Source organism: Bacteroidota bacterium, from assembly GCA_017303905.1.
In the GTDB taxonomy this organism is placed as follows: Bacteria; Bacteroidota; Bacteroidia; order B-17B0; family Aurantibacillaceae; genus JAHEYG01.
Genome location: JAFLBH010000005.1, coordinates 288,358 through 346,028, shown reverse-complemented (window position 1 = coordinate 346,028; position 57,671 = coordinate 288,358). Strand labels below are relative to the sequence as shown.

The following is a 57,671-nucleotide window of genomic DNA, read 5'->3' as shown; positions in this document are numbered from 1 at the left end:
CTGAGTTTACTGCTTTAATTTCCAAATTATAAGAGCCCGGCGCTAATTTGGCAAAGGTGAGTGAAAAAACTTTCGAAGGATTTATTTTTGTCCATTTACCGCTGGGTTTAAATCGGTAAAACAAGTTAATATTATCAGCACCTTGGAAATCGGGTACAACAAACTCAAAGTTGATTTTGTTTTGGTTATAATCTAATTCCAGTGAATTAAGATTGATTGTAATGCTATCATTATAATTTTCAATCTTTAATGACTTAAGAAAAACATTAGGTACAACTTTATTAATGATTTGCTTATTTGGATAAATACTTACTAAGCCGCCAATGCCTCCAAATAGTAATTCACCATCAAACGATTTATGGAAGCCTGCAGAGTTAAACTCATTGATACAAACGCCATCGGAAGCACTGTAGCTTTTGAATTCATTTTTATCGGGATTGTAAACTGAAATGCCAAGATTCGTGCTCATCCAGAAATTCCCTTTATCATCACGCAATAAACCGTAAATAAAATTGTTTGATAAGCCTTTGACGTTATGGTAATTTCTGAATTTAGTTTGTCCGTCAGGATTATTTAAAATACTTAATCCTTTCGTAGTGGCAACAGCAATATCCCCGGTTTTAGTTTCGTTGATATCCATGATGCGACTTGAAACAAGACTGTTGGTGTCATCTACAACATGCGTAAAGTATTTTCCTTTTCCGGTTGTATTGTTTATATACAATAAGCCACGTGCGCTACCAATCCACCAGTTTTTTTTGCTGTCGATAAAGAATGAATTAGAACCTTCTATTTTTACCTTTTCACCATTTACATCCGCTTCGTTTCTGTATTCAGTTGCTCCGTTTTTAATATTGTAAATTAAAACACCTTGCGTGTTACATAGTAATATTTCGCTGTCGCTATATTTTAAGATTCTAAAGACTTGGTTACGTTTACCGGGATAAATATTTTCCAGTACAGGAATTAAAGTGTTGTTCTTCTTGTCGATTTTATAGAGTGAATTACCGAAACCTGTCCAAACTGTATTTTCATCATCACAATAAATTGCTTCAATAAATCTCTGAATTTTACTTAGCTGCCCGGTAAGGTTAATGAGATAAAACGATTTATTTTTCCTGTCAAGTTTCAGAATTCCATAATTAAATCCCGACCATATTACTCCATCTTTGTCTTTTACAATACCAAAATAGTTTGGCTCGTTGCTTTTTAAAATAGAGGATGCTAGGTCGAATGAATTTTTAGAATAGCTGTAATTAAACACGCCGGCATCCCGTGTACCAATCCAAACAATATCGGAATTGGAGATAGTGTTTTGGTAAATACTTGAAATATCATTGCTCTTCAACCCAAATTGTTCATTTGAATTTTTGTTAAATGATTTTTCCAGATAAATGGAATCTTTTAGAGTGCCACTTAATCGGAATAGTCCGGCTCCATTCGTTCCTAACCAAATTTTACCAAGATTATCGATGTAACTGTGATTGATGATTGAAGGGGCAAATGATGGTAGCGGAATCATTTTAATGTGTGATGTCGGAATATCTAAAACATAAAATGATTGAGCAATGGAAAAATAAATTTTATTGTTTTTAAAAAGAATAGTTTGGCAATCGATGGCAGAATTAGCGTCTGTTTTTACAAGGGTATTGATATCGAATACAGGAGAAAATTCAGTTTTGCCGTAATCCATAACAAATAGCCCTTTATTAGTCGCGGCATAAATCGAATTATTCCCACTATAGCAGAGAGAATAAACATTAGTTCGTAACTCGCTTTTTTCTTTCTCTTTAAAATGGATAGGTTCAATTTTAAATGAATTGTTGCTTTCGGTAAGTTTTGTAAATCCTTTATTAGTGTTTAAGTAAATGATGCCATTGATATTCCAAATGCGAGAGATGATAGCAGGTTTTTCTTTTTCTTTGATAATTTCTTTGTAGTGAACCACGCTTTGGTTGTTTAAATCCATAACGTCCAATCCGCCCGAGCTAATTACGTAAAGCTTATTATCTTTAATACAAAATCCGGTAATATCATCACCGCTGATAGATTTAGAATCGAAAGGTTTAAAATTGTAGTGCTCAATCAATCGACCGTCGTAACGATTTAAACCGTCTTGTGTACCAAACCACATGAGGCCTTTCTTATCTTGTACGATGGAGCTGATACTGCTTTGTGACAAGCCTTCCTCCAGCCAAACCTGATTAAAAAAACCATGGTCTTGTGCAATAACCTTGTTAAGCGTAAAAACTACAAGTATAAAGTATAGACGAAAGAATTTAGGCATCTATACAAATGTCGTAAATAAAAAGGTGAAATTCATCACCCGTTTTGGGGTAAGTAACGAATTGATTATCGCTTCAAAAGCTTAAATGCAATGTCTCTGCCTTGTCCTTTAAACATGGCCAGGTTAATCCAAAAGAAAGCGAATTTCTCCATGAGTTCAAATCGGTCATTCCCGCCTACAGAATAGCATTCGCCAAATCCTGCGTCTTTTGCCAGCTGTGTGGCGATATCCTTTCCTTTTAAGCTGTCTCCAGCAACAAATACATCAATTGCCGTGTTGTTATATACCGGGTTTACCATATTATTAAATCCGGTCGTATTAAAACATTTAACAACATCCTTAGTTTGGGTATTGACAAGAATTGCATCGGTGGTGTTACTGAATCCGGAAGGACCTTTTCCCATCACAATATTCATGGTGTCAATAATAACTTTGCCTTCTGTATTTCCTAATGATTGCGCAACTTCTACTGCGGTAATTGCTGGTGTTGCTATTAAAATAATTTCAGATTTTTTTACGGCTTGAGTAATGGTATCAACTGTTGTGTTTGGGTTGTTTAGCAATTCTTTTCCCTTGAAATTAGTTGTATCGCGTACGCCTAATGTAATTTCATGACCGCACTTCGCCCACTTGGTAGCTAAGGCGCCACCTACGTTTCCTGTTCCTATAATTGCAATTTTCATGTTAATCCAATCTGTAAATTTCCATGATGTTCTTTAATACGTTTTCAAAATTGATTTTCAGGTCTATTAATTTCCCTGTGTTAACATCAAAAACCCAACCGTGCACCAGTAATCCTCTTTCTTTGTATGCTTGTTGAACGGCAGCCGTTTTTATAAGATTCACACATTGTTCCTGTACATTTAATTCCACCAAGCGGTTATAACGTTGCGTTTCATTTTGTATCGCATTTAATTCATTCTTGTGTAAACGATAAACATCTCGGATATTTCTCAACCATGGATTTAAAATGCCTAAGTCAACTGACTGCATAGCGGCTTTAACTCCACCACAATTATAATGCCCGCATACAACAACGTGATTAACTTTTAAATGACGTACAGAATAATTTACGACTGACATAACATTTAAGTCAATATTGTTTACCAGATTCGCGATGTTACGATGTACAAACACTTCTCCGGGTTGTACGCCCATAATATCCTCGGCGGTCACGCGACTATCAGAGCAGCCAATATAAAGGAATTCGGGTGCTTGTCCTTTTGAAAGTTCTTCGAAATAATTTGGATTAATTGCTAATTTTTCGGCAATCCATTTTTGATTGTTTTTAAAAACGTCTTCTATTTTCATGTGAATTATATTAAGATATTGTTTTCAGATTTGATAGGAGCAGGGATATTACTTTGATTAAACATTTCAAGCAAGTCAATTTCAATGGTTCGGCTGATCGCAGTAATTGGAACATCATTGGCGCTTCCTTCAAAAGGACTTTCAGTAGACTCACCGATTTTTTCCATGGTAGTGAAAATCCAAGTAGATAGAGCGCTGAAAGGAATCGAGAGCCAAATTAAATGTTCTCCTAATTTGTCAAACTCCTTCATCATACCAAGCGGAACAAGAATGGAAAAAATGCGAATGAAATATAAATTGAGAGTAGCATATTGTCTTGGATACGGAAAATTTTTAATTCTTTCTGAAACACCTTGTTGATTTAAAAATTCAATTAACATTTTTTCCAGTTCCATGTGTCTGAAATCTTCGATATAACCTTGCTCTAATAAATTTTTAAGTTGTTGTGATTGCAAGGCGATAATTTGCGCCGCCTTATTTGTTTTCGACATCACATGATTAAACTCTTCCTGTGACAAATAGTTTTTTAATTCTTCTTCTAACTTAGTGTTATGTTCCTTTACACTGAACCATTTGTTTTTATATTCCTGATTGTGTTTTTTATAAATAGCCTCCCAGGCTCTGGCTTCTCTTAATTGGAAACGAAGTGCGGTTAGCCAGGCAATGTGACGATTGATAAGTTGCATTTGCACAATTTTTAAATCAGCATCGCTTAATTTCACTGCCGCATGTTTATTACTTACATAATCTTTCACCATAATGCCCCAGCTTCTGCTTCCGTTAACAATGGCGCCCCAGGCTTTACGTGCTTCCCACATACGATCATACGATGCGTTGTTCCGAAAACCAACCGCAAAGGCAACAGCAGTACCTAGTAATGCGATTGGCAGCCAAGGAATGGAAAGCCATTTCCAATCTAAAAATATATATAAGAGGGTTGGGATAGCAGATATTGACAAGAGGAAATAGATGTCTCTTCTTGTCCAGAAAAGAACTTCTTTAAGCGAATAGTTTTTACCTGAATGCATTGTTTGTTTTTATAAAGTTGCTAAATTTTGCTTTTACGAATTTAATACTAACTTTAAAGTAAGTTACTAACTTAATATAAATTATGCCTGATTTTCATTTTAACAATAAGTTGTATTATAACCCGGTGGAGTTTGCTATGGATAGAATTGGTGGCACCTGGAAAATGCCTATTTTATGGCGACTCAAAGAAAAAACCTTACGATATAAGGAATTAAAAAGCAGTTTACCGCGTATATCGGATAAAATGCTCAGTTCACAATTAAGGGAGTTAGAGGTTGATGGTTTTATTAGTAGAAAAATCTTCGCTGAAGTTCCGCCACGCGTTGAATACAGTTTAACAAAGCGCGGATTGAAGTCGATAAAAGTAATTGACCACATACGGAATTATGGAGTTTCGTTAATGAAAGAATTTGGTATAAGCGATGAGAAACTCAAAAAGCAGAAGAAACAGCTTTAAAATAAAATCCCCGCACGAAGCAGGGATTTTAGGTGGAGAATACCGGAGTCGAACCGGTGACCTCTTGCATGCCATGCAAGCGCTCTAGCCAGCTGAGCTAATCCCCCAAGATTTAATTTTTGAAATGAACATTTTGCGGCGGCAAATATAATACACAGTACTATATTTTACCGCCGAAATTTAATTAAAGTTTGGCTTTTACTTCTACCATTTCGTATCCTTCAATGATATCGCCAACTTTTATGTCGTTATATCCTTCGATGTTTAATCCGCACTCATAGCCTGCGGCCACTTCTTTCACATCATCTTTAAAGCGTTTCAATGAACCAAGTGCTCCGGAGTGAACTACAATACCATCACGTATAATACGAACTTTAGTGTTACGGTTTACTTTACCATCTAACACATAACAACCCGCAATAGTTCCAACTTTGGTAATATTAAACACTTCACGGATTTCGATATTACAAGTGATTTTTTCTTCAAACTCAGGCGCCAACATTCCTTCCATGGCCGCTTTTACTTCGTTAATAGCGTCGTAGATGATAGAATACAATCGGATATCGATTTCTTCTGTCTCAGCTAATTTACGAGCATTCGTAGAAGGACGAACCTGGAAGCCTACGATGATAGCATTTGAAGCAGATGCTAATAATACATCACTTTCACTGATGGCACCTACTGATTTGTGAATGATGTTTACCTGAACTTTTTCAGTTGATAATTTCAACAATGAATCTGCCAAGGCCTCAATAGAACCATCCACATCACCTTTAACAATGATGTTTAATTCTTTGAAATCACCAATCGCTAAACGGCGACCAATTTCATCTAATGTAATATGTTTATGTGTACGGATACCTTGTTCACGTTGTAATTGTAAACGACGTGTTGCGATTTCACGTGCTTCACGTTCATCTTCCATCACGTTGAATTTATCACCTGCTGTTGGTGCACCGCTTAATCCTAATACTTTAACAGGCGTAGATGGTCCGGCTTCCGTAACTTTCACGCCACGCTCGTTGAACATGGCACGAACTTTACCGCTGTAAGATCCGGCTAACATAACATCTCCAATACGCAGGGTTCCGTTTTGTACAAGAATGGTTGCAACGTAACCGCGACCTTCTTCCATCGATGCTTCAATAATACTGCCGGAAGCGTGACGTTTAGGATTTGCTTTTAAATCCATCATTTCAGATTCCAACAATACTTTCTCTAATAAGAGGTCAATGTTTTTTCCTTGTTTCGCAGAAACTTCCTGACACTGATATTTTCCACCCCATTCTTCCACTAAAATATTCATCACCGATAAACCTTCACGAATCTTATCCGGATTTGCGCCGGGCTTATCAATTTTGTTGATTGCAAAAATCATTGGTACACCGGCAGCTTGAGCGTGATTAATCGCCTCTTTTGTTTGAGGCATGATGCTATCATCGGCAGCTACCACAATAATGGCAACGTCGGTTACTTTAGCACCACGTGCACGCATCGCGGTAAACGCTTCGTGACCGGGAGTATCTAAGAATGTGATTGAACGGCCTGTTGGCAATTTTACGTTATAAGCACCGATATGCTGAGTAATACCTCCGGCTTCTCCGGCAACTACATTTGCTTTACGGATAAAATCAAGTAAAGATGTTTTCCCGTGATCAACGTGACCCATTACGGTAACGATAGGCGGGCGCCATTCTAAATCTTCAGGTTTGTCTACTTCTTCTTCTTTAACACTTTCAACATCTTCAGCAGAGGCAAATTCAACCTTATATCCAAATTCTTCAGCAACGATTGAAATAGTTTCGGCATCCAATCGTTGGTTAATGGATACGAATAATCCAAGAGCCATACACGTTGAAATAATATTTGTTACCGGCACATTCATCATCTGCGCCATTTGGTTTGCAGATACGAATTCGGCAACACGAAGCAATTTCTTGTCAGCTTCCATTAACTCTTGTTCTTCAGCCAAACGTTCACGTACTTCATCACGTTTTTCGCGACGGTACTTAGAAGTTTTAGACTTAGAACCTTTCTGACTTAATCGAGCTAAGGTTTCTTTAATTTGATTTTGAATTTCTTCTTCGGTTAACTCATGACGTGGTTTAGCTGCGCCTTTTTTACGAGGATCTCCATATTTTTCTTTTGCACGTTCCTTCGCTTTATCAGCTTGCTCTTTACCTACTTTTTTAATTTCCTCCTCTGATAAACCACCTTTACGAATACGCTTGCGTTTTTTCTTATCGGCATTTAAATCAGCTTGTGAAGGTTTTTTCTTATCGTCCTTAACCGGTAAATTAACTTTACCTAAAATTTTCGGACCGTCAAGTTTTTCGTAGCGTGTTTCAAGAAAATCAACTTTTTCTTCTTCCACAACCGGAGTTTCAGAAACAGGAGATTCAATAACAGGTTCTTCAACAACTTCTACTTTCTTTTTACCTTTCTTAGGTTCCTCTTCTGTTTTCTCTGCTTCCTTTTTCGATTTTTTATCAGGTTTAGTTTTTGTATTGATACTACTCAAATCAACTTTACCTAATACTTTTGGTCCTTCAAGATTATCAACTTCGGTTTTTACAACTTCAGTTTTTTCTTCCTCAACTTTTTTGGTTTTGGTTGCAACTTTAGCCGGTGCTATTTCTTTTATTACAACCTCTTCAGCTTGCTTTTCAGCTTCTTTTTGTTTGGCTTTTTTATCATCCAAGACAATAGTTTCGCGTTTAACCTTATTGATAGTTTGGGAAACTTGCTCAGCTTCTTCACGCGCACTTTTATCGCTTGAAAATTCTTTTAATAATAAAGAATATTCTTCCTCCCCGATTTTTGCATTCGGGTTATTCTCAACCGGTTTGCCTTTTGCGGTAAGAAATTCAACTATTTTCCCGAGGGATAAGTTAAATTCCTTGGCAACTTTGGTTAAGCGAAGTTGTTTTGATCCTTCTGACATATTTGTTTTTTACTCCTTTTCTTTTTTATTATAAAGCGCGTTAATTATTTAATTATTCGAATTCAGACTCTAATACTCGTCTTAAATCAGAAATCGCTTCTTCTTCTAATCCTGTACGACGCTTAATTTCATCATCACTTAATTCAAGCACTGATTTTGCAGTATCGCAACCAATCGCCTTTAGTTCATCAATAATAGCTGGTTCAATTTCGTCTGCAAATTCATCAAGATCTACGTCTTCAGTTTCTACATCAGTGTCAGTATCACGGTAAACGTCGATTTCATATCCGGTTAATTTGCTAGCTAATTTGATGTTAAATCCACCTTTACCGATAGCTAATGAAATTTGATCAGGGCGTAAGAATACATCAGCACGCTTATTCTCATCATCAATTTTAATTGAGGTTACTTTAGCAGGACTTAATGCACGTTGAATTAATAAACTTGAATTAGCCGTGTAATTAATTACGTCAATATTTTCGTTTTTCAATTCACGAACGATACCGTGAATACGAGAACCCTTCATACCAACGCAAGCTCCTACAGGATCAATTCTATCGTCGTAACTTTCAACGGCTACTTTAGCACGTTCGCCCGGTTCACGAACAATTTTCTTAATGGTAATTAATCCGTCAAAAATTTCAGGTACTTCTGTTTCAAATAGTCTTTCTAAGAAAACAGGCGATGTACGAGATACGATAATAGAAGGTGATCCGCCTTTCATTTCTACTTTAGAAACTACAGCTTTCACCGTATCGCCTTTTTTAAAGAAATCAGATGGGATTTGCTCGGTTTTAGGTAAGATTAACTCATTGCCTTCATCATCGATCAACATGATTTCTTTTTTCCATACTTGATATACTTCAGCAGTAATAACTTCACCAACACGCTCTTTATATTTGTTATATACTTCACTCTTTTCAAGCTCAAGAATTTTTTGAACTAAATTCTGACGGATAGCCAATACTGCACGGCGTCCGAAATCTTCCAATTTAACAGGTTCAGACACGTCTTCACCAATTTCAAAATCAGGTTCAATTTTTTTAGCATCTGATAAGCTGATGTGACGGTTTTCATCATAGTCGAAAGAATCTTCAGCAAACTCATCATCAACAATCTGACGGTTTTTCCAGATTTCAATATCACCTTTATCCGGGTTTACAATGATGTCAAAATTTTTATCGGTGCCGAATCTTTTCACAAGCATGCTGCGAAAAACGTCTTCAATGATACTCATTAATGTAGCACGATCGATGTTTTTGATGTCTTTAAACTCCGAAAACGATTCAATTAAGTTTGCGCCTTCCATGATTTCTGTTTTTTTAAAATTTAAGTTTGATTTTTGATTCTTTTATATTGTTTAATTGTATTTGATGTTCTTTAGTCACATTTATCTTTCCTTTACCAACCGGTTTGTTTTCGCGGCTTACCGTTTCAATTATAATACTGCCCGACGAATCCACCGCCTTTAAAGTGCCGGTTATTTTGGAAGCATCCGTTAGCACTATCTCAAAATCGCGACCAATATGTTTGTTATACTGACGCGCCATTTTAATTGGTTTGGTTGCGTCAGGCGAACTTACTTCCAGCGAAAAATCTTCCTTTTCTCTGTCGAGGCTACCTTCAATATGGCGACTTATACTCACACAGTCGTTAATCCCAATTCCATTGTCACCATCCACGTAAACCTCAATTTTATTACCCGGTAGCACTTTAATGTCTACCAGAAACAAGGAAGTGCCTTGAAGTTTCTCGTTCGCCAATTCTGCTATCTGCTCTTTCGTTATCATTTGATTTTGGCAAAAAAAGAGGGGACTTTCCGTCCCCTTTCTCTATCATTATTATTTTCGCATACAAAATTAACAATATTTTGTTCAATAAAAAAAATAATTTTATCGAACCTTTTGCCTTATTAGTCGTAATATTATTACAGAATTGCCTCCCTTTTGTACTTAAGAAGAGTAATAAGCATAATGCTTTAAATATATATTCCTATGAAAAACAGTTTAATAAATAGAATGTGGCTGAAGCGTTTTTTAGCGCTTAACATTCTGCTTTTCAGTTCTTTATTCGCTAATGCGGATTTTGGCGGAAAGTTAAAAAACACCGTAAGTAAAGAGTTTAACAGCTTAACAGGTATTTATATAATGGGCGGACTTATTGGTGCGGGATTATTGATTTATATCATTACGAATTACGTGTTTAAAGAGAAACAAGATCAGTTGCCAAAGGACGCTATGCAGCATTCTCAGCATAATCACCTGCGTCATAAAATGCGTCATTCTCATCACAAAGACGTGAAAAAGTCGTAATACTTTTGCGATTAATTATTGGTTCACAACTTATTAAGGATATTGTTAAAAGTCTGTTCCTTAAAAAGCATTCAATTATTTTGATATTTTACTGATAGCTCTATCTTTGTGCCAAATTTAAATTCTTTATAAAATGTCAGACATAGCAAACAAAGTAAAATCAATTATCGTTGACAAATTAGGTGTTGATGAAAAAGAAGTAACTCCGACTGCAAGCTTTACTAACGATTTAGGAGCTGATTCTTTGGATACAGTTGAATTAATCATGGAGTTTGAAAAGGAATTCAACATCGCGATTCCTGATGAACAAGCTGAAAAAATCTCTACTGTAGGTGATGCAATCACTTACATCGAAACTAACGCAAAATAATCGTTAATTTATTTTCTTATGCAATTAAAACGCGTAGTGGTTACCGGACTGGGTGCTATTACTCCATTGGGTAATAATGTTCAGGATTATTGGACTAACTTAATAAACGGAGTTAGTGGTGCGGCAAACATTACGCGTTTTGATGCATCTAAATTTAAAACACGCTTTGCTTGTGAAGTGAAGGGGTTTAATTTAGATGACTATTTTGACAAAAAGGAAGCCCGTAAACTGGACGCTTTTTGTCATTATGGTATTGCAGCATCCGTACAGGCGGTTGCTGATTCGGGCATTGACCAACCAGGCATTGATAAGAATGAAGTAGGTGTGATTTGGGGTTCAGGTATTGGAGGTTTAGATACATTCCAGACTGAAACTTTTGCGTTTGCGAAAGGGGATGGAACTCCACGTTTTAATCCTTTCTTTATTCCTAAAATGATTGCCGATATCTGTTCGGGTCATATCTCCATGCGTTTTGGTTTACGCGGTCCTAACTTTACTACTGTTTCTGCTTGCGCATCATCAACATCAGCTTTAATCGACGCTTTTACTTATATCAGATTAGGTAAAGCGAATGCTATTGTGAGCGGTGGTTCTGAAGCGGCAATCAATGAGAGTGGTATTGGCGGATTTAATTCGGCGCAAGCCATGAGTACACGCAACGATGATCCAACTCGTGCTTCTCGTCCTTATGATAAAACCCGTGATGGTTTTGTGTTAGGTGAGGGTGGAGTTGCTCTTGTTTTGGAAGAATTAGAACACGCTAAAGCACGCGGCGCAAAAATTTATGCTGAAGTAATTGGTGGAGGTATGAGTGCAGACGCACATCATATCACTGCTCCGCATCCTGAAGGTTTAGGTGCTACTCTGGTTATGCAGCGTGCATTAAGAGATTCAGGTATTACAGCCGATGTGGTTGATTACATCAATACACACGGAACAAGTACACCATTAGGTGATGGTGCCGAATTGAAAGCTATTGTTAATGTATTTGGAGAGCAAGCTTATAAAATGAACATTAGCTCAACTAAATCAATGACCGGACATTTATTAGGTGCTGCCGGAGCAATTGAAGGTTTAGCAACAGTTTTAGCTATTAAGAATGGTATTGTGCCTCCAACCATTAATTTCGAAACTCCGGATCCGGATATCGATCAAAAACTGAATTTGACAGTAAATAAAGCACAAAAGCGTAACATTGATGTTGCCATCAGTAATACATTTGGCTTTGGCGGACACAACGCTGCTGTTGTATTCCGCAAGTATAATCCATAATTTTTTCGCTTGCTAAAGCTATTAAGGGGATTTACACTCAAAAACTCTTCCGAAAAGGAACTTTCTAAAAGTTTAAAAAATGTATTGGGATTTACTCCCGGAAATATTTCTTTATACAAACAAGCCTTTTTACATAGTAGCAAGCGCGAGACCGTTAACAATGAACGCCTCGAATTTTTAGGCGACGCCGTTTTAGGCGCTGTTGTGGCCGAGTATGTTTTTAAATTATATCCTTATAAAGACGAGGGCTTTCTTACGCAACTGAGATCAAAGGTTGTGAACCGACAATCTTTACAACAGCTCGCGATTAAGTTTGGAATCGATAAATATTTGAAGACAGGAATCAAAGAAACCGAAAAGGGAAAGTCTTCGGCTTACGGCGATGCTTTTGAAGCTTTGATTGGCGCCATTTATCTGGATAAGGGATTTCCTGCATGTAAGAAATTTATTGTGCAACGTATTATCAAGCTGCATTTGAATTTAGACGAGTTAGCGAATACGGACTCAGACTACAAAAGCCAATTACAGATTTACACACAGAAAAATAAACTAAGTTTGGAGTACCGTTTACTGAGTGAAGAGCAACGCGGTCGGGATAAAATTTATACGGTTCAGGTGTTTATTAATAATGAACCTTATGTGAAGTTTGAGCATTACAGTAAACGCTCGGCTGAACAGAAAGCGGCACAGTTAACTTTAGAACAACTTTCAATTACACCCTAATTCCGATTATACAAATATCATCTACTTGAGATTGTTCACCACGCCAGGCTTCAATAGTTTGATTTAACGAATCGAGCTGGAATGTTAAAGGCTTTGAATTGATAGATAAAAGAAGCTCACGCAATTTTCCGTATTTGAATTTTTTTCCTTTGTCGCCACCAAATTGATCGGCATAACCATCACTAAATAAATAAATCATATCACCTTTAGTGAGGGATACACTTTCTTCTAAATACGGTTTTTTATCTGTAAAACCTCCAATGGATTGTCGGTTCGCAGCCAGCTCATAAAGCGCATATTCATCAAATTCGAGAATGGTTTTTCCAACCGGTTTTTCTGATTTTTTTCTAATTAACCAACATGGATTATGTGCTCCGGCAAAACTCATTTTGATTTCATTATTAGTTTGATGAAACGTACAAAACGCTAAATCCATTCCGTCTCGCACAGTAATTGATGAACGCAGAAGTAATTCTTCCAGTTTTTCATCCATACATTGTAATACTTCAGCCGGATTCTTGCAATTAAATTCATTAATAGACCTGTTTAAAAGATTATAACCTAATAAAGAAATGAAAGCTCCCGGTACACCATGACCGGTACAGTCTACAACAGCTAAATGTAATGTGTTTTGTTTTTTCTCAATCCAATAAAAATCGCCACTAACAATGTCTTTTGGCTTAAATAAAATAAAGGATTCACTGAAGTAATCATTTAGAATTTTATTATCAGGGAGAATAGCATCTTGAATGCGTTTTGCGTATTGAATGGAATCAACAATCTCTCTGTTTTTTTCTTCAATGATTTCTTTCTGTTGATTGATTGCAATGTTTTTACTCTCAACTTCTTCTTTTTGCTGAGTGATAATTTTATTTTGCCGGGTTAAAGTCTCCGAAATTTTCTTTTTATTTCTGTAATTACGGAATGTTACTGCCAATAAAACAAACATCAAAACAGAAACCAAAATGGCTGATATAGTGAAATACCTTTGCTTAGTTTGTTTGTTTTCAAAGTCTAATCTTTCCAGTTTAATTTGTTCAGCGTTTTTTAAACTGTCTGCCAGACTCTTCTTTTCAAATTCGTAGGAAAGTGTTTTAGTAAGTAATTCTTTTTTGGTTGTTTCGTTTCTTATCGAATCTGTTAACGCTATCTGGCGTTGTAAATAATAAAGCGCGTTTTTAAAATCTTTCTTGCGGTTATATGCCTCGTATAAACATTTGCAGGAAGCTTCTTCTCTTTCCGGGATTTGTAACTTTGTTCCTAACTCTAAAGCTTCTTTACAAATTTTAATAGCTTCATCTATTTTGTTTTTATATATAAAAACACTTCCGAGATTATTGAGTGCTGAAGCAACACCGTTCTGGTCTTTAATTTCTCTTCTTACTGCAAGTGCCCGTATAATATAATCTTCGGCCTTCTTAAGATATTCGTTGGCTTTTTCTTTTTCATTATGCTTAAGCATGGAATCGGTTAGAACATTATAGATGGTTCCTAAATTGTTAAGAGACGATCCGATACCTTTTTTATCGCCAATGGCTTCACGTATGGCCAGAGCTTTTTCATTTGTTTCAATTGATTTAGGATAATTTTTCTCGTGTTGAAAGTAAATGATGGCCATGTTATTCAACGCAACAGCTTCTCCTTTTTTATCATTTAATTCAAGATCAATTTCAAGCGATTTATTATAATATTTTAAGGCCGTCTTTCCATCACCTTGTTCAGCATGTAATAATCCCAAATTGTTATAGGTTTTTGCTACACCTTTCGTATCCCCTAAGGAATCTTTAATTCTTAAACTTTCCAGATAATAGTTCGAAGCGGCTTTATAATCTGCTTTTTTACCGGCAATCATTCCCAGGTTATTACACGCTGCGCCTACAATTTTAGAAACCCCTAATACTTTTCTGTTGTTATAATTTAACATAAAGTATCTTTCTGCTTCGTCCAAATTTGACAAATTCATTTCCACATTTCCCAGCGTATTATTACAAGCCGCAATTCCCTGCTCATCTTTTATTTTTTTATAGACTTCCAGAGCAGATTTGGCATAGTGTGTAGCTGAGTCGTTCTGACTTAAATAAAAATATCCGTTAGCTCTGGTCAGAAGAGCGGTGGCGTGAAGTTTTAATCCTTTTTGATGAAGTTTTTCATTTTTGGATGATTGAAGTTTTTGCCCTATTAAATCATATTCTTTAATAAAAATGAAGGCGCTGTCAACATTAAATAAAAGGTATTGTTCGGCAATAGCGGTGTAGGCATTTGCTTTACTGGAATCTTGCGTTACAGTTTTAACGACTTTAAATAAGCTGTCTAGTTTTTGTTTTTCGCTTTGAGCCAATGTTTTTTGACCAGCGATTAAAACTGTAAGTAATAGGAGAACGTAATTTATTTTGATGTTAAACTCCCTCATGCTATACAAATTTAGCAAATATTATCTTGAATAAATAGGAATACAGGAATCAGATTTTTATACCCATCTCTTCTAATTCCTTAATGTAATCATATTGCAAATCGGGATGTAAGGCAATCAGTAAGGTCTTAATCTTCTTAATTTCTGCAGTTTTGAGATTCACAAGCCTTGCGCTTTTTTCAATGGGTAAACGCGATTCTATTAGTTTTCGGCAATAATAAATATGTAAATCAACCGCTACCGATTTGTCACCAACATATTTTATGTATTTGTTTGTGATGCGTAAAATCTTTCTCAAAATATTTTTTGCATAATACAAATTCATGTCGGGATTAATTTCTGAGTAGAGTAAATCAATTTCTTGTTTTACCTGACTTACAAAGCCATCTTTATCGTGACTTTCAAAAAGTAAATAATCTAAATAGTCTTTGTTTTCTTTTTTGTATTTCGCTAAACTAATACATAATTCGGCAAGTCGGTTCGGCTCTAATTCTTGTAGCTCTTTTTTTATTTCATTTAACGACCCCGATTTCATAATTTAAAATTACATATAAATTATGTTTTGTTTTTCATCCGGCATTAAATTTTTCGGTTCGTTTACAGTTACATCATCGCGGTTCAGCATAGGCATGTGATGCAATTCTTGTACTTCAATGGTCAAGAAGTCAAATTCTTCGGTTACCTTACCTTTTATTAGGTAACAGCCTTTTCCTTTAAAGGGAAATGCTTTTGCAACCGGTGGAAAGTGGACGGTATCAATCCATAGCCCTTCAGCATCAATAAACGTTCCAAAATGCATGTAATCTCCTTTCGAAGTTTTTGTGTTTTTTTGTGTAACGAGATAGCCTGTTATTTCTACTACTTTACCAATGTGCTGTTTTAGTTGTGTGGCTGTTAGTGAGCGTATTTCTTCCGGATGGCGTAATAATTTAAATGGAGAAGTTAGTGTGAAGCCTAATATTTCCATTTCATCAAAAGCATCATCAATCCATGATGTGAATAAAGTAGGTAATTTGTATTTCTTTGGCTTTACATCAAATAATTCGGTTTCATGCGTTTTTTTCTGTATGGGATTTATACATGAATGTGCTTCCCACAGTAATTCTTTTTTATTTTTTCCTGTAAAATTAAATGCGCCAATGCGGATTAGCTGACGGATTTGATCTAATGATAAAGAAGTTCTTTTTATAAAGTCATACAGATTTTTGTAGAGACCATTTCTTTTTCGTTCCTGTAAAATAATTTCCGACGTGTGTGTTTCCAATTCGCCAATCAGCACTAAGCCCAAATAAATAGTTGAACCTTCAATACTGCAAAGCAGTTCGCTTTTATTAGTACAGGGAGGCATAATGGTAGCACCATGCATGCGCGCTTCATGCAAATATAAATCAACACGGTAAAATCCGCCTCCGTTGTTAAGTGTAGCTACCATGTACTCGAGGGGGAAATAGGCTTTTAAATAAAGCGCTTGAAAACTTTCTACGGCGTAACTGGCCGAGTGCCCTTTGGAAAAAGCGAAATTGGCAAAGCTTTCAATTTGTATCCAAATATCCTTCGTTATTTTTTCATCGTAGCCTTTGGCTTTACAGTTATCAAAAAACCTTTTTTCTACTTCGTGAAATTCGTTACGTTGTTTAAACTTCCACGACATGCCTCTTCGCAGATAATCTGCTTCAGCTAGAGATAAGCCGGCATACAGATGCGCTACTTTAATTACATCTTCCTGATATACCATCACACCAAATGTTTCTTTTAACAGATTGTAAAAAACAGGAAGCTCATCTTCAGCTTTTTTTCTTCTTGCTTTATCGCGGTATCTTAAAATATACTCACGCATCATCCCGCTTTTTGCAACACCCGGTCTTATGATTGAACTGGCAGCAACTAATCGTAAATAATCATCGGCTTGTAATTTGGCCAGCAACATTCGCATAGCGGGCGACTCAACATAAAAGCAACCAATGCATTTCCCAACCCGCAATAAGTCTTTTACTTTTTCATCTTCATAAAACTTTTTTACATCATGAATGTCAATTTCCGTTCCGCTGTTTAGTTTTATTAATTCCAAACTGTCTTTAATTTTTCCCAGTCCTCTCTGACTTAAAATATCAAATTTTGCCAGACCAATATCTTCAGCTTCCTGCATACTGAATTGTGTAGTAGCATAACCTTTAGGTGGCATGAAAGTAGCGCTGTATGCCATGATGGGTTCCTCCGAAATGAGAATACCACTGGCGTGAATGCTGAGGTGACTCGGATAATTTTGTATAAACGAACTGTACTTGAAAATTAACTGTCCGAAATTATCTTGCGGATGCAATTTTCTTTCTTTGAGATATTGAAGGTGTTCAATTTCATTTGGCGGCAATCCAAATACTTTTCCGAGTTCACGGATAACCGCATCGTTTTTGAAAGTAGAATAGGTGGCCAGTAATGCGGTTCGTTCCGGACCAAATGTTTCAAAAATGTAGCGCGTCATGTCGTCGCGGTCGGTCCACGAAAAATCTATATCAAAATCAGGCGGATTACTTCTGTTTTCATTAATAAAGCGCTCGAAGTATAAATCTAATTCTATCGGGTCTACATCCGTTATGCGCAGCAAATATGCAATCATACTATTAGCACCACTGCCGCGACCTACGTAATAATAGTTTTTATGTTGTGCGTATTTGATAATATCCCAATTAATAAGAAAGTAAGAAGCGAAATTCATTTTCTCAATGATGCGCAATTCTTTTTCTACCCGTTCTAAAATTTCCGGTTTCGGATGAGAGTAACGATAATATAGTCCTTTCAAACTTTCACTCCGTAAGAGTTCGATATCGTTTTGTACACTGTTGGTATAATGTTTCAGATTTTTGTTGCTCATTTTTCCAAACTCAAACTCAACTGAGCAACTGTTTAAAATGTGTGCCGTATTTTGGAGTGCTTTTGGGTAAGAGGAAAATGCAGATTCGATACGGGTTCTGTCATAGATGATATTGTTAGCATCCGCTTGTTCCTTCGCGGGAAGTTTGCTTAATAAGGTATTTCTGTCGATGGCGCGCAATAAGCGATGCGCATTAAAATGTTTTTTCTCAATAAAAGTAGCAGTTTGTAATACTACTAATTTGTGGTAATGGTGTTTGGCAGAGGAGAAGGGAAGCGAAGTGAGATCTTTTACGCTAACACCAATGAACTCATGTTCTTTAAGTATTTGTCCTTTATAATTAGATAACGGATATACAACAAACACATGATTGAATGAAGGAGCTTGTTTGTCAAACGGAATGTTATGATGAAGATGATAGGTAAGATGAGTATTAAGTTCTTTAAATCCTTCGTTGTTTTGTGCAATGCCAATGTATAATTGCTCAACGCCATTCCTGAAATCGATGCCTGGAATTATTTTTAAATCATATTCTTTACTTTGTCGTAGTGCATCTAGTATTGCCGATGTGTTATTGATATCAGATAAAACAAACTGAGTATAACCTCTTGATTTTGTTTCATTAAAAAGAGTTTCAGGACTTAATGTTCCGTAACCAAAGCTGTAGTATGTATGACAGTTTAGGAGCATTATTTTTTAATCCCGTTAAACGGATTAAAATCTCTTTGTTTAATTCCTACGCCGGCGGCACGTAATACGGCATCTGTTCCAAAACGTTTACGCATTTTATCCATGGCCTCATACAATTGTATTTGTTCCGTTCTATCATCAAACAAATCAAACTGATAAGTTCCCTGTATTAAATGACTAAAGCGTACTCCGATAAGTCGTACCAGCATGCGCTTTTGATACAATTTATTAAACAGTTCTTTTACTTTTTCTATTAATGTACTATCGAGAGCTGTATACGCAATGCGAGCTTGTGTAGAGTAAGTGTTGAAATCGGAGTAACGGATTTTAACGGTTACACAAGCTGTTAATTTTTCTTCGCTTCTCAATTGATAACATAATTTTTCTGTCATGCTGATGAGGTTGCGAATTAAAAAATCATTATCAATGGTGTCTTTATCAAAAGTACATTCGGTAGAAAGTGACTTCCGTTCATTATATGGTTCAACAGGGGATGTATCGATACCGTTAGCTTTTTTCCAAATAGAAATTCCATTTTCTCCCAAAACTTGTTGCATCAATTCAATGGGCATTTCCTGTACGGTTTTAATTTTTTCGATGCCCATTCCGCGAAGGATATGATACGTTTTATCACCAACCATTGGTATTTTTTTTACCGATAAGGGCGCTAAAAATATTTTTTCATCACCAAATGGAATTTGTATTTGTCCGTTAGGCTTGGCTTGATCAGTACCAATTTTAGAAACTGTTTTGTTGGCTGATAGTGCAAATGAAATCGGCAATCCGGATTCTTTAATTATTTTTTGACGTAATTCGGTAGCGAGTTTGTAGCAACCAAAAAAACGATCCATGCCGGTGAGATCAATATAAAATTCATCAATGGAAGTTTTTTCATACACAGGAACACTTTCTTTAATGATATCCGTTATCTCATTAGAATGTTTACTGTAGGCCTCATGATCGCCACGCACCACAACAGCTTGCGGACAAAGAAGGCGGGCGGTTTTCATGGGCATGGCAGAATGTATACCGAATGCGCGCGCCTCATAACTGCAGGAAGCAACAACACCTCTGTCGCCGGTACCGCCCACCAAAACAGGCATGCCGATTAACTTTGGATTAATCTTCCGCTCTACCGACACAAAAAAAGTGTCGAGGTCCATATGCATAACGTTGCGGTTCATTCGTAAAAAACAGGAGCAAAAACTCAAGGGAAAGTTACTACAATAGATAGCTTATTGTTGCTATGAATTATAGCATTATAGTAAAGGCCTGATTGGCAGAGGTAAGGGCGAGAAATGATTTCAGGGCTAAAGCCCGGAGGTAGTTGCGCGAGAGCGCATCGCCCTAAAGGGCGATGTTAGTTGAAGATAGAGTGCCTTTGTTCATCATTCTTGTTCACGATTACGCTTCTCTTCACATTTATACTTTAGGGTATGAAGGGCGATGTTAGTTGAAGATAGAGTGCCTTTGTCCACCATACTTTTTCATGATTATGTTTTTCTTCACATTTATACTTTAGATCATGAAGGGCGATGTTAGTTGAAAATAAAGTACTATTGTCCACCATACTTTTTCATGATTACGTTTTTCTTCACATTTATACTTTAGGTTATGAAGGGCGTGTAATGTTGAAGTTAGCGGTTATGGCCTGCATCTCCGCCCTTTAGGGCGGTGTACTTTAGACGTATAGTTGATGGGCTTTAGCCCTGAAACTGAGAATGTGTTTTCAAAAAGGATTCACACTCTTCTTTAAATAGAATCTTTCTATGATGTTCTTCCTGATTTTTAATATAATTCCTAATAGCATATAATTGGGATCCACTCACGGAAGCTGCGTAATATTCATCAGCCCATTCAAATTTCAGAGTAGTAATTTTATTTTTGTTTATCCAAAATGCAGATTCCCCTTTAATTAAGTTCATTGTTTTAGCGATACTTGTGTCGGCATTTAATGCCAGTAAACAATGTAAATGTTCACTAGCCCCGTTAATGCAATCAACGTGAATTTGCTTTAGTACTGCGTTTTGTTTAATATGATTTATTACAGCGGTTTTCACCTCGGGAATTAAAAAGGGATAGCGGTTTTTCGTTCCCCAAACAGCGTGAATATAGATGTTTACGTATGCCATAATTTCAGGGCTAAACCCCGTAGTTGTTAGTATATATCCGCCTTGAAGGGCGAGTTTTTGACAGTTTTATTAAGCACAAAATTAAGCGGGAATACCCCAAAGTTCTTGCTATAAATGATAGCAAAATCGAATTTAGTTGAGAACAGATTGTACAGATATCTATTATTTACAAATCATTTTCTAATTTTATTCCCAATGCTCATTCCTTCAATATTCAAACCACACAATCTCATCGCTGCGCAAAGTACGCGTTTAAATGATTTATTGCAGCAGGCCGGCAAGAAGCCTGTCACTGAATTCAGTAATGAAAACGATTTATTCGACCGTCATCAAACCCGCGATGAGTTTTTAAATCAGTTAGGTATAACAATTGATCAGCTTGCATACAGTCATCAGATTCATGACAATAAAATATTGGTAGCTGACAAGCCGCAAGGCGCTGAAGGTTATGATGCCATAATTACGAACAAGCCAAATGTGTATGCGTGCGTTACTATTGCTGATTGCACGCCGGTTTTAATTTATGATACAAAGAATAAAGCGGTTGCAGCTATTCATGCAGGATGGAGGGGAACTGTAGCAAAGATTGTAAGCGAAACAATGAAGTTAATGCAGGAGCAATATGGAACTAAGGGCGAAGACTGCCTTGCTTTTATTGGAGCCTGTATTGGTAAAAACAATTTTGAAGTAGGGGAGGAAGTAGCCATTCATTTTTCGGAGGATGAAAAATGGTATAACACGAGCAAGAATAAATATTATGTTGATTTAAAATTGGCGAATAAAAAGCAGTTAATACAATTCGGTGTGAAGGAAAATAACATTGAAATATCGGATCGTTGCACTATTTCCGATAATGCTAAATTTTATTCATATCGTTTGGAGAAAGGGAAAACTGGAAGAATGCTGGCTTTGATAGGAATAAAATAATTTTAAAAAAACAGATAGTTAGAATTTTATGGAAGACGATTGGTTTGTAGATAACCCCAACGATGACGATTTTAATCGAAAACAAAAGCACAAAAGTAACATGCCGATTTATCAGAAGGCAATGGATATTTTGAAAACAGCAAGGTTGTTAGGATCAACATTGAAAGGTGATGATAAGGAGATGTATGAATTTCACCTTAACGAATCAGCTCTGATGATGGTGACAAAAATAGCAGGAGCGGTTGGAAGTGGCAGTTGGCTAATTGCAATGCAGAATGCTGCTATAGTCAGATGGCATGCAGAATGGATGTTGACAGCTACAACAGGACTGAAACATATGACTGAAGCGGATAAGAATTACGTTAATGTTTTGAGAATTGATATTGAAGAGTTCCGTGAATTGTTTAAAGCGTGGGTAAAAGAGATACATAAAATGGAGAAAGATGATTTTGATGATGAGTGGGGATTGTTCATTCGTTAGTTTGGAAATGGCTTCGATAAACTAAACATCCGTGGTTTAATAAATTAATTTTTTCAAGTGAATGTGGTCACTGAGCTTGTCGAAGTGCCGTTAGCCTAATTCTCGTAAATACATCTGAACTGTATTCTCTAAGCCAAAATAAAGCGCATCGCTTATCAGAGCGTGTCCAATTGAAACCTCCAATAAACCTGGAATATTTTGTTTGAAAAATTTTAGATTATCTAAATTTAAATCGTGCCCCGCATTAATACCTAATCCCAATTCATTAGCACGAATAGCGGCTGCAGTAAACGGTTTAATAATTTCTTCCCGTTTTTCTTTGTAATAATGCGCGTAGCTTTCGGTGTATAATTCTATTCTATCGGTTCCGGTTTCTTTGGCACCTTCAACCATTTTAAGATCCGCGTCAACAAAAATAGAAGTACGGATGCCCGCATTTTTAAATACAGCAATAATCTCTTTTAAGTAATCTCTATTGGAAATCGTATCCCATCCGTGATCAGAGGTTAATTGTCCGGTTGAGTCGGGAACCAAAGTTACCTGGGTTGGCTTAACGGCTAAAACAAGATCAACAAATTTTTGTTCTTTAGGATTTCCTTCAATGTTAAACTCGGTTTTTACAACTTTTTTAAGTTCGTAAACGTCGGCATATTTTATATGTCTTTCATCCGGGCGTGGGTGAACCGTTATCCCTTCTGCGCCAAAGCGTTCAATGTCAATAGCCGCCTTAATTAAATCAGGCATATTGCCGCCTCTTGAGTTACGGAGTGTGGCAATTTTATTGATGTTTACGCTTAGTTTAGCCATTTTGAGTCCACAAAGCTAAGCAATATGTGTAAAATTCTGACGTTTTAAATAAATATTAATTATTGCTAAAAGGGCGCAACTAGTTAATAAAATTTACGTTTAAAATAATAAGATTGATTAAATTTGAAGGTAGATGTTAGTTTCTGATCTTATAACCGACGAAATACCGCCACTGAAGCTGAGTGATACTGTAGAGATGGCGCTAGACTGGATGGAGCAATTTAAAGTTTCTCACCTTCCTATTGTAAATAATCATGAATTAATCGGTGTTGTTTCCGAAAGTGATTTATTGGATTATAATAAACCCGAAGAAACATTTAAGCAAGCACAATTACCGCTTATAAAACCTGTTATTCATCATCATCAACATGTTTACGACTTACTGAAGTTAATGACTTCTTTAAATCTAACGGTGATGCCGGTGTTGGATGATAACGAAAAATTTAAAGGTTCCATTAGTTTAAAGGGTTTCGTGCAAAATCTCTCTAACTTAATTTCTGTTCAAAATCCGGGTGGTGTTATTGTGTTAGAGTTAAATCAAAACGATTATTCTATCACGCAAATCGGAAATATCATCGAGGGAAATGACGCAAAGGTGTTAAGTCTGCATGTTTCCGGTCAGCCCGACAGTAATAAGATTGAGGTGACTATTAAGGTTAATAAAGAAGATCTTTCACGCATTATCCAAACTTTTAATCGTTATAACTATACGATTAAAGCTACCTTCCAGCAAAGCGACTACCAGCTTGATTTAAAAAACAAACTGGATGAGTTCATGCATTTCCTGAATATCTAAAATGCAGATTTTAGTAAAATCACATCATTTATTTAAAAATTAGGTACAGCTGTTTAGAAATCTGATTCGTCTGGCTTCAATTTCTTTATATTTGAATCAGATATGCGACTGATACTTACAACATTTGTCCTTTTATTATTTATCCCGTTTTTACAGGCTCAACAATGCGCTTGTCTTAATTACGTTAAGATGCAAGAGCAAATGGATAGTTTGGTAGATATTGCCGACTATGAAAAACTAAACAATGAAATAGAGCGCCTCCTCGCTAACGGTATCGATGAATGTAAAGCGTACGCTTACGTGTATCAGGCTGAAATGGTGATTAAAAACGCGCAAACCGATTCGGCACAAGTATTATTGGATTTAGCCGGAAATTTATTTGAAAAAGGCGGCACGTCTGAAGCTTGTAAGTACCGATATTATTTTGAATGCGCCGAACTGGCTTTCTATAATAACAATTACGAAAAGGCTCTTGAGTACGGATTAAAAATGATGGAGCTTGCAAACACAGAAAAAAGCACATTGAAATTGGCAGAATGTAATTTACGTGTTGCAAATATTTTTGTAAAAATGAGTCAGCCTGAAAAGGCACGTGATTATGCCATCGCGGCAAAGAATTACATCAGCCGTTTACCGGAATCCTATAAAAAATATCATTTATACAATATTCTTGCTAACCGTTACAACAACATGTATCAGGATTTTAAGGAAAGGAAATACCTCGATACCATTGAAATGTTTATGGGAGGCATTCGTGCTCATGCTGTTAAGTTAGGTCCGTATAATCGTTTATTAGAACAATACTATCGAAAGAAAGCATTCTTGTCTTTAAAGGTAAAAGACCTCGATAATTCTTTGAAGTTTTTGGATAGCGCACATAATATCGTGCGTGTATTTCCGATGCGTGTGGAGTTGTATTCTATTAACGGGGATAAAGCCAATATTTACCGTAAGAAAAAACAATTTGATATCGCGGAAAAATATGCTGACTCCAGTTTAATGCACGCACTCAATGAAAATGTAGTATCATCGGTTATAAATGCTTACGATATTGTATACATGGTGGCGCGCGATGCAGGAAAATCGGATAAAGCATTGTGGGCATTCGAAAACATGACGCGCATCAATGATAGCATCATTGATGTAAAGAATACCGGTAAGATTGCTGAATTGGAACAGAAATATAATAAAGCTCAAAACGAAAAAACCATTCGCGAGTTAAATCAGGAAGCGGAAATTAAAAATTTACGTATCAGAGTACTTGCTATTGGTATCGCATTAACTATACTTCTGATTATTGTGATTATATTCTTTTACCGCCAAAGTTTAATTAGGAACCGTCAGAAAGTTTTAGAAACCGAACAGCGTTTGAATCGTTCTCGTATTAATCCACATTTCTTTTTTAATGCCATAACAATGTTACAGGGAATTGCGGTTAAGGAAAACGACGGCAAAAAGGTAGCACTCAATTTATATAAATTCAGCAGCCTAATGCGTCAAACATTGGAGAGTTCATATAATGATTACGTTTCTATCGATACTGAGTTAGAGTTCATACAGAAGTATATAGAACTCCAGCAATTAAAAGAACACGATAAATTTTCTTTGGAGACAACTATTTCCAATGATGTTGAAACTTCTGAGACACTTATTCCTTCTATGTTGATTCAACCGTTTCTTGAAAACTCTATTGAGCATGGATTTGGAAGCATTGACTATAAAGGGAAAATTGACCTTAATTTTGAAATCAGAAACAATGATTTATGTATAGTGATTAAGGATAACGGAGCCGGTATCAGTAAGGGGTCAGAAAATCCAAACAAACACATTTCGCGTGCCATGCAAATCACGAAAGACCGACTATATTTATTAAATAAGGAAAAGAAGTCGAATGCAAGCTTCAGTGTTAATGCAAACGAGCCGAATGGTGTGAAAATAGAAATAATATTACCTTTAATATATAAATGAAGGCACTCGTAATAGATAATGAAAAAAATATCCGAACAACGGTTGTCGATTTGATAACGGCATTTTGTCCGCAAATTACTTCTGTTTCCGAAGCAGACGGTGTTGTTAGTGGCTTAAAAAAAATTCACGAATTGCAACCTGATATTGTTTTTACGGACGTGGAGATGGATGATGGAACAGGCATGGATATGCTGTCAAAGTTAAGTGAGATAAAATTTCAGGTAATTTTTATTACGGCACATAATAAGTATGCGATAGATGCCTTCAGATTTAGCGCCATCGATTTTTTAACCAAGCCAATCAATCCTGATGAATTAGCAAAGAGCGTGCAAAAGGCAGAGAGTAATATTAAGAATAAATTATTTCTGGAGCAGGTGGCGGTTATGAATGAAAGAAACCTGGCTAAATCAGAAAAGAAAATTGTTTTGAAAGAATTAGATGCTATTCATATTATTAAAGTCAAAGATTTAATTTGCTGTGAGGCTTCCGGTATTTACACTACCTTTTTTATTGATAACAATAAACAAATAGTCGTTTCAAAAAATTTAAAGGAGTATGAAGAAATTCTTGAGCCGTATGATTTTTTACGTGTTCATAATTCTTTTTTAATTAACGCCAATAAAATTGAAAAATTCGAAAAGAATGATGGTGGCTTTTTGATTATGGAAGGAGGACAACGCGTACCGGTTTCTCAACGAAAAAAAGATGTGGTTATCAGCTTTCTGAAAAATTTCTGATTCATAGGTTCATTACAATACTTCATTTATTCATTAGTTATAGTCAGTTGTTAATCCAAAGGGTTTAGAGCGCTCATTGTTTGTAAACTTGTACTGATTAATTACAATGGTATTCAACAGTAAGCCTCTTCATATTTCTAGCGTTCGTCTTAAGGGAATCACGAAAGTGTATTATAAAAATCTTAACAATGTGCTTTCTTGTTTGGATAGCACCAATATGTTTTTGAATACCCATCAGTTTGTTAATTTTCTAACGCAGGCAGAGGATTTATTGACCAAGCTTAAAAAATCGGATGAGCAAGGTAATTATACCGATATGGAGAATGAGTTGAATGCTCACAAGGAGCAATTCATGAAGTGGCAAGCCAGCCTAACCGCATAATCCTCAAAAACACAGGTATTAGTCTAAATCCATCACTTATTAGTTGGTTTGAGGCATTATTTGGATTCTGCTTTTTAAGCTAAGGTATATGCTGAATTTAGCTTTAAAATCAAAAGCAATGAAAAGAAAATTACTTACCATTCTGGCTCATTTATTTCTAATGAGTTTTGTCGTTTACTCACAAACCTGGAATACACAAGTTTCAGGAACTACACAAAACCTAAGATCAGTTCACTTTCCAACAGCTCAAAATGGATGGGCAGTAGGTGACGGCGCAACGATACGAGTAACATCCAACGGCGGACAAACGTGGTCGGCTCAATCTTCGCCATTTACAAATGCAAACCGTGATGTTACATTTTTATCGGCTACAACAGGATTTATAGTAGGTGATGTGGGTTTGTTAATTAGAACAACAAACGGAGGAACTACTTGGGCTGCCCCTGCTGTAACGTATCTTAATTCGCCCAATATACATGGAATAAGTTTTGGCAGCTCAACAACAGGTTACGCGGTAGGTACATCCGGTAGTTGGTTTAAAACCACAAACGGAGGAGCAAACTGGGCGCAACAAAATAATTTGATAGGAGCCACAACTAATAATTGGTATAAAGTTTTCTTCATTAATGCAACTACAGGATGGGTTGTTGGAGCCGGTGGTGCGGTAGCAAGAACTACTAATGGCGGTACATCCTGGACAGTGAATACTATTGGAGTAACAACTGATATAAATGATGTTTATTTCGTTTCAACAACTCAAGGATGGGCAGTTGGTAACAATGGTGTTATTCGTACGACAACCGATGGTGGTGTAAATTGGACCGCGCAAACGTCGGGTACAACACAAAACTTGCAACATGTTCAATTTGTTTCGGCAACACAAGGTTGGGCAGTTGGCGCCAATGGTGTTATTTTAACTACAGCTAACGGTGGTACAACATGGACAAGCCAAGCTTCAGGCACAACAAATTTATTATTGGGATTACACATGAATAGCTCTACTCAGGGTTGGGCTGTTGGTACAGCGGGTACGATACTTTCATTTTGTTCAGCACCATCTCAACCGGGTACTATTTCAGGACCTGTTTCTATTTGTCCAAGTGTAACTGCAACTTATAGCGTAGCACCTGTTGGTGGCGCAAATTTTTATACGTGGTCAATTCCTTCCGGTTGGACAGGCACTTCATCGAATAATACAATTTCTGTTACATCAGGAACCGCATCAGGTACATTTAGTGTTTATGCACATAGTGGTGGTTGCAGATCTTTGGTAAGAACTTTATCAGTTACAACTTTAACTGTTCCTGCGCAACCCGGAACAATTTCCGGTTTAATAAATGTTTGCCAATCTGCAACTGAGATTTATAGTGTTACACCAGTGGCAGGTGCAACAACCTATTCATGGGCAATACCTGCTACATGGGCAGGAACATCCACAACAAACAGTATCAGCACAACAGTTGGAACAGTGAATGGTAATATTGCGGTTAGAGCGGGGAATGGGACATGTTGGTCAACAATCAGAACTAAGGCAGTAAATACTAATTCTGTTCCTGCACAACCCGCAGCTATTGCCGGTAATACATTGGTGTGTCCTTATTCATTAAATACTTACAGTATTGCTCCTGTTGTTGGAGCGACAAGTTATTCATGGCAAAAACCTGTGGGTTATGGTGGAACATCAGGAACCAATACAATTGGAATTACGGCGGGTTCTGCAGCCGGAACAATAACAGTATCGGCAATGAATGGTTCATGCGCTTCTCCTTCAAGAACATTAGCGATTACACTTCATACAGTTCCCGCAGTACCTTCATTTATTTTCGGTCCAAGTACAGCTTGTATTAATAGCACTACTATTTATAGTGTTTCGCCAATTTCAGGCGCAACTACCTATTCGTGGAATTTACCCGGAACATGGACCGGCACTTCTACTACTAATACAATTAGCGCATTAGTTGGAGCAGCAGGAGGAAGTGTATTTATAGCTGCGGGTAATTCAAATTGTTATAATTTGTCGACATATAAAACGGTATCTGTAACAGCTTCTCCAACGGTTGTAGTAAGCTCAAGTACTTCTAATATTTGTCCGGGTAGTAGCGTTGGATTATCGGCAACGGGTGCTACTACTTATACATGGAACACCGGTTCAACCTCTGCATCAATTAATGTTACGCCTACTTTAAGTACAACGTATACCGTTACAGGTACAACAGGCGGATGTACCAATTCAAAAACAATTTCCATAACCGTTTCGCCAACTCCAACAGTTAATACCACCGCTAGTTCTGCTACAATTTGTTCGGGTGGGTCGTCTACACTTACTGCAACAGGTGCATCATCTTATACATGGAATACCGGGGCAACGACTGCAGCAATTGCAGTGTCGCCAAGTGTGGCAACTACCTATACAGTAACAGGAAGTAACGGAACTTGCAGCTCATCACGAACAATTACTATTTACAATGATGCGCCAAATTTATTGGTGAATTCAACAGCAACCACAATTTGCACAGGAGGATCATCAACATTAACTGCGAGTGGTGCTTCCACTTATTCTTGGAGTACAGGAGCAACAGGTAATTCTTTGGTGGTGTCACCTTCTTCAAATACTACGTACTCTGTTATTGGTATCAATGGGATTTGCAGTGCAACTTCGGCCATATCGATAAATGTAAGTTCTGCCATTAGTATGAATATAATTCCATCGGCTTCTGTTTCTTGTTCGGGCGCTCCTGTTGTATTAACCGCTTCAGGTGCTTCAACCTATACCTGGAATACTGGTTCTAACTCAACGACTATTTCAGTTACACCATCAGTGTCTACAAATTATACTGTTAACGGAACCAGCGGAACATGTTCAGGAAGCACCGTAATAACAATAGGAGTAAGTACAAATCCAAGTGTAAACAGTATAACATCGAATTCAACAACTTGTGCAACCGCTATACCTCAATCTGCTACGTTAACCGCGTCAGGTGCTTCAACGTATAGTTGGAGTACAGGTGCCGGTTCAGCTTCTACTGTAGTTTCTCCAAGTGTCACAACAACCTATACTGTTACCGGTACAAATGCATCTGGATGTAGTAACTCATCTCAAATCACTGTTACGGTTCATCCATTACCAACAGTGAATGTGATAACAAGCAGTCCTATTATTTGTACTCAACCAACACAACAAACAGCTACATTAACTGCAAGTGGTGCGAGTACTTATAGTTGGAATACAGGTGCTACAACAGCTATCGTTGCGGTGAGTCCGAGTACAACAACAACATATACTGTAACCGGTTATGACGCGAATGGTTGTGAGAACACATCAGTGTTTACACAATCCGTATCTGTGTGTTCAGGTGTAGAAGAGCAAGTGATTAGCAATGAATTTACAGTATATCCAAATCCTAACAACGGTTCATTTAGTATCCGTACTTCAATTGGTGGTGTATTTGAAATATATAACCAATTAGGGCAAGTTATTTTCAACTTTGAAAAAGAGGAGGGGGTAGAGGAGACCATAAAAATTGATAATCTCGCTGAGGGTGTTTATTACATGCATTCAAATTCAGCGAAACTGCACAAGAAAATAATTGTGACGAAGTAATGTGTGTAGTTTATTTGGTAAAAAAGCGGGCAATGCCCGCTTTTTTTTATTAATGTGCTTCCAGCCAATTCACGCCAACACCCATTCCAACCTCCACGGGTACTTTTAATGGCAGGGCATGTTGCATGTGTTTTTCAATGATAGGTTTAATTAAATCTAATTCCGGTTTATAAACATCAAACACTAATTCGTCATGCACCTGTAATACCATGCGCGATTTAATATTCATTTTACTGAGTTCGCTATGGATATTAATCATCGCTACTTTTATCATGTCTGCCGCTGAACCTTGAATAGGTGCATTAATTGCGTTTCGCTCTGCAAAACTTCTGACAGTCGCGTTGCTGGATGTGATATCACGTAACCATCTTTTTCTACCTAATAAAGTTTTTACATAGCCATGTTCGCGTGCAAAATTCACTTGCCCATCCATGAATTTTTTGATGCCCTCATACTCTTTAAAATAATTATCGATGAGTTGTTTGGCTTCGGTGCGTGAAATATTTAAATTTTCTGCTAAGCCAAATGCGCCTTGTCCGTATATGATACCAAAGTTTACGCTTTTGGCTTTGTAACGCATGTCTTTTGTTACTTCATTTTCAGGAACACCATAAACTTTGGCGGCAGTTGCCGTATGAATATCTTTCCCGGCATTAAATGCTTCACACATTCCCGGATCACCACTCATAGAAGCAGCAACACGTAATTCTATCTGTGAATAATCGGCGCTTAATAAAACGTAATCTTCATTGCGTGGAATAAATGCTTTCCGAATCTGGCGACCACGCTCTGTACGAATCGGAATGTTTTGAAGATTGGGATTATCGCTACTTAATCGCCCGGTTACGGCTACAACTTGATTGAAAGAAGTATGAATGCGATGTGTTACACCGCTTACTAAATCGGGTAGGGCATCTACATATGTACTTTTTAATTTAACTAATTCCCGGTAATCTAAAATTTTGGAAATTATCGGATGTTTACCTTCGAGCTTAGCTAAGATGTCTTCGCTGGTGGCGTATTGTCCTGTTTTTGTTTTCTTCGGATTATCTACAATTTTCAAATATTCAAATAAAATTTCTCCTACTTGCTTTGGTGATGAAATATTGAATTTAGTACCGGCGAGTTGCTGAATTTCCTCATCTACTTTTGTAATGTCTTCTGCTAATTGCGCAGAGAAATCTTTCAAGCCTTTTACATCCAGATTAATTCCTTCGCGTTCCATGTCGGCTAACACAGTTATTAAAGGCACTTCTACTTCAGTAAATAATTTTTCCGTCTCAGTTTCTTTCAACTTCGGAACAAATTTGTCTTTTAATTGAAAGGTAACATCGGCATCTTCTGCTGCATAGTCTTTAATTTGCTCAACAGGAACATCACGCATGCTCAGCTGATTTTTTCCTCTTTTCCCAATTAACGTTTCTATACTAACGGGCGAATAATTCAGATAAGTTTCAGCTAACACATCCATGTTGTGACGCATGTCGGGCTGAATTAAAAAATGCGCGACCATGGTGTCCCACAGTTTGTTTTTAATGGAGATGTTATAGTTTTTTAAAATGTGATAATCGTATTTTATGTTTTGTCCTATTAAAATTTTGGATTCGTTTTCAAAAATGGGTCTTAGTTTCTCGAGTATTTTCTGCGCTTCATTTTTATCCGCAGGTATTGACACATAGTAAGCTTCATGCGCTTTGATTGAAAACGATAAACCTACAACTTCAGCTTCCAAAGCATTGAGTCCTGTTGTTTCAGAATCGAAACAATATTCCTGTACGGAATTTAAAACGGAAATAAGTTCATTTAATTTTTCATCTGTATCTACTAAAATGTATTGGTGTGCAACGGTTGAAATAGTTTCGTGATTTGTTTCCGGTTCAGACTCGCCGGCATCGCCATTTCCATTTTGCTCATTAAAAAAAGCAGCAGTCGAAAATAAATCTGTTTGTCCGTTCGATGCTTTTGCCTTGTATTCAGTTTTCTCTGAAGCTAAACTTTCGTTACCGCCAATATCTTCGCCCAATAAGGTTTGTCCAAGTCTTCTGAATTCAAGTTCCTTGAATAATTCACGCAAAGCATCTTTATTTAATTCTTTACGTACTAATTTTTGTTCGTCAAATTCAATCGGACAATCAATAATAATGGTAGCTAGTCGCTTTGATTGAATAGCCATTTCTTTATTATTTTCTACTTTCTCTTTTAATTTGCCTTTTAATTTATCAGTATTCTGTAATAGATTCTCAATGCTTCCGAAATCTTTTATTAATTGAATGGCTGTTTTTTCACCCACACCCGGAATCCCCGGAATGTTATCCACCTTATCACCCATTAAACCCAGGATATCAATTAATTCACCCACATTTCGTATTTCCCATTTCTTGCAAATATCTTCAACACCTAAAACATCTGCACCATTGCCTAAGCGGGCAGGTTTGTATATGTAAGTGTTTGCATCTACTAATTGGCCATAATCTTTATCCGGCGTCATCATGTAGGTGGTGTAACCTAAATTCTCAGCTTTGCGTGCGAGTGTACCTATCAAATCATCCGCTTCATAGCCGGGCAAACCAATCACTTCAATGTTAAAACCTTTAATTAAGTCTATGATAAGAGGAATGCTTGCGCGTAAATCTTCCGGCATTTCTTCGCGATTCGCTTTGTAGGCTTCAAACTCTTCGTGACGTTGAGTAGGGGCGTCGGTGTCGAATACCACAGCAATGTGACTTGGTTTCTCTTTATTTAGAATTTCGAGTAAAGTATTGGTAAAACCAAAAACAGCTGAGGTATTAAAACCTTTTGAGTTAATGCGTGGACTATTGCTGAACGCAAAGTAAGCGCGATATATCAATGCAAAAGCATCGAGTAAAAAAAGTTTTTTGTCGGTATTTTTTGTCAGCATAATATTTATTTAAATAAAAAAGCAAAGCCGTAAAATTCAGCTTTGCCTGAAAGTGTTTGCAGTAATTTTATTTTGATTTAGCCCAATCGTTGTATTGGTTCACGAGTTCCAATACTTTTTCAATCTCAAATTTCTTTTCTTCATCTTCGTCAGCAATATCGGGATTATCTTTCATTAATTCAGCTAATTGTTTTTTGTATTTATTTTGTTTGAGCTTAGTGTATTCGGTATCTCCGGGATTCGATACATAATAATCGCTCTTGTAACTGATTTCGTTCATTTGCATCACCTCGTACATCATTTCGTAAAGCATGAGTTTTCCGTTGCACAGAATTTTATAGAAGAGCATATCGCCTTCGTATTTGGCTGCAATAAAATGTTTGTTGTCGAAGCCGTATCCTTTTACTTTATCCGGTTTGTAATTTTTCTGAACACCACTTTCATCCTTAAAGAAAACCTTATTGTATTGATCAAATTCTTTTTTAGGGTTCATTTTGATTTCACCTTTCAAGGTGTCGCCTTTATCGTTTATCATATAACCTTTAACAAAGGTAATTTGGGCAAAACTAAAATTGCACAAGCCGCCTATTAATAGTGCGAATAGAAATAATTTAGTTGTTTTCATATTGTCATACAAAGAAAATAAAATTATTTCTCCTCTGAAATGAGGTGTTAGTAATTCAGTAAAATTGTTGAAATTACTCTTCGTTATAGAGTACTTCCAGCAGGGTTTGACCCACTGCCTTTAAAGTGTTCTTATCAATTGTGTTGATATCATCGGTGGTGGTGTGATGATGTTCAAAAAACTGATTGGTAACATGGTTGTAATGTAGAATATCCACGCAAGGAATGCCGGCAATTTTGTTAATGGCTGAATGATCGTCGGTCATTTCAGCCGATTCTTCTTGTATGAAATAATTACCGTATCCTAAGGTTTCTGCTGTATTCCAGATTTTATTGACTACATCATTTGCATGAAACACCGATAAACCTTCCTTAGGGAAGATGGCATTTTTAGCGCCTACCATGTCAAGTAATACACCGTATTTTGCTTTGTATCCCGGGCGATGCGGATTGCGTGACCAATCCAGTGAACCTAAGGCCCATGAATTCGGATCGCCGTTATCACCATAATCTTCCAAGTCAAATAAAATAATATCAATACCAACTCCCGGATTTTTGGCAGCAATATTTCGTGCAACTTCCATTAAAACACCAACGCCACTTGCTCCGTCGTTTACACCGGGACAAGGTTTTGTTTTGTTTTCAGGCTTTGGGTCTTTATCTGAAATAGGTCTGCTGTCATAATGCGCACACAATAATATTCTTGTTTTTGCTTCCGGATGAAAGGATGCAATGACGTTATCGATGCGCCATTGTTTTCCATCGTAAGTGTTCGTATTTCCACCCATTACTTTTACATTGGCGCCAAGTGATTTAAAAAAACTTTCGTAGTAAGCTACTGCTTTTTTGTGTGCGTTGCTGCCGGGTACACGCGGCCCCATATCACTTTGTTTAACGATATAGGCATAAGCACTATCCTGATTGAAATCGGGCGGAACTACACGCGGCTTCGCAGCAACCGTTGGGGTAGTAGCGGTTGTTGAATTGTCTTCAGTTGTTTCAGTTGATTTGTTTTCACAGGCAAAAAATGCAACAATAAAAACAATTGAAAGTAATCTTAATAAAAGTTTCATGATTTATAAATTCCAGGTAGCTCCGTCTTTTCCGTCTTTCACTTGAATGCCGGCAGCAGTTAACTTATTTCTAATTTCATCTGAAGTAGCGAAATCTTTATTGGCTTTGGCTTTCGCACGCATGTCTAATACCAATTGCATTACTTTTTCCAACGCTTCACTAGCTTTGCCACCTTCTTCTTCTACTTTTAATCCCATGATATCAATGATAAAATCATTGTAAATGGTTTTTAGTAAATCGATATCAGCTTGCGTTAACTGTGTTTTTTTATCGTTTGCCGAATTAATGATTCTTACAGCTTCAAATAAATGAGCAATGAGAACAGGGGTGTTGAAGTCATCATCCATGGCTTCATAACATTTAGCTTTCAGCTCAGGAATGTTTTCGGAAGAAGTTGCTGAAGCGCTTAGTTGCTGAAGCGTTTTGTAACTATCCATTAAGCGATTAAATGCTTTTTCCGAACCACTTAAAGCCTCATCACTGAAATCGAGTGTGCTGCGATAATGTGTTTGCATCATAAAGAATCTAACGGTCATCGGACTGTAGCCTTTACTTAACAAAGCATGATCACCGCTAAATAATTCTAAAGGTAAAAAACTGTTGCCGGCACTTTTACTCATGCGGGCACCGTTTACGGTAAGCATATTCGTATGCATCCAATAGTTAGCCGGCGATTTTCCGCAATAGGCAATATTTTGTGCAATTTCATTGGTGTGATGTGTAGCCTGAAGATCCATTCCTCCGCCATGTATATCAAATGTTTCGCCAAGATATTTTGTACTCATGGCAGAACATTCAATATGCCAACCCGGGAATCCCATGCCCCAAGGACTAGGCCATTGCATTAAATGTTCTGGTTTTGCTTTAATCCATAGCGCAAAATCCAATCGGCCTTTTTTCTCGTCTTGTCCGTCTAGCTCGCGCGTGTTTTCCAATAAATCTTCAAGTTTACGATTGGTAAGTTCACCGTAATTATTCGTTTTAGAATATTTTTCTACATCAAAATAAACTGTACCATTCACTTCGTAAGCAAATTTATTTTCAATGATCTTCTTCGCGATTTCTTGTTGCTCAATAATGTGTCCTGTAGCAGTTGGCTCAATGCTCGGCGGAAGTGTATTAAACAAGGCCATTATATCTCTGAAGCCAACGGTGTATTTTTGTACAATCTCCATTGGTTCAACCTGAAGTAGTTTAGCCTTCTTAGTAAACTTATCATCACCTTCATCACGATCGCCTTCTAAGTGACCGGCATCGGTGATGTTTCTTACGTAACGGACTTTATAACCTAAGTGTTTTAAATAGCGATAAATTAAATCAAAGGACATGAAGGTGCGGCAATTTCCTAAATGCACATCACTGTATACAGTGGGTCCGCAAACATACATCCCCACAAAAGGTGCGTTGATTGCTACGAATTTTTCCTTTTTCCGCGAAAGGGTGTTGTATAAATGTAAATTGTGAGTCATAAAAGAGCATCAAAGAAACGGAATATTGGAGAATAAAAAAAGACGGGCTAGCCGTCTTTTAATAATTATTGGGAGAAGAAATTAATTTTCTACCTGGGTATCGCCAACGTAACTGCCGTTTTTGTAAACCATCACGCGCTCTAATAAACCATTTTCGTTATAGGTATAAGCTTTACCATCCATTAAGCGGTTGTCTTTAAATATACCGTCTTTAGACACTTGTTTGTTTTTGTTGTAAAGAGTGTGTTTGCCATTAAGTGCAGTTGCACCGGTTGTCGGCTTTTCTTCTTTCGTAACAATGGCTTTAGGCATATCAGTACTTACTTTTTCAGGAACTTTAGCAACAGGCTTGGTGTTGTATTCTTTAATAGAAGCTACATCTACATTTCCTTCGTTAAAGTTTTTTGTAGCTTTTAATTCTCCGTTTTCATTGTATTCTTTTATAACGCCGGCTTCTTTTCCGTTTTTAAAATTCCCTTCAATGGCTAATTTATTGTTTTCATGATAATATTTTTGTTCCCCTTCGCGTTTTCCTCCTTCGTTAAAAGTAAAATCATGTTGAACATTTCCATTATCATAGTACATTTTATAATCACCTACCCAACGATTATTTTTCCATAATCCTTCTTCGTAAACTTTCCCGTTTTCATGGTAAGTAACAGCGTATCCATCGGGACGACCATTTACAAACGTTACTTTACTTTTAGGCTGACCGTTACAATAGTATTCTACCCATTGACCGGTTTTACGATTTTCTCTAAACTTACCTTCTTCGGCTTTTTGTTCCGGTTGGTAACACGGCTCATTTTTATCTTTACCGTATATAACCCAGGCTCCTTGTTTTTTCCCATTTACATCCACTAAATTAATAGTGTCTTTACCCATCAATTGAAATTTTGATGTTTGAGAAAATAAATTGCAGGCCCCAAATAAGGATATTGCTAAAAGTAGATTCTTCATAACAATAAATGTATAATATTCATAACGCAAAGTAAAGGCTAAATTAATTTAAGTTGAAAAAGTAATTAACCTGAAATTAACACTACGAGGGAGTTAGATTAAAATAAAAAAGGTGACCATAAGCCACCTTTTTAAATATATAAAACATTGATTTTTAGTTTTCTACCTGTGTATCACCCACGTAAATACCGTTTTTATACACTGCAATACGATTTAGGATTCCATTATCGTCATAAATATAGGCCTTACCATCCATTAAACGGTTATCTTTAAATACCCCGTCTTTCGTGATTTGCTTATTCTTATTGTATAAAGTATGCTGACCATTTAACACCATAGGACCTTTTGATGCCACCGCTTCATTTGGTTTTTCGTCTTTTGTAACAGTGATTTTCGGTGCATTTTCTACAGGGTTATCTGTAATTTTTACCATCGGTTTTTTAGGTTGGTATTCTTTAATTGAATTTACATCAACTAATCCATCCGCATAGTTTTTCTCTGCTTTAATATCTCCGTTTTCGTAATATTCTTTAATTACACCACTTTCTTTTCCGTTAGCAAATTCACCTTCAATTGCTAATTGACCATTTTCGTAAAAATATTTTTGGGGTCCTTCACGTTTTCCGCTTGCATTAAAGGCAAACTGGTGCTGAACTTCTCCGTTTTCGTAATATAATTTATAGTTACCTACCCAGCGATTTGCTTTCCAGGTTCCTTCTTCAGAAATTTTTCCGTTTTCGTGGTACATTATAGCGTAACCATCAGGGCGACCATTAACAAAGGTTAGCTTATTCTTCATGTTGCCATTACAGAAATATTCAATCCATTGTCCAGTTTTACGGTTTTCCTGGTATTTGCCTTCTTCCACTTTTGCATCAGCAGCATAGCATGTACCCGGCTTATGTTTCCCGTAAACAATCCATTTACCCTGTTTTTTACCTTGCGCGTCAATTAGATTAAAAGTATCCTTACCCGCAGGCCCACCCAACTCATACGATTGAGCCTGAGCCCAACCAAGTGAAGAGATAAATAAAGCTATTAACGTAAATTTTTTCATTCTTATATCAAATATATGTAAAACAAAATGAGTCAAAAATGTATTTTAGATAAATATGAACTTTTTTTCGATTAAATACTGACTATTATCAGTTACACCTTGTTTACGTAGGGTTTTGAATAGGGTTGCACTCTAAAAAAAATTATTTTTTTAGGTTTGAAAGCATGTTTTCACACAGTCTTTCAAGATTATAATGTTCCTTCCATCCCCAATGCTCACGGGCTTCGGAATCATTAATGGATGCAGGCCAACTATCGGCTATAGCTTGCCTAAAATCAGGCTTATAGGTGATGGAGAATTCTGGAATATGTTTCTTGATTTCTAATGCCATTTCTTTAGGAGTAAAGCTTAGTCCAGATAAGTTATAACTTGTTCTGATTTTTACCTTTTCAGATGGAACATGCATTAATTCTATGGTTGCTCTAATAGCGTCTTCCATATGCATCATTGGTAGCGCTGTATTTTCCGATAAAAAACACTCGTATTTCTTGTTTTTTAACGCTTCATGAAAAATGTGTACGGCGTAATCTGTGGTACCTCCACCTGGTGCTGATTTCCAGCCAATTAGGCCTGGATAACGGATGCTTCTCACATCCACGCTGTGTTTTTTATTATACCAATTACACCAGCCCTCGCCGGCTTGCTTACTGATTCCGTAAACCGTGCTTGGTTCCATTACGGTGTGTTGCGGGGTATTAATTCGTGGTGTAGTTGGTCCAAAAACCGCGATAGAGCTTGGCCAATATACTTTATTTATATGCTTTTCCTTGGCTAAATCCAACACATGAAAAAGGCCCTCCATGTTTAATTTCCAGGCAAAAGAAGGGTTTTGCTCACCCGTTGCAGAGAGTAATGCTGCCAATAAATAAACTTGTTTTATTTGGTACTTATTAATAATAGCAAAAAGTGCTTCCTTATTTAAAACGTCCAACGTTTCAAAAGGATTTTGGCTTAAAGCAGGTATTGGTTTTAAATCAGCCGCAATTACATTTTCATTGCCATATAATTTGCTGAGATTTTCCGTTAATTCAATTCCGATTTGACCACCGGCACCAATAATAAGTATTCTTTCGTTCTTATTGTACATACTTTATCGTGTAATTTATAGATATAAAAATCGTACCTTTACAAACCTAAACATAATTTTTGATTTGTTGAATTTTGAGAGTCAGAATTCAGGAATTAAAAGATAATAGTATAACCTGCAATTATACCTATTAAAGTATGGCATTATTAATTAACCGAATCGGAAAAGACGAGCTTAAAAAACGTCTTATGGAAGAAACGTTTCATCGCAAAACAGTTTCTTTTTATCGTTATGTAAACATCGAAGATCCCGCGCTTAAACGTGATGAGCTTTATAAAATGTGGTCGGATTTAAATTGCTTTGGTCGCATTTATGTAGCTCACGAAGGAATTAACGCTCAAATGAGTGTGCCTGAGCATAATTGGGATGAATTTGTGAAGCAATTATATGCGGATGAAAAATTTGCTAACGTGCCGTTTAAAATGGCCGTAGATAATAACGGAAAATCATTTTATAAATTGATTGTGAAGGTTCGCGATAAGGTAGTTGCTGATGGCATAAATGATCCTGATTTTAATCCTTCCAATACAGGAAATTATTTAAATGCACTGGAGTTTAACAAAGCCATAGAAGATCCCGATACCATTGTGGTTGATATGCGAAATCATTACGAAAGTGAGGTCGGTCATTTCGATCGTGCTTTTTGTCCGGATGCCGATACTTTTCGAGAGGAGCTACCTTTAGTTGTTGAGCATTTAAAAGGGAAAGAGGATAAAAAGGTAATCATGTATTGCACCGGCGGCATTCGCTGTGAGAAAGCGAGCGCTTATTTAAAGCACAAAGGATTTAAGGATGTAAATCATTTGCAAGGAGGTATAATTAAATATGCTGAAGAAATAAAACAATTAGGTATTGAAAGTAAATTTCGCGGCGTAAATTTTGTTTTTGATGAACGTGTAGGAGAGCGTATTACCGATGATATTTTATCCAAATGTCATCAATGTGGAAAACCATGCGACCGACATGTTAATTGCAAAAACGACGATTGTCATTTGTTGTTCCTTCAATGTACTGAATGTGAGGAAAAAATGAACGGATGTTGTACCCCTAAATGCAAAGAAATTGCCGCTCTTCCAATAGATGAACAAAGGAAATTGAGAAAAGGTCGTATGAAAAATGGTCCAGAGTGCTTGTCGGTTTATAAAAGCCGTTTACGCCCCAATCTTTCCGAATTAATAAAAAAAGATTTATCTTTATCTGAATCATTTAAATCGAACACTTAACGCACTAAACTTAAAGAAATGAAAAAAATTGTTTTGTCATTTATCGTAGCATTTTCATTATTACTTGTTTTTTCATGTAATAAAAAAGAAATCATTGAATTTGATATGCCATATACTACTGATATCGTTTTACCTGTATCGAGTTTTACTGCCGGAACTATGCACACGTTTACAACGCAAAGCATTTGGACACGTGCAGGAGAATTATTTGATGCACAAGGAACAAATTCTGACATCGTTGGAGAAATCACTTATACAAAATTCAATTTGGCAGTTAAAACTCCAACTACCGGTAATTTTAATTGGCTGGATCAAATCCGTTTTTATGTTCAGGCAGAAGGCCAGCCTGAATTAGAAGTAGCATCCAAGTACGATGCCGGAAGTGATAGCATTCCGCCAAACGCTAAATCATTTGACTTAAAGTTTACAGAGGCCAACATGAAAAATCGTTTTGTGGAAAATGCAATTACATATAAAATTAAATTGTTACCACGAAACGTTCCGGTTACAACAACGTTAACATTAACACATAACCTTCACGTTAAGGCTATCAAGTAATTTAACTATGCCTATTTATCATAAACTGGGTAATTTCCCTCAAAAACGACATACCGTTTTTCAATCAAAGCAGGGGAATCATTATTACGAACAATTATTTGGTACGGAAGGATTCAGCGGATTCTCTTCTCTACTTTATCATGTTCATCGTCCTACTCAAGTAAAGGAAATCATTAAAAGTTATTCGGTAGAACCAAAAATTGCTATTGAAAAAAACATTAAAGCACTTTTATTAAAGGGATTCCAAATTAAACCTCAAGATGATTTTTTAGATAGTCGTAAAGCTGTTTTGGTGAATGGCGATTGTCATATAGGATTAGCCGCTCCAAAGCAAAGTATGCGTACTTATTTTTATAAGAATGCGGATGCCGATGAAATGCTTTTTATTCATAAGGGAAAAGGTGTATTGCGCACTTTCATGGGAAATATTCCTTTCGAATACGGAGATTATTTAATTATTCCTCGCGGAATGATTTATCAAATGGAATTTGAAACTTCTGATAATCGTATTTTTTATGTAGAGAGTTTTGCTCCGTTTTATACGCCAAAGCGCTACAAAAACGCGTCAGGACAATTACTCGAACATTCTCCTTTCTGTGAACGCGATTTTAAATTGCCAACCGAATTGGAAACGCATGATCAAAAAGGCGATTTCTTAATCAAAATAAAAAAGGAAGGTATGATGCATGAAGTAGTTTATGCTACGCATCCTTTTGATGTCATTGGTTGGGACGGTTACAATTTTCCTTGGGGATTTTCCATTCATAATTTCGAACCATTAACAGGTCGCGTTCATCAACCACCCCCTGTGCACCAAACTTTCGAAACCTCGACGTTTGTAGTTTGTTCTTTTTGTCCGCGTTTATACGATTATCATCCGCAAGCAATTCCGGCTCCCTATAATCATAGTAATATAGATAGCGATGAAGTGCTTTATTATGTGGATGGTGATTTTATGAGTCGTAACAATATTGAACAAGGACATATTACTTTGCATCCAAAAGGAATTCCGCATGGTCCGGCACCGGGAGCAATGGAAAGAAGCATCGGTCAAAAAGAAACAATGGAATTGGCTGTTATGGTTGATACTTTTCGTCCGCTAATGGTTACTGAAGAAGCCATGGCTATTGATGACGGTAAATATTATAAAAGTTGGGTAGAATAAAATCAAGGTTGGTGAATGCCAACCTTTTTCACTTAAATAAATTGTAGTATCAAAACGATTGTAAATATCTGCTTATTCTTTTTTTGTTTTACAAATTACTTTTCTCAAACCACCTTAAGCGATACTTCTTATGTTTCTATTGATAAGGATTCGCATGACACTATTGTTGTTGCTAATTTATGCGAAAATTTTTCAGTAGCAGTTAAGCGTAAAGATTTTAAAAATTCAGATGTTTATTTTAACGAGGCTATTCAATTAATTGAAAAATCCAAGTACAAAGCAGGACTTCTCTCACTAATCTACAAAATTGATGCGGATTTAATTCTAATAGGAAATTATCGTAAAGCAATTGAATATTTGTTTGTATTAAAGAAGCTAAGTGAAAAACTTGAGTTTCATGAACAAACATCCATCATTATAAATTCTATTGGGATTATCTATTGGCAGCAAGGAAACCCAAATCAGGCTTTATTATTATACAGCGAAAATCTTGCACTCATTAAAAGGACCGGCATTAAAGGTGATTTAGCGGCGGCATATAACAACATTGGTTTAGCCTACCGCCAACTTAATCAACTTAAAAGAGCAGTTGCGTTTTATACGAAGTCGTTACAAATGTGTATTGCCAATAATGATTATAGAAGTCAGGCTAACGCCTACAATAACCTCGGTACCATTTATCAACTTGAAGGCAATTACATGAAGGCATTGTACTATCATAATAAGTCGCTTGAAATAAGAATGAATGTTGGTGATAGCATAGGAATTTCAATGTCATTGGGGAATATGGGATTTACAAATCTTGAACTCAGAAACTATGAAGGGGCTTATAACAATCTGATTCGGGCTTATGGTATTTCAAAAAGATTGAATGATCCTGAAGGTGTGAAAGAAACAAGCGAAGGTTTAAGCAGATATTATGAGATAATGAATAATCCCGATTTAGCATTTAAATATTATAAAGAATTTATTTCCACCCGCGATACGCTGATGGGTGAAGAGGTTAAGAAGGAATTACTCATGAAAGAACTGCAATATAAGTACGAGCAAGAGGAACAAAAGCGGGAAGTCGAAGTGCAGGCAGAAAAGCTGAAGCAACAGCTGTACACTTTCATGGTATTGGTGATTTTAGCAATTGTACTAATATTTTCTTTCTTGTTATATAAACGATTTGCCTTAACTCAAAAACAAAAAGATGTAATTGAAAAGCAAAAGAAATTGGTTGAGGAGAAGCAGACAGAAATTACTGATAGCATTCAGTATGCGAAAAGAATTCAAACAACTTTGTTAGCGCATAAAGAATTCTTGAATAAAAATATCCCGGAGTATTTCGTGTATTATCGTCCGAAGGATATTGTAAGTGGCGATTTTTATTGGGCCACCCACACCGAAATTCCAAATCACAAGGAAGAAGGAAGTTTTTATTTAGCGGTGTGTGATAGTACCGGTCATGGTGTACCGGGCGCGTTTATGAGTTTGTTGAACATCACGTTTTTAAATGAAGCCATTAATGAAAAAGGAATTTATCAGCCTAATGAAGTTTTTAATCATGTGCGCAAACGATTAATAGAAAGTATTTCGCAAGATGGCGGGCAGGAGGGAATGGATGCAATATTAGTGCAGTTTAATAAGAAAGATCTAAGTATTAATTACGCCGCTGCAAACAATCCGCCGGTTGTAGTTCGTAACAATCAAGTTATGGAATTACCTTATGATAAATTACCGGTCGGACAAAGCGAATCCGAAAGCCAATTCAATAATTACTCTTTTCAATTACAAAAGGATGATATGTTGTACTTATTTACGGACGGATATGCGGATCAATTTGGCGGACCAAAGAGCAAAAAATTCATGTATCACCGACTCAATGAATTATTAGTATCTATACATCATTTGCCGGTAAGTAAACAACAAACAGCCTTAGCCGATGCATTCGAAAATTGGAAGGGTGCATTGGATCAAATTGATGATGTTTGCATAATTGGTATCAGAATATAGTGCGCTCAATTTTTATATACGGTTTTATTTTTTGCACAGCTTATCTGAGCAAAGCACAACAATATAATTTCCGAACTTATAATGTTCGTGAAGGCCTCGGGCATTCTCAAGTGTCACAAATCATTCAAGACGAAAAGGGATATATCTGGATGACATTATTTGGTGGAGGTATTTCTCAATTCAATGGCAAGGATTTTTTTAATTATGGAGAGAAAAATGGTTTATGTAGTAACTTAACCCGTCCAATAATTAAAGACCACACAGGTAAATATTGGATCGGAGCTCTTGGTGGAAAATTATGTATTTACGATGGTAAAATTTCAAAACCATTCTCAGCACCCGGCGATTCTGTACCCGATAAGATTTACAGTATTCTGGAAGACGATCAGTACAATATATGGTTGGGTACAGAACAAGGAGTATTTATTTACGACGGTAAAAAGGTAAAACATTTAAACGGAGCAAATGACCCACCGCAAGTTCCGGTGATGCATGTGTTTCAAGATTCCAAGAAGAATATTTGGATTGCACCTTGGGAAAGCGGTGTGTTTTTTTACAATGGAAAAACGTTTAAGGCTTATTCCATGCAAGACGGACTTTCCTATCACACGGCAATGGGTTTTAGTGAAGATGAAAATGGTAATGTTTGGATAAATACATTCAAAGGAGTTTCTAAATTTAATTATAAAGCCGATGAACCTAGCATCGCTAAATTTTCAAATCCTCTCTTGGATAGCACGCTTGTTTTTAAAGCAGTTGACGATGGTAAATCAACACTTTATTTTGCAACCAGTGGTACAGGTGTAGTTTGTTACAATTACAAAACGCAAACAACTTCTCGCATGTCTGTAAAAAACGGATTGCCCGGAAATATTATTTACAATATTTTCAAAGATCATGAAAGTAATTTATGGTTGAGTTGTTGGGGTTATGGCCTCACGAAGTTTTCGGGAAATCGATTTATTCATTATACAACGGCTGACAGATTACTCCACAACTCCGCGCAATGTATGGTGCAAGATAATGACGGTAAACTTTGGATAGGAAGCGGTAATGGTTTAAATATTTTGCACAAAGGAGAGATAACTACACCGATTAGAGAAATTGCAAATGAAACTGTTTTCTCCATCGTGAAGGATAAGCAGAATGGAATTTGGTTCTCAACCACTAAGGCAATTTATTATTATAAGGACGCGAAGTTGAAAAAGTACAATGAAAAAGATGGAATAAAAGCGTTTCCCGCCACTGCCATGGCAATCGATAATACAGGTAATTTGTGGATGGGTTCCTGGTCGGGTGGTGTCACAAAGTTTGATGGAAAAACATTTTTAAACTATACAGTGAACGATGGATTAAGTAGTTTGTATATCTATTCATTTTATCCTGATTCTAAAAATAATCTTTGGGTTTGTACATGGGATGGCGGATTGTGTAAACTAAGCGGCAATGAATTCAGCTATTTTAAAACTTCAAACGGATTGCCAAACAATAACGTGATGGCGGCACGTGAGGATAAACAAGGTAATTTATGGGTGGGAACTTACGGTGGTGGTGTGGCTAAATTTGATGGCAAGAAATTTCACACGATTTCAACGGCAAATGGATTGAGTGATGATGCGTGTAACGGAATTTTATTCGATGAGCAAAATAACTTATGGGTCGCCACCGCAAAAGGGTTAGATAAAATCGATATCGATCTCTTTAATAAATCCGGAAAAATAAATGTACGACACTATGGGGCAGAAGAGGGATTTCCGGCTCTTGAATGTTTGCGTAACGCGCTTTATAAAACTTCCGACGGTAAACTTTGGTTCGGCACTAAATCCGGTTTAAGCTGTTACAACGCTGAAGAGGATTTTGTAAATGCAAAAGAACCACTCACTCAAATAACGGATATCAAATTATTTTTTGAGCCTGCTAACTTTAAACCTTTTTGCGATAGCATTCATCCTGCAACTGCCTTACCCGTGAACTTGCAATTACCTTATTTTAATAATCATCTTACTTTTAATTTTGTTGGTATAAGTTATGCTGCGCCCGAAAAAGTTAGATATAGATTTTGGTTGGAAGGCGCTGATAAGGATTGGTCGCCGGTAACAAATAAAACAGAAGCCACTTATTCAGGATTGCAGCCGGGTAAATATGTTTTTAAAGTAATAGCTTGTAATAATGATGGTGTTTGGAATAAGGAGGAAGTAAAGTTCGCATTCGAAATTTTGCCTCCGTGGTATAAAACCTGGTGGGCCTATTTGTCATATCTGCTGGTTGGCGCAGTTATTTATTTCGGAACAGTTCAATGGCGAACGAAGCGTTTGAAGCAGGAAAAAGAAAAGTTAGAGCAAGTTGTAAAGGAAAGAACCTCGGAAATTGTACAGCAGAAAAATTTAGTTGAAGAAAAGAATAAGGAGATTACAGATAGCATTCAGTATGCGAAAAGAATTCAGTCAACTCTATTAGCGCATGCTGAATTCATAAGCGAGCATATTTCTGACAACTTTGTTTTCTTCAAACCAAAAGATATTGTGAGTGGCGATTTTTATTGGGCAACGTATGCTAAATCTTCTGCGGATAATGGTAATTTCTATCTTGCAGTATGTGACAGTACGGGTCATGGTGTGCCGGGCGCATTCATGAGTTTATTAAATATTAGTTTTTTAAATGAAGCCATTAACGAAAAGAAAATCACGGAACCGGGCGATGTATTCAATTATGTGCGTTCACGTTTAATTGAAAATGTTTCTCAGGATGGAGGACGTGATGGTATGGATGGAATTTTAATTTGCTACAATAAAAATCAAAATTATTTCACCTATGCATCGGCGCATAACAAACCGATTTTAATTCGTGATGGAAAATTGGCTGAGTTAAGTGCGGATAAGATGCCGGTGGGACAGGGTGAACGTCAGGAATCTTTCAAAACATACAGAGTTGAATTGCAAAAGGGCGATACGCTTTATTTGTATACGGACGGTTTTGCAGATCAATTTGGCGGACCAAAGGGCAAAAAGTTTAAATACAAACAACTTAATGAACTTTTACTGAGCCTTCATAATTTGGAATTATCTATACAAAGGGAAGAGCTACATAAGCAATTTAATAGCTGGAAAGGCAATTTGGAGCAAGTAGACGACGTATGTGTTATTGGTATTCGGGTTTAAATCATTTACCACAGAGGAACAGAGAGGAAAGAGAAGTAAAGAAAACTCTCTGCGTCTTTGCGTCTCAGCGTGCAACTTATTATATATATAGATCAAACTCTATATTTATCCGCGTTATCTGCAGCAATGGACTTGCAAATCAATGATATTCTTTAGTTTATTGACTTAACCCAATCATTAAACTCCCAATTAATCCCGAAATTATTAGTACTTTTGCGCCGTTATGCCAAACATTGTTGCCATAGTAGGCCGTCCCAACGTAGGGAAATCAACCCTTTTTAATCGTATTACCGAAACCCGTCAGGCTATTGTTGACGAAGTTGCCGGTGTTACGCGCGACCGCCATTATGGAAAGGGAACCTGGAATGGCGTTGAATTTTCTTTAATTGATACCGGTGGTTATATACAAGGAAGTGACGATGTTTTTGAAGATGAAATTCGCCGCCAGGTACAAATTGCTATTGATGAAAGTAGCGCTTTGTTATTTGTGGTGGATGTGAATGAAGGTGTAACGGATTACGACAAAGAAGTAGCTAGGATTATTCGCAAGAGTAAAGGCAAGAAAGTTTTGTTAGTAGCGAATAAGGTAGATAATCACGAACGCGCTGCCTATGCTGCCGATTTTTATCAGTTGGGATTAGGAGAGGTGTATACTGTTTCTGCCATCAATGGAAGTGGTACCGGTGATTTATTGGATGCTTTAGTAAAAATTTTACCGCCTGAAGAAAAGGCATTAAATGATATTGAATTACCACGTATTGCTATTGTAGGTCGCCCGAACGTTGGGAAATCTTCTTTAACCAACGCTTTATTGGGTGAAGAAAGAAATATTGTTACGCCTATCGCCGGAACTACACGCGATACGATTAACTCTCGCTACACAAAATTTGGTTACGACTTCTGGTTAATTGATACAGCCGGAATGCGTAAAAAGGCAAAGGTCCATGAAGACCTTGAATTTTATAGCGTGATGCGTACTATTAACGCGATTGAAAACTGTGATGTGTGTTGCTTGATGATTGATGCAACGCAAGGAATCGAAGCGCAGGACTTGGCTATTTTAAGTTTAGTAGAAAAAAACCGCAAGGGTTTAGTGATATTGGTAAACAAATGGGATTTAGTAGAGAAGGAAACCAACAGTGCGCGCGATTTTGAAGAAAAAATTAAGGAGCGTATTGCACCATTCAGAGATGTGCCTATTTTATTTATTTCAGTTTTGGAGAAGCAACGTTTAATGAAAGTGGTGGAAACAGCGATGCATGTTTACGAAGTCATGAAGCGTCACATCCCAACGCGTAAATTGAATGACTTTATGTTGCCATTAATGGAAAATTTTGCACCACCGGCCATTAAAGGAAAGTATGTAAAGGTGAAATATGTTACGCAATTAAAGCATCAGCCAACCATTATTTTGTATTGTAACTTACCGCAATATATTACCGAATCGTATAAGCGTTTTTTAGAAAATAAATTACGTGAAGAGTTTGACTTCAGCGGCGTACCATTAGTGCTATCGTTTAGAAAGAAAAACTAAGCAAACAAATCCATTGCAATTTTATCGGCGAGTAATTGCCCTTTTTTAGTAAGACGATAAACGGTATTTTCTTTTTCGTATAGAGAGATATTCTGTTTTTCTATTTCATCAACAAAATGCTTTACATATTCGGCACCTAAATTATTTTGAATGTAAGCTATATCGCATCCCCATATCGTACGTAATCCTGTTAAAACATATTCGTTGTATCGGTTTTCAGGTGTGAGATTTTCAATTTCAAAGTAAGTGCTGTTTTCGCTAATGGCTTTAATATAAGTGTTATTATTAGCCACATTCCATTGCCGCGTTTTTCCATTAAAGGAATGCGCAGATGGACCTAATCCTAAATATTTTTCTCCTTTCCAATAATTACTATTGTGAACAGCGATATATCCCGGCTTGGCGAAATTGCTGATTTCATAATGAATGAATCCGTTTTTTTCTAACATTTCAATCATGATTAGAAACTGCTCGGCACTTTTTTCATCATCCACTTCTTTTTCTTTTCCTTTTAGCACGTCAATTCCTAATTTGGTTTTTTTCTCAACAGTTAAATTGTAAGAAGAAATATGCTGCACATTTAAATCAATGGCTTTTTGTAAAGTTTGTTTCCAGCTTTCAATTGTTTGAAATTTGGAACCGTAAATTAAATCGATGGTAATATTATTAAAGCCTGCTTCTTGCGCTGCTTTAATACAGGTTTCAGATTCTTTTGCGTTATGCGCGCGATTCATCCATTTCAGTTCATCATCATTAAAACTTTGCAAACCCACACTTAAGCGATTAACGCCGACTTCTTTCAATTCTTTTAATTTTTCTTTATTTAAGTCGTCAGGATTGCATTCTAATGTAATCTCAATCTGTTTATCCCAGGTAAAATATTTTTTTAATGTGTCGAATATGCTTTGTAATTCTTCCTGACACAATATACTCGGAGTTCCTCCGCCAAAATAAATACTGTGGATGGAATTCGTTTCTAAATAATCTTTACGTAATTCAATCTCCTTACAAAGTGCCTTTACAAATTCGGGTTTGTTTTTTAAAAGTGTGGAGAAATGAAAATCACAATAAGTGCAGGCCTGCTTGCAAAATGGAATATGTAAATAAATGCCTGCCATAAAATAAAAAACCGCGGTGTTTAGCCGCGGTTTCAAAATTAAAACTAATTATTAGTCGTGTGCTTCATTTTTTGCCTGTTTCTCTTGCATTTTTTTCTTATGCTCAGCCCACTTCACTTGTTGTTCTGCGTTTAAAATGCTGTTAACGTTAGCGAAGAATTTATCGTTATTCGCTTTACGTTGCTCTTTTAATTTTGGTCTTTCTTCTTTGCTTGTAGTTTTAGCTTGTTCGCGTAAAGCTTTATTGCTTCTTGCTCTCTCCAAAGAGTATACTTTAAACTTTGCAGCCTGATCGGTACTTAAACCCAATTTTTCGGTAGCATTTTTTGTTTCTTTATCTGCTCTTTGTTCAGGTGTCATGTTTTCCTGAGCAGCTTTTTTAGCATCGTTTTGTGCGGCAGCTGTAAAAGTTAAAGCACTAAATGCAGCTAATGTTAAAAGTATTTTTTTCATGTGTTTATTTTTATTGTTTTCTGTTTGACTACAAATATTAAGCTAAGTTTAAAAAAAAAGGTTGGTTTTGCAACATTTAACCTTTTTTTAATGATTGAATACCAAGCTAAAATTAGTAAAGCTACTTTTTAACGGTTTAAAGCCAGTTTTTTAACTGTTTTTTGCTGTCCGTTACTGAGTTCAATAAAGTAGAGTCCGCTTTGTAAAGCACTTAAATCTAATTTTAAATTGCTTTCATTTTCAGCTAAACTCACCTTATTTAAAACTACCTGACCAAGCTCATTATAAATTACAATATCCCATTTTTCGTTTCCATTATTGCTTAATGTTATCTGTCCGTTACTAGGATTAGGGAACATGCGTATATCATCATTTAAGGCTAAGTCTTTTACATCGCTGGTTGTGGCAGTCAATTTACGTACCAAAAATTCGTCAAAATAGAAGCCATCCTGATTTTCGAAATTATCGGAAGTTAAGGTGAAGCGAATTAATAAGTTTTGTCCTAAATAATCGCTCAAGTTCATCTCTTCTTTTACGAATAATTCTTGTAAGCCATCATACATAGGCGTTGTACCGCCAAAAGAGGCTGGTGCGGTTTCATGTTTTCCGCAAAGTGGTTGCCAGGTACTTCCTCCATTAATGCTACCAAATATCTGCACCTTATCATAATTCTTCTCTAATTGAAATTTGGTGAAGTATTGTAAATGTGCATAAGTTGCATTGGTTAAATTAAGCGGTGTTATTAAGCTAATGCTTTTGTTCTGACTTGCACTGTAATTTCCGCCCGGACTATCAGCAATACTACCCGGACCAATTTTAAATTTGGAAGTGGATACACCCCAACCACCGGCATTCCAATTGGTAGTGGTGTTGCATGGATCATTTAATACAGTGACAGCATTACCATACACTTTAGTTATGGTATCGTAATGTGTATAAATACCATTGTTCACTGCTAATAAATATTTAATGTTTTGCCCTGAAGATAAACTTCCGCTAAGGTTGAAAGAAATTGAATCCGTTAAACTTTGATTTAATGTTAATGCAGGATAAACTTTTGCGCTGCCGGTTGAAGCAATTCCGGTTCCTACCGGTACGATAGAAACAGTAAAGCTTCCATTTTCTAATCCTAAGCGTTGTAAATCATATTTAATATAACCGTTATTAAATAAAAAATGATCTTGTGCATCTTTTACCAATGCAAAATTGGTGACAAGTTTTGCCAAGTTTAAATTTTGATTGAATGTTGTTTTACAAATATTAAGGATACGCGAACTGGCCGGCCAAAAACCATCGGATGCAGCTCCTGCTTCCGGCGTCATTGATAAAATTTTTGGTTTGCTGGTTTGTTCCCCATACATCCAGTCATCACTGTCGCCATTCGTAACGTAATTGACAGTTTGGTCGCCGGTACCATATAAAAAGCGACTTGTTTCACACATGTAAATACTCCAATTTACATATGTTGCTGAATCAGGGGTGTAAAAACTAGGAATGTATCCCCACGGGTAAATTAAGAGATTACTGTATGTGTGTGCATTTAATGCTGTTTTAAATTGACGGGCATTACAAAAATTGCGCATGGCTTGTGTTTCAGGTTCAGAGAATGCAGCTGTGCCTCTGTACGTATCCGAACTTGGAGTGGGTGAGGAACCTGTATTATCATAACCCCAATGACCTCCATAGTTTCTGTTTAAGTCAACACCAAAAGTAGTCCCGTTATTTCTTCTGTTTTTGCGCCACATGCCACCACCATTCGGATTGGTTGAACGGTTGTATTCATAACCGTCAGGATTAACGCAAGGGACGAAGTACATTTCTGTGTTATCTACTAAAAATTTAATATCCGGATTGGTATTATAATTCTCCAGCAAATACCACATGTAAAAAATAAGTTGTGAAAGGGAAGCGGCTTCGCGGGCATGATGCAATGCGTCGTATAATACTTCCGGTTCATTTTCATCTACACCCGGATTATCTGATATTTTTAAATACCAAATATTACGACCTTCGATACTTTGCGGACTTAAAGCTTGTTTTGCTGTAATTAAGTTAGGATAGAGCAAAGTCATGCTATCTAAAATGTTTTGCATTTCTGCTAAAGTGAAATACCCCCCCATGCTTCCTAGATGAAAGCGACTTGGTTTTATAACGGTTGGCGCATTACAGTCAACAGGCGCTAATGTTTTATTGAGGTAATCTTGCTTGATGCGTTCTTCATAATAAGAAGCTAAATCGCTAATAATTATTTTGTGCGGAATATTATTTTGTTTCAATATCGCCACTTCACTTTCGGAAATCTCACTAATGATTTGCTCGCCCTTCACTTCAGAATGGTCGATGGTGATGCCAAGATCTAATAACTGTTTGGCAATACCTACTGCGCCTGTAATTTCTACTTTATGGTATTTTTCAACTTGAGAAAAAAGGAGATTGCAAGCGGCAATCAATAAAAATGTAAACGTAAGTTTTTTCATAGTGCAGAATTATTAATGTAAGGTACATCAATAAGTCTGCAATTGCAAGGGGGCAGCCCTAATAGTTAATGCCTAAATTGTAAAATACAAAGCTCCACATATCGCCAAATTCATCAATTTGTTTAGACGTTGGTTTTCCTGCTCCATGACCGGCTTTAACATCCACACGAATGAGTGCCGGATTTTCTCCTTGCGCATTTTCTTGCAACGTGGCTGCAAATTTAAAGGAGTGTGCAGGCACTACACGGTCGTCGTGATCGCCGGTTAACACCATCGTTGCCGGATAATTGGTTTTCTTCACATTATGTAAGGGCGAATATTTAATTAAGCAATTAAACTCTTCTTTGTTTTCGCTATTCCCATAATCTACACTCCAGGCACGGCCAATTGTGAATTTATGAAAGCGCAGCATATCTAATACACCTACTGTAGGAAGCGCTACTTTACAAATATCCGGACGTTGAGTCATAACAGCGCCAATTAGTAAACCTCCATTACTTCGGCCGTGTATCGCTAATTTTTGATGCGATGTGTATTTGTTTTGTACGAGATAATTTGCAGCTGCAATGAAGTCGTCAAATACATTTTGTTTTTTGCATTTGGTTCCTTCCTTATGCCATTCTTCCCCGTATTCTCCACCTCCGCGCATGTTGGCCACACAGTAAATTCCGCCCGCTTCTAAGAATACAGCGCGGTCAATTCTGAATTCAGGCGTGATGGAAATATTAAATCCGCCATAGCCATAAAGAAAACAAGGAGTGTTGCCGTTTAAAACTAAATCTTTTTTATGGGTAATAAACATTGGGATTTTAGTTCCGTCTTTGCTTTCCAAAAACACTTGTTTGGTCACATAGTCTTCCGATTTGAAATCTATTTGCGGTTTAAAAATTTCAATACTCTGACTAGTTGCCATGTCGTAATAATAATTTTTGGATGGAGAGGTGAATTGAACCACAGAATAGGTGAAGAATTTATAGGCGCGTTCAGCGTGTAATTCATTCAGCTTGCAAAATTCCGGTAATGGAATTTCTTTTTCAAAAGTACCATCCATCGCAAACATATAAAGGTGTGACGAAACATCTTTAAGATAAGAACCCAAAATTTTACCATTACAAAAAGCCACACTTTCCAGTAAATCTGCTTTTTCTCCAACTACATCTTTCCAGTTTTCGCCTTGCGGTTTTTTCACATCTATTTTTACTAATTTATATTTTGGCGCACCATGATTAGTTCTAACAAATAAATTAGAGCCAATGTTATCTACCACACTGTATTCATAATCAAAAGTTCCGTTGATGATGGTAAACGGACTATTCGCAATCGATAAATCTTTCACCATAAGCATTTCACCACTGGTGCTTTCGCTTACATACAAAACTAAAAAGCGCTCATCATGGGTTACCTGCGTGCCAAAGTTATAATTGGGATGTATTTTATCTTCGAATATTAATTCATCCTTGTCTTGCGTGGTTCCTACTTTGTGATAGTATACTTTGTGAAACTGATTTTTACCGGTGTAGGTTTGTCCTTTTACGGGCTCATCATAACGACTATAATAAAAACCGTTTCCTTTCCATGACATTCCGGAAAACTTCACCCATTTTATTTCATCTACCAAATCTTGTTTGGTTGAAATATCTTTCACATGTATTTCTACCCAATCACTTCCGGCCTTTGAAATACCGTAGGCTAAATATTGTCCGTTTTTAGAAATGGAAATACTGGCTAGCGATATTGTTCCATCCGTTGATAGCGTATTAGGATCCAATAAAACTTCACCGTTTCCGCAACAAGTGTCTTTTTGAGAGTAGAGAACACTTTGATTTTGTAACCCGTCATTTTTATACCAAAAAAAGCGGTCTCCTTTTTTAAAGGGCGGGCTTGCTTTTTGATAATTCCAGATTTGCGTAAGGCGTTGTTTTATTTTTGCGCGATAGGGAATTTTATCCAAATAGGAATAGGTAAGTTTATTTTGTTCTTCTACCCACGCTTTTGTTTCAGCGCTGTTATCATCTTCCAACCAACGATACGGATCGGCGATTTTTGTACCGAAATAATCGTCGGTTACAGTCTCCTTTTTAGTCTTAGGATAATTGAACGAAGTTTGCGCACTTGCTGCAAAGCAGGTAATGGTAAAGAGTGTAATTAGATTTCGCATCTTATTTAAAGTAGGTTTGAAGATACTAAATATAGGTATTGGGAAAGGTTAAGATTTAGGAATTCTTGGAGAGCAAAACATTGTAGTCAACAATTCATTAACAATGGATTTATAAATGTCAATAAAACAAAAAGAAATTGTGGACTTTCATTTATTCCTAATTCCGAAATAAATACAATATTGCTTCTGATGTTTTTTAACACAAGCATAAAGTATTTGATTTTCTTTTCTCTGATTAATTTCGGATTGAATGCCCGTGCACAAAAATTTTCGGATGAAGATTTTATCGCCGGTTCAAGCGAAGAGATAGCAAAACCATTTAGTGCAAGGGAGTATATTGAGCATTTTAAGGAAGATGCGATAAAGGAAATGTATCTGAATAAAATTCCTGCCAGTATAGTTTTAGCACAAGCTATGTTTGAGAGTGATAACGGGAACAGTGAATTAGCGCGCAACGCAAAAAATCATTTCGGCATTAAGTGTAAATTGGATTGGTGCGGTGATTCTTATTCGAAAGATGACGAAGAAAAAAATGAATGTTTTAGAAAGTATACTTCGGTTTTGGCTTCATATACCGACCACTCCATATTTCTGAAAACTCGCCCTCGTTACGCGTTTTTATTTGATATTCCGCTCACCGATTATAAATCATGGTGCCACGGACTAAAGGAAGCCGGCTATGCTACCGATCCGAATTACGCGAAGCGACTCATCAATATTATCGAAAAGTATAAACTTTACGAATTTGATAAGCATCAGTTAATTGAAAAGCCGGTTTTCCCGGGACTGGAAATCAAGAATCCGGAATTGGATTTGCGTACAGTTTATCAGTATAATAGCGGACGGTTTATTATTACCAAAGAAGGCGATTCGTTTTTTAAAATAGCCACCGAATTTGACATAGAACTTGAAAAATTAATGGATTATAACGATTTCAAAAAAGGAGATAAAATCGAGATCGGTCAAAAAATTTACCTCGAACCAAAGAAGGAAAAAGCCAAAGAGCCTTACCATTTGGTTAAAAAGGGCGAAACTTTAAGACAAATATCACAAACCCACGGACTTAAGCTATCCGTGCTTTGTAAAAATAACCATTTAAAAACCAACTATATACCAAAACCAGGGGAGATTCTTTATCTGCAAGAGGAAAAGCCGTTTGGTGCCATTCCGCTTACCGCCGAAGACAACGCTTTTCGCGAAAATTTTTAGCGCTTTTTAGGCAAAAAAAGCCCGTTTTTCGGTAATTATTTTATCTTTGCACTTCTTAAAAAAACAGAACATGAGTATTCTCGAACAAATTCGTAGCAGAACCGGATTATTAGTTGGTTTAGTTGGTTTAGCATTGGTAATTTTTATTTTGGAAAGTTTATTGGGTTCAGGCCAGTCTTTATTCGGCTCAGCCAATACAACCGTAGGTGTGATTGGTGGCGAAACCATCGATTATACCCGTTATAATAATAAGATTAACGAACAGGCTGCAATGATTATGCAGAACAATCCAAACGCTAACATTGATGAACAAATGCGTTCACAAATTGGTGAAGTGGTTTGGAATACTTTTATTTCTGAAATCGTTGTTAAACCTGAATACAGAAAAGTAGGTATCAGTGTTGGTGAAGATGAATTATATGATATGATGTTAGTGCACCCACATCAAATGGTTGTACAACAATTAACGGATAAGAACACAGGTAAAGTTTATGATGTGGTAGCAGGTCCTGATGGCTCATTAGATTTAATGAAATTAAATCAGTGGGTGAACAATATGACACCTGATGCTGAGCGTTTCTGGATGAATTTAGAACAAGGTATTGCAGAATCTCGTGAAGCTGAGAAGTATGCTGCTCTTGTAAAAAAAGGTCTATACGTTACTAATGCTGAAGCAAAAGAAATTTTAGCGCAACAAACCAAACAAATGAATATCGGATTTGTAATGAAGCGTTACACTGCAGTTTCTGATTCAGCTGTTAAGATTAACGAAGATGATATTAATAAATATTATAAAGATCACTTATACGAATTCAACAGTTATGAAACTACACGTAAAATTGAGTACGTAAGTTTTGATGTTGTTCCAAGCGAACAAGACATGGTAAATCTTGAGAATGATATGAAGCGTATTGCAGAAGAATTCAAAACCAAAACTGCAAAAGA

44 protein-coding genes and 1 tRNA gene (2 of these 45 only partly in view) are annotated in these 57,671 nt (G+C 36.7%); 20 read left to right on the top strand and 25 right to left on the bottom strand.

Annotation, left to right across the window (positions count from 1 at the left end; genetic code table 11):
- From J0L69_16830 to J0L69_16815, 4 genes are all read right to left on the bottom strand, one after another.
- A protein-coding gene (locus J0L69_16830) for a hypothetical protein (protein ID MBN8694861.1) crosses the window boundary here: on the bottom strand, nt 1-2,287 show its 5' portion. It extends 818 nt beyond the left edge of the window; only the first 2,287 of its 3,105 coding nucleotides appear in the window; it begins with the start codon at nt 2,285-2,287; its stop codon lies beyond the left edge, outside the window.
- A gap of 65 nt (nt 2,288-2,352) precedes the next feature.
- Nucleotides 2,353-2,970 (bottom strand): NAD(P)-binding domain-containing protein, encoded by a 618-nt coding sequence (locus tag J0L69_16825; protein MBN8694860.1) that lies wholly within the window; start codon nt 2,968-2,970, stop codon nt 2,353-2,355.
- Nucleotide 2,971: 1 nt separating this feature from the next.
- Nucleotides 2,972-3,598, bottom strand: a complete 627-nt coding sequence (locus tag J0L69_16820) for a carbonic anhydrase (protein MBN8694859.1) — start codon at nt 3,596-3,598, stop codon at nt 2,972-2,974.
- 5 nt (nt 3,599-3,603) lie between these two features.
- Nucleotides 3,604-4,626 carry a multidrug transporter gene (locus tag J0L69_16815; GenBank protein MBN8694858.1) on the bottom strand — a complete coding sequence of 341 codons (1,023 nt, stop codon included), beginning with the start codon at nt 4,624-4,626 and terminating at the stop codon, nt 3,604-3,606.
- Nucleotides 4,627-4,709: 83 nt separating this feature from the next.
- Between J0L69_16815 and J0L69_16810 the strand changes: the two genes are divergently transcribed.
- On the top strand, nt 4,710-5,084 hold the full coding sequence (locus J0L69_16810; protein ID MBN8694857.1) for a helix-turn-helix transcriptional regulator: 375 nt from the start codon (nt 4,710-4,712) through the stop codon (nt 5,082-5,084).
- Between the two features lie 33 nt (nt 5,085-5,117).
- On the opposite strand, the gene J0L69_16805 is transcribed toward J0L69_16810, so the two are convergent.
- From J0L69_16805 to rimP, 4 genes are all read right to left on the bottom strand, one after another.
- Nucleotides 5,118-5,191, bottom strand: a tRNA-Ala gene (locus tag J0L69_16805).
- 77 nt (nt 5,192-5,268) lie between these two features.
- On the bottom strand, nt 5,269-8,028 hold the full coding sequence (infB, locus tag J0L69_16800) for a translation initiation factor IF-2 (protein ID MBN8694856.1): 2,760 nt from the start codon (nt 8,026-8,028) through the stop codon (nt 5,269-5,271).
- A gap of 52 nt (nt 8,029-8,080) precedes the next feature.
- A complete protein-coding gene (gene nusA, locus J0L69_16795) occupies nt 8,081-9,337 on the bottom strand; it encodes a transcription termination/antitermination protein NusA (GenBank protein MBN8694855.1) in 1,257 nt (418 codons plus the stop codon).
- A gap of 13 nt (nt 9,338-9,350) precedes the next feature.
- Complete coding sequence (gene rimP / locus J0L69_16790; GenBank protein ID MBN8694854.1) at nt 9,351-9,818, bottom strand: ribosome assembly cofactor RimP; 468 nt, start codon at nt 9,816-9,818, stop codon at nt 9,351-9,353.
- 204 nt (nt 9,819-10,022) lie between these two features.
- On the opposite strand from rimP, the gene J0L69_16785 reads away from it, so the two are divergent.
- The 4 genes from J0L69_16785 to rnc all read left to right on the top strand — a co-directional run bounded on the left by J0L69_16785 (nt 10,023) and on the right by rnc (nt 12,705).
- Nucleotides 10,023-10,340: a hypothetical protein gene (locus J0L69_16785; protein MBN8694853.1), complete on the top strand. Its 318-nt coding sequence runs from the start codon at nt 10,023-10,025 to the stop codon at nt 10,338-10,340.
- Between the two features lie 133 nt (nt 10,341-10,473).
- Nucleotides 10,474-10,710, top strand: a complete 237-nt coding sequence (locus tag J0L69_16780) for an acyl carrier protein (protein ID MBN8694852.1) — start codon at nt 10,474-10,476, stop codon at nt 10,708-10,710.
- A gap of 18 nt (nt 10,711-10,728) precedes the next feature.
- Nucleotides 10,729-11,982: a beta-ketoacyl-ACP synthase II gene (gene fabF / locus J0L69_16775; GenBank protein MBN8694851.1), complete on the top strand. Its 1,254-nt coding sequence runs from the start codon at nt 10,729-10,731 to the stop codon at nt 11,980-11,982.
- Between the two features lie 9 nt (nt 11,983-11,991).
- Complete coding sequence (gene rnc / locus J0L69_16770) at nt 11,992-12,705, top strand: ribonuclease III (protein MBN8694850.1); 714 nt, start codon at nt 11,992-11,994, stop codon at nt 12,703-12,705.
- Here the strand turns inward: rnc and J0L69_16765 are convergent.
- The 5 genes from J0L69_16765 to tnpA form a co-directional block, all read right to left on the bottom strand.
- Nucleotides 12,695-15,115 carry a tetratricopeptide repeat protein gene (locus J0L69_16765; protein MBN8694849.1) on the bottom strand — a complete coding sequence of 807 codons (2,421 nt, stop codon included), beginning with the start codon at nt 15,113-15,115 and terminating at the stop codon, nt 12,695-12,697. The two genes, rnc and J0L69_16765, sit on opposite strands and share 11 nt — an antisense overlap.
- Nucleotides 15,116-15,164: 49 nt before the next feature.
- On the bottom strand, nt 15,165-15,650 hold the full coding sequence (locus tag J0L69_16760) for a hypothetical protein (GenBank protein MBN8694848.1): 486 nt from the start codon (nt 15,648-15,650) through the stop codon (nt 15,165-15,167).
- 9 nt (nt 15,651-15,659) lie between these two features.
- On the bottom strand, nt 15,660-18,674 hold the full coding sequence (locus J0L69_16755; protein ID MBN8694847.1) for a DNA polymerase III subunit alpha: 3,015 nt from the start codon (nt 18,672-18,674) through the stop codon (nt 15,660-15,662).
- Nucleotides 18,674-19,858 carry a DNA polymerase IV gene (gene dinB, locus J0L69_16750; protein MBN8694846.1) on the bottom strand — a complete coding sequence of 395 codons (1,185 nt, stop codon included), beginning with the start codon at nt 19,856-19,858 and terminating at the stop codon, nt 18,674-18,676. Before dinB ends, J0L69_16755 begins: the two co-directional genes overlap by 1 nt.
- A 519-nt stretch (nt 19,859-20,377) precedes the next feature.
- Nucleotides 20,378-20,806, bottom strand: a complete 429-nt coding sequence (gene tnpA, locus J0L69_16745; GenBank protein ID MBN8694845.1) for an IS200/IS605 family transposase — start codon at nt 20,804-20,806, stop codon at nt 20,378-20,380.
- 195 nt (nt 20,807-21,001) lie between these two features.
- On the opposite strand from tnpA, the gene pgeF reads away from it, so the two are divergent.
- Both pgeF and J0L69_16735 read left to right on the top strand, forming a co-directional pair.
- Complete coding sequence (pgeF, locus tag J0L69_16740; GenBank protein MBN8694844.1) at nt 21,002-21,733, top strand: peptidoglycan editing factor PgeF; 732 nt, start codon at nt 21,002-21,004, stop codon at nt 21,731-21,733.
- 28 nt (nt 21,734-21,761) lie between these two features.
- Nucleotides 21,762-22,214 carry a hypothetical protein gene (locus J0L69_16735; protein ID MBN8694843.1) on the top strand — a complete coding sequence of 151 codons (453 nt, stop codon included), beginning with the start codon at nt 21,762-21,764 and terminating at the stop codon, nt 22,212-22,214.
- 90 nt (nt 22,215-22,304) lie between these two features.
- Here the strand turns inward: J0L69_16735 and J0L69_16730 are convergent, their stop codons facing one another.
- Nucleotides 22,305-23,021, bottom strand: a complete 717-nt coding sequence (locus J0L69_16730; protein MBN8694842.1) for a pyridoxine 5'-phosphate synthase — start codon at nt 23,019-23,021, stop codon at nt 22,305-22,307.
- A gap of 133 nt (nt 23,022-23,154) precedes the next feature.
- Between J0L69_16730 and J0L69_16725 the strand changes: the two genes are divergently transcribed.
- From J0L69_16725 to J0L69_16705, 5 genes are all read left to right on the top strand, one after another.
- A complete protein-coding gene (locus J0L69_16725; protein ID MBN8694841.1) occupies nt 23,155-23,817 on the top strand; it encodes a CBS domain-containing protein in 663 nt (220 codons plus the stop codon).
- A 102-nt stretch (nt 23,818-23,919) separates the two neighbouring features.
- On the top strand, nt 23,920-25,785 hold the full coding sequence (locus J0L69_16720) for a histidine kinase (GenBank protein ID MBN8694840.1): 1,866 nt from the start codon (nt 23,920-23,922) through the stop codon (nt 25,783-25,785).
- Nucleotides 25,782-26,522 carry a response regulator transcription factor gene (locus tag J0L69_16715; GenBank protein ID MBN8694839.1) on the top strand — a complete coding sequence of 247 codons (741 nt, stop codon included), beginning with the start codon at nt 25,782-25,784 and terminating at the stop codon, nt 26,520-26,522. The genes J0L69_16720 and J0L69_16715 overlap by 4 nt, the downstream gene beginning before the upstream one ends.
- Before the next feature lie 106 nt (nt 26,523-26,628).
- Nucleotides 26,629-26,904 (top strand): hypothetical protein, encoded by a 276-nt coding sequence (locus J0L69_16710; protein ID MBN8694838.1) that lies wholly within the window; start codon nt 26,629-26,631, stop codon nt 26,902-26,904.
- 118 nt (nt 26,905-27,022) lie between these two features.
- Nucleotides 27,023-30,505, top strand: a complete 3,483-nt coding sequence (locus J0L69_16705; GenBank protein ID MBN8694837.1) for a T9SS type A sorting domain-containing protein — start codon at nt 27,023-27,025, stop codon at nt 30,503-30,505.
- Between the two features lie 49 nt (nt 30,506-30,554).
- Here J0L69_16705 and polA read toward each other — a convergent pair whose 3' ends face one another.
- From polA to J0L69_16670, 7 genes are all read right to left on the bottom strand, one after another.
- Complete coding sequence (gene polA, locus J0L69_16700) at nt 30,555-33,404, bottom strand: DNA polymerase I (GenBank protein ID MBN8694836.1); 2,850 nt, start codon at nt 33,402-33,404, stop codon at nt 30,555-30,557.
- 67 nt (nt 33,405-33,471) lie between these two features.
- Nucleotides 33,472-33,939: a hypothetical protein gene (locus tag J0L69_16695; GenBank protein MBN8694835.1), complete on the bottom strand. Its 468-nt coding sequence runs from the start codon at nt 33,937-33,939 to the stop codon at nt 33,472-33,474.
- A gap of 163 nt (nt 33,940-34,102) precedes the next feature.
- Entirely contained in the window at nt 34,103-35,101 is a 999-nt protein-coding gene (locus tag J0L69_16690; GenBank protein ID MBN8694834.1) for a M28 family peptidase, read from the bottom strand.
- 3 nt (nt 35,102-35,104) lie between these two features.
- Nucleotides 35,105-36,571: a cysteine--tRNA ligase gene (locus J0L69_16685; GenBank protein ID MBN8694833.1), complete on the bottom strand. Its 1,467-nt coding sequence runs from the start codon at nt 36,569-36,571 to the stop codon at nt 35,105-35,107.
- Nucleotides 36,572-36,652: 81 nt separating this feature from the next.
- Complete coding sequence (locus J0L69_16680; GenBank protein MBN8694832.1) at nt 36,653-37,531, bottom strand: hypothetical protein; 879 nt, start codon at nt 37,529-37,531, stop codon at nt 36,653-36,655.
- Nucleotides 37,532-37,685: 154 nt separating this feature from the next.
- Nucleotides 37,686-38,588, bottom strand: a complete 903-nt coding sequence (locus J0L69_16675; GenBank protein MBN8694831.1) for a toxin-antitoxin system YwqK family antitoxin — start codon at nt 38,586-38,588, stop codon at nt 37,686-37,688.
- 142 nt (nt 38,589-38,730) lie between these two features.
- Nucleotides 38,731-39,675 (bottom strand): NAD-dependent epimerase/dehydratase family protein, encoded by a 945-nt coding sequence (locus tag J0L69_16670; GenBank protein ID MBN8694830.1) that lies wholly within the window; start codon nt 39,673-39,675, stop codon nt 38,731-38,733.
- Nucleotides 39,676-39,812: 137 nt separating this feature from the next.
- Here J0L69_16670 and J0L69_16665 point away from each other — a divergent pair, with 137 nt between their 5' ends.
- From J0L69_16665 to der, 6 genes are all read left to right on the top strand, one after another.
- Nucleotides 39,813-40,898: a rhodanese-related sulfurtransferase gene (locus J0L69_16665; protein MBN8694829.1), complete on the top strand. Its 1,086-nt coding sequence runs from the start codon at nt 39,813-39,815 to the stop codon at nt 40,896-40,898.
- 18 nt (nt 40,899-40,916) lie between these two features.
- Nucleotides 40,917-41,456, top strand: coding sequence for a hypothetical protein (locus tag J0L69_16660; GenBank protein ID MBN8694828.1), 540 nt, complete (start codon nt 40,917-40,919; stop codon nt 41,454-41,456).
- A gap of 7 nt (nt 41,457-41,463) precedes the next feature.
- A complete protein-coding gene (locus tag J0L69_16655) occupies nt 41,464-42,621 on the top strand; it encodes a homogentisate 1,2-dioxygenase (GenBank protein MBN8694827.1) in 1,158 nt (385 codons plus the stop codon).
- Nucleotides 42,622-42,978: 357 nt separating this feature from the next.
- Nucleotides 42,979-44,619 (top strand): tetratricopeptide repeat protein, encoded by a 1,641-nt coding sequence (locus tag J0L69_16650; protein MBN8694826.1) that lies wholly within the window; start codon nt 42,979-42,981, stop codon nt 44,617-44,619.
- Nucleotides 44,619-47,777, top strand: coding sequence for a SpoIIE family protein phosphatase (locus tag J0L69_16645; protein MBN8694825.1), 3,159 nt, complete (start codon nt 44,619-44,621; stop codon nt 47,775-47,777). The genes J0L69_16650 and J0L69_16645 overlap by 1 nt, the downstream gene beginning before the upstream one ends.
- Nucleotides 47,778-48,000: 223 nt before the next feature.
- A complete protein-coding gene (gene der / locus J0L69_16640; GenBank protein ID MBN8694824.1) occupies nt 48,001-49,311 on the top strand; it encodes a ribosome biogenesis GTPase Der in 1,311 nt (436 codons plus the stop codon).
- On the opposite strand, the gene hemW is transcribed toward der, so the two are convergent.
- The 4 genes from hemW to J0L69_16620 all read right to left on the bottom strand — a co-directional run bounded on the left by hemW (nt 49,308) and on the right by J0L69_16620 (nt 55,517).
- Nucleotides 49,308-50,429 carry a radical SAM family heme chaperone HemW gene (hemW, locus tag J0L69_16635; protein ID MBN8694823.1) on the bottom strand — a complete coding sequence of 374 codons (1,122 nt, stop codon included), beginning with the start codon at nt 50,427-50,429 and terminating at the stop codon, nt 49,308-49,310. The two genes, der and hemW, sit on opposite strands and share 4 nt — an antisense overlap.
- A gap of 51 nt (nt 50,430-50,480) precedes the next feature.
- Nucleotides 50,481-50,882, bottom strand: coding sequence for a hypothetical protein (locus tag J0L69_16630; GenBank protein MBN8694822.1), 402 nt, complete (start codon nt 50,880-50,882; stop codon nt 50,481-50,483).
- Nucleotides 50,883-51,010: 128 nt separating this feature from the next.
- Nucleotides 51,011-53,359: a T9SS type A sorting domain-containing protein gene (locus J0L69_16625; protein ID MBN8694821.1), complete on the bottom strand. Its 2,349-nt coding sequence runs from the start codon at nt 53,357-53,359 to the stop codon at nt 51,011-51,013.
- A 58-nt stretch (nt 53,360-53,417) separates the two neighbouring features.
- The gene (locus J0L69_16620; GenBank protein ID MBN8694820.1) at nt 53,418-55,517 is read right to left on the bottom strand and encodes a S9 family peptidase; all 2,100 of its coding nucleotides are present in this window, start codon (nt 55,515-55,517) and stop codon (nt 53,418-53,420) included.
- Nucleotides 55,518-55,706: 189 nt separating this feature from the next.
- Here J0L69_16620 and J0L69_16615 point away from each other — a divergent pair, with 189 nt between their 5' ends.
- Together J0L69_16615 and J0L69_16610 are read left to right on the top strand one after the other, a co-directional pair.
- A complete protein-coding gene (locus tag J0L69_16615) occupies nt 55,707-56,726 on the top strand; it encodes a glucosaminidase domain-containing protein (protein MBN8694819.1) in 1,020 nt (339 codons plus the stop codon).
- 70 nt (nt 56,727-56,796) lie between these two features.
- A protein-coding gene (locus tag J0L69_16610) for a SurA N-terminal domain-containing protein (protein MBN8694818.1) crosses the window boundary here: on the top strand, nt 56,797-57,671 show its 5' portion. The gene runs 1,285 nt beyond the window's last position; 875 of the gene's 2,160 nt are visible here — the first part of the coding sequence; it begins with the start codon at nt 56,797-56,799; its stop codon lies off the right edge, out of view.

Excerpts from the sequence above, each read along its gene's own strand:
- J0L69_16825 (MBN8694860.1), bottom strand. The coding sequence starts at position 2,970 with ATGAAAATTGCAATTATAGGAACAGGAAACGTAGGTGGCGCCTTAGCT.
- J0L69_16820 (MBN8694859.1), bottom strand. The coding sequence starts at position 3,598 with ATGAAAATAGAAGACGTTTTTAAAAACAATCAAAAATGGATTGCCGAA.
- J0L69_16815 (MBN8694858.1), bottom strand. The coding sequence starts at position 4,626 with ATGCATTCAGGTAAAAACTATTCGCTTAAAGAAGTTCTTTTCTGGACA.
- J0L69_16810 (MBN8694857.1), top strand. The coding sequence starts at position 4,710 with ATGCCTGATTTTCATTTTAACAATAAGTTGTATTATAACCCGGTGGAG.
- infB (MBN8694856.1), bottom strand. The coding sequence starts at position 8,028 with ATGTCAGAAGGATCAAAACAACTTCGCTTAACCAAAGTTGCCAAGGAA.
- nusA (MBN8694855.1), bottom strand. The coding sequence starts at position 9,337 with ATGGAAGGCGCAAACTTAATTGAATCGTTTTCGGAGTTTAAAGACATC.
- rimP (MBN8694854.1), bottom strand. The coding sequence starts at position 9,818 with ATGATAACGAAAGAGCAGATAGCAGAATTGGCGAACGAGAAACTTCAA.
- J0L69_16785 (MBN8694853.1), top strand. The coding sequence starts at position 10,023 with ATGAAAAACAGTTTAATAAATAGAATGTGGCTGAAGCGTTTTTTAGCG.
- J0L69_16780 (MBN8694852.1), top strand. The coding sequence starts at position 10,474 with ATGTCAGACATAGCAAACAAAGTAAAATCAATTATCGTTGACAAATTA.
- fabF (MBN8694851.1), top strand. The coding sequence starts at position 10,729 with ATGCAATTAAAACGCGTAGTGGTTACCGGACTGGGTGCTATTACTCCA.
- J0L69_16765 (MBN8694849.1), bottom strand. The coding sequence starts at position 15,115 with ATGAGGGAGTTTAACATCAAAATAAATTACGTTCTCCTATTACTTACA.
- J0L69_16760 (MBN8694848.1), bottom strand. The coding sequence starts at position 15,650 with ATGAAATCGGGGTCGTTAAATGAAATAAAAAAAGAGCTACAAGAATTA.
- J0L69_16755 (MBN8694847.1), bottom strand. The coding sequence starts at position 18,674 with ATGCTCCTAAACTGTCATACATACTACAGCTTTGGTTACGGAACATTA.
- dinB (MBN8694846.1), bottom strand. The coding sequence starts at position 19,858 with ATGAACCGCAACGTTATGCATATGGACCTCGACACTTTTTTTGTGTCG.
- tnpA (MBN8694845.1), bottom strand. The coding sequence starts at position 20,806 with ATGGCATACGTAAACATCTATATTCACGCTGTTTGGGGAACGAAAAAC.
- pgeF (MBN8694844.1), top strand. The coding sequence starts at position 21,002 with ATGCTCATTCCTTCAATATTCAAACCACACAATCTCATCGCTGCGCAA.
- J0L69_16735 (MBN8694843.1), top strand. The coding sequence starts at position 21,762 with ATGGAAGACGATTGGTTTGTAGATAACCCCAACGATGACGATTTTAAT.
- J0L69_16730 (MBN8694842.1), bottom strand. The coding sequence starts at position 23,021 with ATGGCTAAACTAAGCGTAAACATCAATAAAATTGCCACACTCCGTAAC.
- J0L69_16725 (MBN8694841.1), top strand. The coding sequence starts at position 23,155 with ATGTTAGTTTCTGATCTTATAACCGACGAAATACCGCCACTGAAGCTG.
- J0L69_16720 (MBN8694840.1), top strand. The coding sequence starts at position 23,920 with ATGCGACTGATACTTACAACATTTGTCCTTTTATTATTTATCCCGTTT.
- J0L69_16715 (MBN8694839.1), top strand. The coding sequence starts at position 25,782 with ATGAAGGCACTCGTAATAGATAATGAAAAAAATATCCGAACAACGGTT.
- J0L69_16710 (MBN8694838.1), top strand. The coding sequence starts at position 26,629 with ATGGTATTCAACAGTAAGCCTCTTCATATTTCTAGCGTTCGTCTTAAG.
- J0L69_16705 (MBN8694837.1), top strand. The coding sequence starts at position 27,023 with ATGAAAAGAAAATTACTTACCATTCTGGCTCATTTATTTCTAATGAGT.
- polA (MBN8694836.1), bottom strand. The coding sequence starts at position 33,404 with ATGCTGACAAAAAATACCGACAAAAAACTTTTTTTACTCGATGCTTTT.
- J0L69_16695 (MBN8694835.1), bottom strand. The coding sequence starts at position 33,939 with ATGATAAACGATAAAGGCGACACCTTGAAAGGTGAAATCAAAATGAAC.
- J0L69_16690 (MBN8694834.1), bottom strand. The coding sequence starts at position 35,101 with ATGAAACTTTTATTAAGATTACTTTCAATTGTTTTTATTGTTGCATTT.
- J0L69_16685 (MBN8694833.1), bottom strand. The coding sequence starts at position 36,571 with ATGACTCACAATTTACATTTATACAACACCCTTTCGCGGAAAAAGGAA.
- J0L69_16680 (MBN8694832.1), bottom strand. The coding sequence starts at position 37,531 with ATGAAGAATCTACTTTTAGCAATATCCTTATTTGGGGCCTGCAATTTA.
- J0L69_16675 (MBN8694831.1), bottom strand. The coding sequence starts at position 38,588 with ATGAAAAAATTTACGTTAATAGCTTTATTTATCTCTTCACTTGGTTGG.
- J0L69_16670 (MBN8694830.1), bottom strand. The coding sequence starts at position 39,675 with ATGTACAATAAGAACGAAAGAATACTTATTATTGGTGCCGGTGGTCAA.
- J0L69_16665 (MBN8694829.1), top strand. The coding sequence starts at position 39,813 with ATGGCATTATTAATTAACCGAATCGGAAAAGACGAGCTTAAAAAACGT.
- J0L69_16660 (MBN8694828.1), top strand. The coding sequence starts at position 40,917 with ATGAAAAAAATTGTTTTGTCATTTATCGTAGCATTTTCATTATTACTT.
- J0L69_16655 (MBN8694827.1), top strand. The coding sequence starts at position 41,464 with ATGCCTATTTATCATAAACTGGGTAATTTCCCTCAAAAACGACATACC.
- der (MBN8694824.1), top strand. The coding sequence starts at position 48,001 with ATGCCAAACATTGTTGCCATAGTAGGCCGTCCCAACGTAGGGAAATCA.
- hemW (MBN8694823.1), bottom strand. The coding sequence starts at position 50,429 with ATGGCAGGCATTTATTTACATATTCCATTTTGCAAGCAGGCCTGCACT.
- J0L69_16630 (MBN8694822.1), bottom strand. The coding sequence starts at position 50,882 with ATGAAAAAAATACTTTTAACATTAGCTGCATTTAGTGCTTTAACTTTT.
- J0L69_16625 (MBN8694821.1), bottom strand. The coding sequence starts at position 53,359 with ATGAAAAAACTTACGTTTACATTTTTATTGATTGCCGCTTGCAATCTC.
- J0L69_16620 (MBN8694820.1), bottom strand. The coding sequence starts at position 55,517 with ATGCGAAATCTAATTACACTCTTTACCATTACCTGCTTTGCAGCAAGT.
- J0L69_16615 (MBN8694819.1), top strand. The coding sequence starts at position 55,707 with ATGTTTTTTAACACAAGCATAAAGTATTTGATTTTCTTTTCTCTGATT.